This window comes from Chryseobacterium sp. SSA4.19, assembly GCF_022601875.1.
Taxonomy (GTDB): Bacteria; Bacteroidota; Bacteroidia; order Flavobacteriales; family Weeksellaceae; genus Chryseobacterium.
The window spans coordinates 57,672-115,342 of the sequence record NZ_JAKVIP010000009.1; the positions used below are offsets into that span (position 1 = coordinate 57,672).

The 57,671-nt window shown below is 37.3% G+C and carries 48 protein-coding genes and 3 tRNA genes (2 of these 51 cut by a window edge); 33 read left to right on the forward strand and 18 right to left on the reverse strand.

Annotation, left to right across the window (positions count from 1 at the left end; genetic code table 11):
* A protein-coding gene (locus tag MKJ01_RS08095; protein WP_241613267.1) for a glucosidase crosses the window boundary here: on the forward strand, window positions 1–1,250 show its end. Its footprint begins 1,426 nt before the window's first position; 1,250 of the gene's 2,676 nt are visible here — the last part of the coding sequence; the start codon falls outside the window, past its left edge; it ends in the stop codon at window positions 1,248–1,250.
* 50 nt (window positions 1,251–1,300) lie between these two features.
* On the opposite strand, the gene recO is transcribed toward MKJ01_RS08095, so the two are convergent.
* The 4 genes from recO to MKJ01_RS08115 are packed head-to-tail and all read right to left on the reverse strand — an operon-like array spanning window position 1,301 to window position 5,983.
* Window positions 1,301–1,987, reverse strand: a complete 687-nt coding sequence (recO, locus tag MKJ01_RS08100) for a DNA repair protein RecO (RefSeq protein ID WP_241613269.1) — start codon at window positions 1,985–1,987, stop codon at window positions 1,301–1,303.
* Complete coding sequence (locus tag MKJ01_RS08105; protein ID WP_241613271.1) at window positions 1,987–4,272, reverse strand: T9SS type A sorting domain-containing protein; 2,286 nt, start codon at window positions 4,270–4,272, stop codon at window positions 1,987–1,989. Before MKJ01_RS08105 ends, recO begins: the two co-directional genes overlap by 1 nt.
* Window positions 4,273–4,274: 2 nt before the next feature.
* Complete coding sequence (locus tag MKJ01_RS08110) at window positions 4,275–5,225, reverse strand: bifunctional UDP-sugar hydrolase/5'-nucleotidase (RefSeq protein ID WP_241613272.1); 951 nt, start codon at window positions 5,223–5,225, stop codon at window positions 4,275–4,277.
* Window positions 5,225–5,983 (reverse strand): 5'-nucleotidase C-terminal domain-containing protein, encoded by a 759-nt coding sequence (locus tag MKJ01_RS08115; protein WP_241613274.1) that lies wholly within the window; start codon window positions 5,981–5,983, stop codon window positions 5,225–5,227. The genes MKJ01_RS08110 and MKJ01_RS08115 overlap by 1 nt, the downstream gene beginning before the upstream one ends.
* A gap of 181 nt (window positions 5,984–6,164) precedes the next feature.
* Between MKJ01_RS08115 and dapA the strand changes: the two genes are divergently transcribed.
* The 4 genes from dapA to MKJ01_RS08135 all read left to right on the forward strand — a co-directional run bounded on the left by dapA (window position 6,165) and on the right by MKJ01_RS08135 (window position 9,070).
* Window positions 6,165–7,046, forward strand: coding sequence for a 4-hydroxy-tetrahydrodipicolinate synthase (gene dapA, locus MKJ01_RS08120; RefSeq protein ID WP_241613276.1), 882 nt, complete (start codon window positions 6,165–6,167; stop codon window positions 7,044–7,046).
* 219 nt (window positions 7,047–7,265) lie between these two features.
* Window positions 7,266–7,769 carry a GNAT family N-acetyltransferase gene (locus MKJ01_RS08125; protein WP_241613279.1) on the forward strand — a complete coding sequence of 168 codons (504 nt, stop codon included), beginning with the start codon at window positions 7,266–7,268 and terminating at the stop codon, window positions 7,767–7,769.
* 279 nt (window positions 7,770–8,048) lie between these two features.
* On the forward strand, window positions 8,049–8,627 hold the full coding sequence (locus tag MKJ01_RS08130; RefSeq protein WP_241613281.1) for an AraC family transcriptional regulator: 579 nt from the start codon (window positions 8,049–8,051) through the stop codon (window positions 8,625–8,627).
* A 26-nt stretch (window positions 8,628–8,653) separates the two neighbouring features.
* Window positions 8,654–9,070: a response regulator gene (locus tag MKJ01_RS08135; protein WP_241632559.1), complete on the forward strand. Its 417-nt coding sequence runs from the start codon at window positions 8,654–8,656 to the stop codon at window positions 9,068–9,070.
* Window positions 9,071–9,588: 518 nt separating this feature from the next.
* Here MKJ01_RS08135 and recG read toward each other — a convergent pair.
* From recG to MKJ01_RS08170, 7 genes are all read right to left on the reverse strand, one after another.
* Complete coding sequence (gene recG, locus MKJ01_RS08140; protein ID WP_241613285.1) at window positions 9,589–11,673, reverse strand: ATP-dependent DNA helicase RecG; 2,085 nt, start codon at window positions 11,671–11,673, stop codon at window positions 9,589–9,591.
* Window positions 11,674–11,742: 69 nt separating this feature from the next.
* Complete coding sequence (locus tag MKJ01_RS08145) at window positions 11,743–12,276, reverse strand: thioredoxin fold domain-containing protein (RefSeq protein WP_241613286.1); 534 nt, start codon at window positions 12,274–12,276, stop codon at window positions 11,743–11,745.
* A 40-nt stretch (window positions 12,277–12,316) separates the two neighbouring features.
* Window positions 12,317–13,828, reverse strand: a complete 1,512-nt coding sequence (locus MKJ01_RS08150; RefSeq protein ID WP_241613289.1) for a peptide MFS transporter — start codon at window positions 13,826–13,828, stop codon at window positions 12,317–12,319.
* Between the two features lie 17 nt (window positions 13,829–13,845).
* Window positions 13,846–14,844 carry a YhcG family protein gene (locus MKJ01_RS08155; RefSeq protein ID WP_241613290.1) on the reverse strand — a complete coding sequence of 333 codons (999 nt, stop codon included), beginning with the start codon at window positions 14,842–14,844 and terminating at the stop codon, window positions 13,846–13,848.
* Between the two features lie 60 nt (window positions 14,845–14,904).
* On the reverse strand, window positions 14,905–16,659 hold the full coding sequence (locus MKJ01_RS08160) for a peptide MFS transporter (protein WP_241613291.1): 1,755 nt from the start codon (window positions 16,657–16,659) through the stop codon (window positions 14,905–14,907).
* Between the two features lie 130 nt (window positions 16,660–16,789).
* A complete protein-coding gene (locus MKJ01_RS08165; RefSeq protein ID WP_241613292.1) occupies window positions 16,790–18,445 on the reverse strand; it encodes a peptide MFS transporter in 1,656 nt (551 codons plus the stop codon).
* A gap of 155 nt (window positions 18,446–18,600) precedes the next feature.
* Window positions 18,601–20,730 (reverse strand): S9 family peptidase, encoded by a 2,130-nt coding sequence (locus tag MKJ01_RS08170; protein ID WP_241613293.1) that lies wholly within the window; start codon window positions 20,728–20,730, stop codon window positions 18,601–18,603.
* A 116-nt stretch (window positions 20,731–20,846) separates the two neighbouring features.
* On the opposite strand from MKJ01_RS08170, the gene MKJ01_RS08175 reads away from it, so the two are divergent.
* A complete protein-coding gene (locus tag MKJ01_RS08175; RefSeq protein ID WP_241613294.1) occupies window positions 20,847–21,320 on the forward strand; it encodes a hypothetical protein in 474 nt (157 codons plus the stop codon).
* Window positions 21,321–21,332: 12 nt separating this feature from the next.
* The gene (locus MKJ01_RS08180; RefSeq protein WP_241613295.1) at window positions 21,333–21,524 is read left to right on the forward strand and encodes a DUF6496 domain-containing protein; all 192 of its coding nucleotides are present in this window, start codon (window positions 21,333–21,335) and stop codon (window positions 21,522–21,524) included.
* Window positions 21,525–21,593: 69 nt separating this feature from the next.
* On the opposite strand, the gene glgP is transcribed toward MKJ01_RS08180, so the two are convergent.
* Window positions 21,594–23,258, reverse strand: a complete 1,665-nt coding sequence (gene glgP / locus MKJ01_RS08185) for an alpha-glucan family phosphorylase (RefSeq protein WP_241613296.1) — start codon at window positions 23,256–23,258, stop codon at window positions 21,594–21,596.
* Window positions 23,259–23,451: 193 nt separating this feature from the next.
* Here glgP and MKJ01_RS08190 point away from each other — a divergent pair, with 193 nt between their 5' ends.
* Together MKJ01_RS08190 and MKJ01_RS08195 are read left to right on the forward strand one after the other, a co-directional pair.
* The gene (locus MKJ01_RS08190; RefSeq protein WP_241613298.1) at window positions 23,452–24,249 is read left to right on the forward strand and encodes a hypothetical protein; all 798 of its coding nucleotides are present in this window, start codon (window positions 23,452–23,454) and stop codon (window positions 24,247–24,249) included.
* Window positions 24,250–24,381: 132 nt separating this feature from the next.
* On the forward strand, window positions 24,382–26,475 hold the full coding sequence (locus tag MKJ01_RS08195; protein ID WP_241613300.1) for a T9SS type B sorting domain-containing protein: 2,094 nt from the start codon (window positions 24,382–24,384) through the stop codon (window positions 26,473–26,475).
* Between the two features lie 37 nt (window positions 26,476–26,512).
* Here MKJ01_RS08195 and MKJ01_RS08200 read toward each other — a convergent pair whose 3' ends face one another.
* A complete protein-coding gene (locus tag MKJ01_RS08200; protein ID WP_241613301.1) occupies window positions 26,513–26,848 on the reverse strand; it encodes a nuclear transport factor 2 family protein in 336 nt (111 codons plus the stop codon).
* An 80-nt stretch (window positions 26,849–26,928) separates the two neighbouring features.
* Here MKJ01_RS08200 and MKJ01_RS08205 point away from each other — a divergent pair, with 80 nt between their 5' ends.
* The 4 genes from MKJ01_RS08205 (at window position 26,929) to MKJ01_RS08220 (ending at window position 31,041) form a co-directional block, all read left to right on the forward strand.
* The gene (locus MKJ01_RS08205) at window positions 26,929–27,426 is read left to right on the forward strand and encodes a DUF1572 domain-containing protein (protein ID WP_241613302.1); all 498 of its coding nucleotides are present in this window, start codon (window positions 26,929–26,931) and stop codon (window positions 27,424–27,426) included.
* A complete protein-coding gene (locus tag MKJ01_RS08210) occupies window positions 27,423–28,064 on the forward strand; it encodes a hypothetical protein (RefSeq protein WP_241613303.1) in 642 nt (213 codons plus the stop codon). Before MKJ01_RS08205 ends, MKJ01_RS08210 begins: the two co-directional genes overlap by 4 nt.
* Before the next feature lie 65 nt (window positions 28,065–28,129).
* Window positions 28,130–29,476, forward strand: coding sequence for a tRNA (N(6)-L-threonylcarbamoyladenosine(37)-C(2))-methylthiotransferase MtaB (gene mtaB / locus MKJ01_RS08215; protein WP_241613304.1), 1,347 nt, complete (start codon window positions 28,130–28,132; stop codon window positions 29,474–29,476).
* Between the two features lie 47 nt (window positions 29,477–29,523).
* Window positions 29,524–31,041, forward strand: coding sequence for an FMN-binding glutamate synthase family protein (locus MKJ01_RS08220; protein ID WP_241613305.1), 1,518 nt, complete (start codon window positions 29,524–29,526; stop codon window positions 31,039–31,041).
* Between the two features lie 50 nt (window positions 31,042–31,091).
* On the opposite strand, the gene MKJ01_RS08225 is transcribed toward MKJ01_RS08220, so the two are convergent.
* Window positions 31,092–31,844: a hypothetical protein gene (locus tag MKJ01_RS08225; RefSeq protein WP_241613306.1), complete on the reverse strand. Its 753-nt coding sequence runs from the start codon at window positions 31,842–31,844 to the stop codon at window positions 31,092–31,094.
* Between the two features lie 55 nt (window positions 31,845–31,899).
* Between MKJ01_RS08225 and MKJ01_RS08230 the strand changes: the two genes are divergently transcribed.
* Window positions 31,900–32,340 carry an RNA-binding S4 domain-containing protein gene (locus MKJ01_RS08230; protein WP_241613307.1) on the forward strand — a complete coding sequence of 147 codons (441 nt, stop codon included), beginning with the start codon at window positions 31,900–31,902 and terminating at the stop codon, window positions 32,338–32,340.
* Between the two features lie 20 nt (window positions 32,341–32,360).
* On the opposite strand, the gene MKJ01_RS08235 is transcribed toward MKJ01_RS08230, so the two are convergent.
* Window positions 32,361–32,876 carry a shikimate kinase gene (locus MKJ01_RS08235; protein WP_241613308.1) on the reverse strand — a complete coding sequence of 172 codons (516 nt, stop codon included), beginning with the start codon at window positions 32,874–32,876 and terminating at the stop codon, window positions 32,361–32,363.
* A gap of 114 nt (window positions 32,877–32,990) precedes the next feature.
* Between MKJ01_RS08235 and MKJ01_RS08240 the strand changes: the two genes are divergently transcribed.
* The 3 genes from MKJ01_RS08240 (at window position 32,991) to MKJ01_RS08250 (ending at window position 33,299) form a co-directional block, all read left to right on the forward strand.
* A tRNA-Lys gene (locus MKJ01_RS08240) sits at window positions 32,991–33,063 on the forward strand.
* 33 nt (window positions 33,064–33,096) lie between these two features.
* Window positions 33,097–33,179: transfer RNA gene (locus MKJ01_RS08245), tRNA-Leu, on the forward strand.
* Between the two features lie 47 nt (window positions 33,180–33,226).
* Window positions 33,227–33,299 (forward strand) — tRNA-Lys (locus MKJ01_RS08250).
* Window positions 33,300–33,472: 173 nt separating this feature from the next.
* Here MKJ01_RS08250 and panC read toward each other — a convergent pair.
* A complete protein-coding gene (gene panC / locus MKJ01_RS08255) occupies window positions 33,473–34,321 on the reverse strand; it encodes a pantoate--beta-alanine ligase (protein ID WP_241613309.1) in 849 nt (282 codons plus the stop codon).
* Between the two features lie 172 nt (window positions 34,322–34,493).
* Between panC and MKJ01_RS08260 the strand changes: the two genes are divergently transcribed.
* The 9 genes from MKJ01_RS08260 (at window position 34,494) to MKJ01_RS08300 (ending at window position 45,072) form a co-directional block, all read left to right on the forward strand.
* A complete protein-coding gene (locus tag MKJ01_RS08260; protein ID WP_241632561.1) occupies window positions 34,494–35,264 on the forward strand; it encodes a glycogen/starch synthase in 771 nt (256 codons plus the stop codon).
* An 18-nt stretch (window positions 35,265–35,282) separates the two neighbouring features.
* The gene (locus MKJ01_RS08265) at window positions 35,283–36,860 is read left to right on the forward strand and encodes a DUF4270 family protein (RefSeq protein ID WP_241613311.1); all 1,578 of its coding nucleotides are present in this window, start codon (window positions 35,283–35,285) and stop codon (window positions 36,858–36,860) included.
* A 33-nt stretch (window positions 36,861–36,893) separates the two neighbouring features.
* On the forward strand, window positions 36,894–38,747 hold the full coding sequence (gene glmS, locus MKJ01_RS08270) for a glutamine--fructose-6-phosphate transaminase (isomerizing) (RefSeq protein WP_241613312.1): 1,854 nt from the start codon (window positions 36,894–36,896) through the stop codon (window positions 38,745–38,747).
* Between the two features lie 108 nt (window positions 38,748–38,855).
* Complete coding sequence (gldK, locus tag MKJ01_RS08275; RefSeq protein WP_241613314.1) at window positions 38,856–40,274, forward strand: gliding motility lipoprotein GldK; 1,419 nt, start codon at window positions 38,856–38,858, stop codon at window positions 40,272–40,274.
* A 55-nt stretch (window positions 40,275–40,329) separates the two neighbouring features.
* Window positions 40,330–41,019 (forward strand): gliding motility protein GldL, encoded by a 690-nt coding sequence (gene gldL, locus MKJ01_RS08280; RefSeq protein WP_241613316.1) that lies wholly within the window; start codon window positions 40,330–40,332, stop codon window positions 41,017–41,019.
* Window positions 41,020–41,079: 60 nt separating this feature from the next.
* Window positions 41,080–42,669: a GldM family protein gene (locus MKJ01_RS08285; protein ID WP_241613318.1), complete on the forward strand. Its 1,590-nt coding sequence runs from the start codon at window positions 41,080–41,082 to the stop codon at window positions 42,667–42,669.
* A gap of 16 nt (window positions 42,670–42,685) precedes the next feature.
* The gene (gene gldN / locus MKJ01_RS08290; RefSeq protein WP_241613320.1) at window positions 42,686–43,624 is read left to right on the forward strand and encodes a gliding motility protein GldN; all 939 of its coding nucleotides are present in this window, start codon (window positions 42,686–42,688) and stop codon (window positions 43,622–43,624) included.
* Between the two features lie 54 nt (window positions 43,625–43,678).
* Window positions 43,679–44,713, forward strand: a complete 1,035-nt coding sequence (locus MKJ01_RS08295) for an FAD-binding oxidoreductase (protein WP_241613322.1) — start codon at window positions 43,679–43,681, stop codon at window positions 44,711–44,713.
* Window positions 44,714–44,811: 98 nt separating this feature from the next.
* Window positions 44,812–45,072, forward strand: a complete 261-nt coding sequence (locus tag MKJ01_RS08300) for a SemiSWEET transporter (RefSeq protein ID WP_241613324.1) — start codon at window positions 44,812–44,814, stop codon at window positions 45,070–45,072.
* A gap of 72 nt (window positions 45,073–45,144) precedes the next feature.
* Here the strand turns inward: MKJ01_RS08300 and MKJ01_RS08305 are convergent, their stop codons facing one another.
* Both MKJ01_RS08305 and MKJ01_RS08310 read right to left on the reverse strand, forming a co-directional pair.
* Entirely contained in the window at window positions 45,145–45,588 is a 444-nt protein-coding gene (locus MKJ01_RS08305) for an META domain-containing protein (protein ID WP_241613326.1), read from the reverse strand.
* Window positions 45,589–45,611: 23 nt separating this feature from the next.
* A complete protein-coding gene (locus tag MKJ01_RS08310; RefSeq protein WP_241613328.1) occupies window positions 45,612–46,010 on the reverse strand; it encodes a hypothetical protein in 399 nt (132 codons plus the stop codon).
* A gap of 493 nt (window positions 46,011–46,503) precedes the next feature.
* Between MKJ01_RS08310 and MKJ01_RS08315 the strand changes: the two genes are divergently transcribed.
* The 7 genes from MKJ01_RS08315 to MKJ01_RS08345 all read left to right on the forward strand — a co-directional run.
* The gene (locus MKJ01_RS08315; RefSeq protein WP_241613330.1) at window positions 46,504–46,896 is read left to right on the forward strand and encodes a hypothetical protein; all 393 of its coding nucleotides are present in this window, start codon (window positions 46,504–46,506) and stop codon (window positions 46,894–46,896) included.
* 143 nt (window positions 46,897–47,039) lie between these two features.
* Window positions 47,040–48,119, forward strand: coding sequence for an efflux RND transporter periplasmic adaptor subunit (locus MKJ01_RS08320; protein WP_241632566.1), 1,080 nt, complete (start codon window positions 47,040–47,042; stop codon window positions 48,117–48,119).
* Between the two features lie 23 nt (window positions 48,120–48,142).
* Window positions 48,143–51,337, forward strand: a complete 3,195-nt coding sequence (locus MKJ01_RS08325; RefSeq protein WP_241613334.1) for an efflux RND transporter permease subunit — start codon at window positions 48,143–48,145, stop codon at window positions 51,335–51,337.
* Complete coding sequence (locus MKJ01_RS08330) at window positions 51,324–52,766, forward strand: TolC family protein (protein WP_241613336.1); 1,443 nt, start codon at window positions 51,324–51,326, stop codon at window positions 52,764–52,766. The genes MKJ01_RS08325 and MKJ01_RS08330 overlap by 14 nt, the downstream gene beginning before the upstream one ends.
* A 656-nt stretch (window positions 52,767–53,422) precedes the next feature.
* Window positions 53,423–55,078 (forward strand): helix-turn-helix domain-containing protein, encoded by a 1,656-nt coding sequence (locus MKJ01_RS08335; protein ID WP_241613338.1) that lies wholly within the window; start codon window positions 53,423–53,425, stop codon window positions 55,076–55,078.
* A 793-nt stretch (window positions 55,079–55,871) separates the two neighbouring features.
* The gene (locus MKJ01_RS08340; RefSeq protein WP_241613340.1) at window positions 55,872–57,407 is read left to right on the forward strand and encodes a M20/M25/M40 family metallo-hydrolase; all 1,536 of its coding nucleotides are present in this window, start codon (window positions 55,872–55,874) and stop codon (window positions 57,405–57,407) included.
* 158 nt (window positions 57,408–57,565) lie between these two features.
* Window positions 57,566–57,671 carry the 5' portion of a hypothetical protein gene (locus MKJ01_RS08345; RefSeq protein WP_241613342.1) on the forward strand. The gene runs 590 nt beyond the window's last position, so the window shows 106 of its 696 coding nt (coding positions 1–106); the start codon lies at window positions 57,566–57,568; its stop codon lies off the right edge, out of view.

Genomic DNA, 57,671 nt, shown 5'->3' on the forward strand with positions numbered 1-57,671 from the left:
TTAAGATAGATGAATATTTAAAAGATAAACCGGACCTCGAATTTCTGGAAAGTGCTTTCCAAAAATTGCTGATGAATTTTACATGGTGGGTGAATAAAAAGGATAACAACGGAAATAATATTTTTGAAGGCGGATTTTTAGGTCTCGATAATATCGGAGCTTTTGACCGCAATGCCGAACTGCCGAACGGTGAGCATTTGGAACAGTCCGATGGCACGAGCTGGATGGCCATGTTTGCTCTGAACATGATGAGAATTGCTCTGGAGCTGGCCTTGTATAACAGGATTTATGAAGAGATGGCCATGAAGTTTTTTGAACATTTTCTTGCTATCGCCAATTCCCTGGACAAAATGGGTGACGAATGCTTCAGTCTCTGGGATGACCAGGATGAGTTTTTCTACGATGCCATTTCATCAAGGGACGGAAGCCACATGTATTTGAAATTGAGAACCATTGTCGGCCTGATCCCGATGTTTGCTGTTGAGGTAATTGATGATGAAATGATAGAAAAGCTGCCTAATTTTAAAAAAAGAATGAAATGGGTGCTTGAAAATAAGCCTGAGCTGGCCTCTTTGGTTTCGCATTGGGAAGTAAAAGGGAAGGATTCTAAACATCTGCTGTCTCTGTTAAGAGGGCATCGGCTGAAAAGGCTGCTGCACAGAATGCTGAACCCGGAGGAATTTCTGAGCGAATTCGGGGTCCGTGCTTTATCGAAAGAATATGAAAAAAATCCCTATACTTTACAGTTGAATGGTACGGATTATACCGTTAAATATACGCCTGCTGAAAGTGACAGTGCTCTTTTCGGAGGAAACAGCAACTGGCGTGGCCCGGTCTGGTTCCCGATTAATTTTTTAATTATCGAAAGCCTGCAGCGGTTCTTCTTTTATTACAGTCCGGACTTTTTAGTGGAATATCCTACAGGAAGCGGCAGTTACTCAAACCTTGATGAGATTGCTGATGCATTAAGTAAAAGGCTTTCAAAGCTGTTTCTAAAAGATGAAAACGGAAAACGCCCTTTCAACGGTCAGTATCCGAGATTTCAGGACGACCCGGATTTTAAAGATTATATTCTGTTTTATGAATATTTTCACGGGGACAATGGCCGTGGAGTAGGCGCATCCCACCAGACAGGATGGACAGGTCTGATTACTAAAATCCTGATGCCCAGGTTTTCAAAAAAGAAAATTGCAGCCTCTGAAACGGAATTGCCGGAAGGTAAAAAGGGTTATAAAGATCAAATATTCTAAAATGCTACCGAAACCAGCAGCCTGAATAAATTGAAGAACTTTGTGTTTTTCTAATCAAATATCTGGTGGATGACTTCAAGAGAGGGCGGTGTCTGAAAGTCTGTAATATGATAATGATAATAGACCAGAAGACTGTCTAGAAGATCTTTTCTGTATGCTGACGGAATCTTTATACGATAAGGGTCTGCAGTAGAAAGAATCATTTTCCAAATCGCAGAAATATCTTCACCGAACAGCTGGTGTACCGGTTCAGTAGAAAATGTACCGGTTTCCGGATCAAGGAATTTTCCGGCATTAAGCAGGGGCGCCACTCCCTGAATCTTTAAAATTTTAATCAAAAAAATGAAATGTGACTGGTAATTCCGGTGTTGCAGCTCATCAATAAACTCATTCAGGCAAAAGAAAATATTATGGTTTTTATTTTCATGCCTTAGATTCTGATTTAAAAAATCTGATATGAAGAATACAACGGTACTGGATTTTATATCCGTATAGATATCATTACTTTTTATGAGCTCGAATCTTGAGATGGTCTGTATGCCGTTGCCTCTTATCGGAAGCAGCGAAAAGCTTAGCTGGCTTAACGGCATAAGAAGGGCCTTTTTCTTATTTTTTTTGGTGTAAATTCTCTTTAAAAAATAAGACTGAAAGCCGTCTTCTTCTGTAAAACAATGCAAGACCGCATCATTTTCACCATATTTTATATAGGATAATAAAAAGCCGTTTTGTGAATTCATTAATTGACTACCGCAATCTTTGCAGTTGCTTTATCGGATCCGTCTTCATTGGTCATCAATACAAAGTAAACACCCGAAGCAACCCTGGAACCTCTCTGATTGTTAAGATCCCATTCATAATAGCCTCCTCTTGCCACTGCAGAATGCACAACATTCCCGGCGGCATCGGCAATCCGGATATTGGTCACTTCAGCTAATCCTTTAATAGTTACTTTTCCTTTGAAATTGGTATACACTACAGGATTAGGGTAAACCAGAACATTTCCGAAGCCCGAGGTAACGTCAGCAACATCTCCCTGGTAGGTTACAATTCCGTCATACGAAACAAAGTATACCTTCCCGGTTTTCTTGTCAATTTTGATATCCGTAATGGAATTGGTAGGGAGCGGGGAGTTTTCTTTCGTAAAATGCTTGATGGTTTGCTGTCCGTTGGCAGATACATAGTACACACCGCCTCCGTCTATGGAAACCCATTTATGGTCTCCGGCATCTACTTCAATCTGCAAAATCTGGGAATCTCTGAAAAGTTCTTCGCCAAGACCGTTCTGCTCGATAATGATGGGCTCAACGGTTGCAGTAGCCGGGCTTTTTACGGCTGAAACAGCATTTTGCAAAACCCTTAAGCCAACATCTCCTCCTATCCATGCATCCCCTGACTTATCAATAGCTACCGAAATGGTTCCTCCTGAGTTGGAAGCAAAGCCATTGGCCTGGGTCAGAATATATTCTTTATCATCAGAGGTATTGACTGTCTTGTTTGCGTCATAGGCTATAAAGTTATTTACTCTGGGAGTAGGTATCCAAAGTAAGCCATCTTGGTATAGTGCTTTCTGGGCCGCCCCATAGTTCTGGTTAGTATTTCTTATCAGGAAATCATCGGTAGCCCTGTCATATGCACCAATAGCTGTAAACGGGCCAAATGCAGTATTGTCATTGGAAAAAGCAATGGTTACAAATAAATTATTTGAATCGTCAAAAGTAAGACCTACGGCACGTCTTGCGGAGAATTCGTTGGTACCGAGATTATAATTTTTGGTAAATGTAAAATCTTTGCTTCCTGAATTATACTTCATTTTATAAACACCGCGACCACTTTCGGTAGTATAATTTGTGAAAAATATATCATCACCATTCACAGGATCGGAGACTGCATCCAATACATTAAACCGGGTGGTATTTCCAATAAAATAGGAAGGATAGATCCATTCCATTCCGTTAAAATAATAGAATCCCGGATTCTTTGGATTATTGGATGGTGTATTGAATCTCGCTTCTCTTGCACCGGTTGAGACCAGGATCTGGTTTTCTCCGGACAGGCTTATTTTATAAGCATAATTAAAGTAAGGGCCATCCGGTTTAAAGGAATTACTGCTTTCATTTTTTATCCCTGACAAAACGGTTCCTCCATACACACTGCTTCCGACAGTCGTTGCAGTATTACAGTCTTCACCGAAGCTGACTGTATTATTAAAGTTTCCGTTCGTATTGAAGGTATATACTCTGTTCAGGTCGGTTACAATGATATTATTCGTATTCACCACCACATCGCGGATGTTGCTGAAGTTTTGGGAAAGAGCCACCGCGGTTCCGCCATTATAAACATATCCTATTGTACCGGATGAAAAGCTTAACACGCCTTCCGAATCAATATGTTTGAAAGAACCTGCCATTTCTGTCGTCCAAGTTCCAAAAACAGGAAATGTAGTGTTCATTTCATGGCTTTTCAAACCGGTATTGGTGACAGCGTATACTTTATTCCCGAAAATGGTAGCCTCATTGCTGGCTTCATAAACACCGCCGGATAAAAAGAATGCTGAATCTTTAAACTCTTTTTTCTTCAGATCAAAAATAGAAACCCCATAACCTACTGAAATTACAGCCAGATCTCCTGTAATGGAAATGTGATTGATCTTTTTGCTTCCGTTATACCCTGTTGCAATCGGAATATCTACCACATATTTTACGCCATCAGGAGACACCACATCCATTGATCCGTTTTGGTACCCTATTAAGGCCGTTTTATTTTGCGGATTGTAATCAAAAGCTGAAATTTTCACCTCATGTAATCCGTTGGCTTTGGAGAGCTTGGTAATTTCACCGGTAGAAATGGTGTAATAAAAGATCCCGTTTTCCGCTGCTGCAACAAGTTTTCCATTATCTTCCTTCATCGCCATAACGTTATTGTAGGAAAATAGGTCAGCCCATTTTTTTGAAGAAATAGTCTGTGCATTTGCCAGCGGCAGAGATGCCAGAATACCAAGGGAAATTAAAGAGAGTTTTTTCATGCTTATGCTATTATGCTGCTGTCAATAACCTGGTTATTCCAGGAAATATGTTTTACGTTTTTATGATTATCAAAGAAGAAATCTATTCTGCCTAAAAGAAGACCAGCCCATCCCACCTGGTTTACCAAAACGTTTTTACCGGCTCTGTTGGTAAAAGCCTGTGGTTCCGGCAAGAAAGTATGGGTGTGACCTCCCAGAATCAGATCGATATACTCCGTTTTTGAAGCTAAAATTTTATCATTTATCTTATCAGGATCTTCTTTATAATCATAGCCGATGTGTGAAAGGCAGATCACAAGATCACATTTTTGTTCGTTTTTAAGGAAGTTGGAATAATGCTGAGCAACATCAATCGGATCTGAATATACCGTTTCTCCGTATTGCTTTTTACCAACCAGTCCGTCTAACTGAATTCCTACTCCGAAAATCCCTACTTTGATTCCGTTTTTATTAAAGATCTTATAAGGAGATGTTTTTCCGTCAAGAACCGTGTTTTTAAAATCGTAATTGGAACAGATAAAAGGAAATTTTGCATTCGGCAGCACTTTTAAAAATCCGTCCAGTCCATTATCAAAATCATGATTTCCCATCGTAGAGGCATCATATTTCATCATGGACATCAATTTAAATTCAAGTTCACCTCCGAAAAAATTGAAATAGGGTGTTCCCTGGAAAATATCTCCTGAATCAAGAAGCAGGACATTGTTTTCCTGATTTCTGATTTGCTGGATTAAGCTTGCTCTTCTCGCAAAGCCTCCCTGACCGGGATTTTTGGTATAGCTGGCATCAAAAGGTTCTATCCTGCTGTGCTGATCGTTGGTATGAAGAATGGTTAGCTTTTTCGCTGGATTTATCCCAGTGATTTTTAATTCTTCTGCCATCATCATCTTCGGAGCCAAAGCCATGGCTAAAGTTCCGCCGCCTATTGCTTTTAAAAAACTTTTTCTATCCATTACTTCTTGCCGATAAAATTTAAACGAATATCTGATTTCGCCGTTACTTCGGGATTGTTTTTAAAATATTCAATGAAAAGATCTCTTAATCTTATTCCTGTAGGAATTGATTCTCCTTTAGCAAAAAACTTCATATTGTCACCGCCTAATGCCAGATAATCAGAAGTGGCAATATAATAATCCTGATCAGGGTTTACTGCATTGCCGTTAATTAAAGCTTTGCTTAACTGTCCGTTAGTGGTTTCAATATATAAATGGGACACCGGATTATTCACCTGTGTTTTTGCATAGTAATCAAAAAGACCCTGCAGATCGGAACCTTTCATTTTTACGATAATCACTTCATTTTCAAAAGGCATCACTTCAAAGACACTTTTTAATAAAATATCCCCTTTTCCTATGGTTGTCCGGATTCCTCCGATGTTGATCAGGGCGGCATCTACATTTTTTTGAAGATGGGTTTTAGCCCATTGATCAGCACCGTCAAATGTATAATCTGCCAAAAGATTACCGAGGTTGCTGTTGTCTCCCTGCTTGGTCAGATCAATATCCGTATGGGAAATCTTCTGGTTCATCTCTTGATCCAGCTTTTGTTTATAAGGTTCAATAACTTTTATAAACGCCTCATCATTCTTCAGTTCATTATTAATAGAAATGTTTTTCCGGGTCTGCACATCTGCTACCTGAAGCGGGGAGACCGTCTTACAGGCAGAAAGTATAGCCAGAGTACTTCCTAGTAACAAGAATTTATTTTTCATATGCCACAATTATTTAAGACTATATGCAGTCGCCTGTTCTTTTCTCTGTAAGGAATTTAGACAGTGACGATTTCATAAGATCTTTAGTATATGCAAATATAATTATATGTATAATAAAACATTATTATTTGTGATAAATTCTTAGCGTAAATTATTAAATTTGAAAAAATAATTCTAGCAGATGAGCATTTTAAAAGGAGTAGGTGTTGCTTTGGTTACACCCTTTAATGAAGATTTATCCGTAGACTTCAACAGTTTAACAAAACTTGTGGAATATAATATAGAAAACGGAACCAATTATTTAGTTGTTTTAGGAACTACAGCCGAGGCTGCAACGCTTTCTGCTGAAGAGAAGAAGCAGGTGGTAGATCATATCATTAAGGTGAATAATAAACGCCTGCCTTTGGTTTTGGGAATTGGCGGCAACAATACGCTTGAAGTCAAGAAGCAGATTGAAGAAACAGGTCTTACTGATTTTGAAGCAGTGCTTTCGGTATCTCCGTATTACAATAAACCTAATCAGGAAGGGCTTTATCAGCATTATAAAGCATTAGCTTCAACGGGAAAAAATATTATTATCTATAATGTTCCTTCAAGAACAGGACAGAATGTTGAAGCGGAAACTACGTTGCGTTTAGCCAGAGAGTTCTCGAATTTATTTTTAATTAAAGAGGCTTCCCCAAATATTCTTCAGTATTTTGATATTTTAAGAAAGAAGCCTGAAGGTTTCTCATTGGTTTCAGGCGATGACGAATTTACGCTTCCCGTGACTTTAGCCGGTGGAGACGGAGTTATTTCGGTGATCGGACAAGGATATCCGAAAGAATTCTCTACCATGGTTCAGCTGGCCTTTGACGGCAAAGTAAAAGAGGCTTATGAAATCCATAATAAGCTGGTTGAAATTACAAGATTAATTTTTGCAGAAGGAAACCCTTGTGGAATTAAAGTGGTTCTGACAGAAAAAGGAATTATTAAAAACTACTTAAGGTTGCCTTTGGTTCCGTCTTCAGACGGATTGTATTCTAAAATTAAAGCTGAAATGGCAAATATTGAAAATAATTAAAGTAGAATAAGTAATACAATTGCTTGCGTGGATCTGATAACTAATTTTAATATTGATTCACCTCAAAATTAATTTCAATTAATAAAGATAGCAAGGTAAAAGATCGTGCAAAGATCTTTTACCTTTTTTATTTGGTAATAATATTCTGTACGCGTAATTATTTTAGAATATGAAATTCTTAGCGACCTTTGTATTCAAAATCATAACAGTTAAAAAATAATGAAACTAGTAATAGCAACCCCAGACGATATTTCTTTAATTCAGGATATGGCGAGAAGATCGTGGGAAAATGCATACGCAGAGATTCTTTCTTCAGAGCAGATGGAATTTATGCTGGGCACCATGTACTCCAAAGAAGAGATACTCTCCCAGATGCAACATCCCAATTACCATTATTATCTGATGAAAGATGAGAATAGCAACTCTTTTGAAGGTTTTATAGGATATGAATATCATTATGAGGAAAAGACGACAAAACTCCATAAAATCTATCTGGTTCCTGAAAGCAAAGGCAAAGGCTTTGGAAAAGATGCCTTACAGTTTTTGATTCAGCAGGCATCGGACAAAGGAGATACGCGTATTATTTTGAATGTCAATAAATATAATTCTTCAAAGCAATTTTACGAATCTCAAGGATATCGGGTTTATGATGAAGGCGTTTTCGATATCGGAAGGGGATTCTTTATGGATGATTATTTAATGGAATATATAATTCACAAGTAGTAGACTTAAAATTCTGTAACGTTTAACGGTAATTGTATAAAATATGATGAATGGTTTTTATGCATCTTTGCAATAGAACCGGATCAAATAATATTAAAACATACATATGCTTGATGAAAAGCATTCGCTTTTAATCAGTATATTTTTTTCATCCTTAGTGTTAAATTCCTGTATTTATAATACAGGAATTTTTTTGTGATTACAGGCCATATTTTTCTATATCACATTATTTTGAATAAAATGGTTATATTTACGTAAATTATTTAATACGCTACCAGGATGAAAATGTATGTGAAATTTGATTTCAATAGTCTTTGCAAAAAAGTATTGGATGAAAAACTTAAAGAGCAGGGATTTAAATACCGCCTGCTGAATTTTGGAGAAGTTGAATTTTATGAATCTATTACCAGTGATCAGCATCAGGCTATCAAAAATAGCCTGGAGGAATACGGAATGGAAATTATAGAAAGCCAGAAAATTGCCTTGGCGCAGAAAATAAAAGATACAATTGTAGAACTTGTTTTTTCTGATGAGATACTTTCTGTGAAAGCTTCAGTCTACATTGCTGAAAAATTGAATCATAGTTATGGTTACCTTTCTAATCTGTTTTCAGAAATAGTACATACCTCAATAGAGAATTTCATCATACTTCAAAAAATTGAATATGCAAAAGAGTTGATGATCAATAAACAGTATAGCCTTACCGAAATTGCCCATAAGCTGAAATACTCCAGTGTAGCCCATTTAAGTACCCAGTTTAAAAATACTACAGGAATTACACCTACTTATTTTCAGAAAGTTATCGCAGGAAAAAGAAAAACAAATCGCTTTAAACAGCAATATGCTAAACTCGTATGACAAGGGAATGTCTTAATGTGCTCTTAATGGATCATGATGAAAGAAACCATATTCTGTTTAAAAATATCTTTAGCGAACATAAGATCAGCATAAAGCTCAGGATATTTTTCACCACCGAAGAAATGATGAACTACCTGAACCATAAAAACGCTATTATTCCGGAAATTCTGTTTATGAATTATGAGTGTTCTGAAAAATCTGCTTTACACTGCATAGATGTATTCAGATCATGCAATCGTTTTAGTCATATGACAACTGCGGTATATTCAGATGAGTTGTCGCCTGCTCAGGAAGAAGAGTTTTTTATAAAAGGAACAAATGTGATGATGAAAATGCCTGATAATTATATAGATTTGAAGAACTCGCTTACGGAAATCATCACCATCAATTGGCAGTATCATACATCCGGACTCAATAAAGATAATTTTATCATGAAAGTGTGAAAAATTAATACAGAATTATTTTTGTATTAAAATTAATTGTATATATTTGCTATACAAGATTCACATCGTTGTGATAAGAGTATAAAAGCTATAAAAAGTTTTATTATTTTATTTGAGATGAGTGAATTTTATATCCGATAATATGAATCACTATGTTAGTTTACAAAATGAATTATATTATTTCCAACAACAAGCGAAGAAGATCTTTAAACAAACGGTACAATCATGAAAAACTCGTAAGGGCTAAAGGAAATTATATTCGTTTCATTCATTTTCATTTGTAAACCTTTAGAACAACAAGTTAGTTTTTATAAATAAGCAGGTTGGAAATAATATAGTTCATTTTGTTTTTACTTTATTTTAGGCTTAACATCAAATAATAACACCATATTTTATCACACACCACATCACAAAATATTAAGCTGGAAAATAATAGTACAATTAATGAAGTAAATAATTTCTTCAAATAACAGTTTTATAAGGGGAATCGCAGGAAGATTATTTTTTCTGCGGTTTTTTTATGAAATTTTACTCCATTTATTTTTTCCTTTGTAATATCTCAGGTAATAATTTTTAATAATCTGATGATCCGGCAGGGATAATAAGGAATCTTTTTTAAGAATCTTTTCTACGGTACTTTTTGTTGTTTTAATAATCGCTGAATCATTGATAAGGTCAAGTCTTTTGAAATCGACCACTCCGCTTTGCTGTGTTCCCAAAATATCTCCCGGCCCACGCAGCTGCATATCAACCTCTGAAATTTTAAATCCGTCATTGGTTTCCACCATGGTTTTGATTCGGGTTCTGCTGTCAGATGAAAGCTTATCCGAGGTCATGAGGATGCAATAGCTTTGTTCCGCTCCACGGCCCACGCGTCCGCGAAGCTGGTGAAGCTGTGACAAGCCGAATCTCTCTGAACTTTCAATAACCATAACCGAAGCATTCGGAACATTCACCCCAACTTCAATAACGGTTGTGGCCACCATGATTTCCGCTTTTCCAGAAGCAAAATAATTCATGGCGGCATCTTTTTCATCAGGCCGCATTTTTCCATGAAGCATCGTGACATTATGATGTGAAAAATTATCCATCACATTTTCCAGTCCCGTCATCAGATTCTTATAATCCAAAGTTTCAGATTCCTCAATTAAAGGATAAACAAAATATACCTGCCGGCCTTTCTGAATCTCTTCACGGCAGAAGCTGTAAACATAAGCCCGGTCTTTTTCCCGTCGGTGAGCGGTAATGATTGGTTTTCTTCCTACCGGCATTTCATCAATTACAGAAACATCAAGGTCTGAATAAAAGCTCATGGCCAGCGTTCTTGGAATAGGTGTAGCTGTCATAACCAGGATATGGGGCGGAATTCTGTTTTTTGCCCAGAGTTTGGCCCTCTGCGCAACGCCAAACCTATGCTGTTCGTCGATGATCGCCAGTCCGAGATTCTTAAACTTCACTTTATCTTCCAGCACAGCATGGGTCCCGACTAAAATAGAAAGTTCCCCATTTTCTAATTCTGCGTGAATAATTTTCCTTTGAGATGCTTTTACAGAGCCTGTAAGAAGCCTTACATTTACCTGGGTATCTTTCAGCAGGTCTTTAATGCCATTATAATGCTGCTGTGCAAGAATCTCTGTCGGAGCCATGATGCAGCTTTGAAAACCGTTATCTTTCGCGATAAGCATCGTCAGTAAAGCCACCATTGTTTTTCCCGAACCTACATCACCCTGAAGAAGCCTGTTCATCTGGATCGGACGCTTCATATCAAGCCGGATTTCTTTAAGCACTCTTTTCTGGGCACCGGTAAGATCAAACGGAAGATGATTGTTATAGAAATCATTAAAATAGTCACCCACTACCGGAAAAGGATTTCCTATGGTATGGCTTTTATGGTGGAGCTTTTTTAATGCATAGCCCAACTGGAAGAAAAATGATTCTTCAAACTTCATCCGGTAATCTGCCTTTTCAAAATGATCCATATCTTTTGGAAAATGCATATTCAGGTAGGTGTGCTGCCTGGACAGGAATGAAAAAGCTTTCATCAGGTAATCCGGGAAATTCTCATGAATCAGGTTGGGGATTTCTTTGCAGATGTTTCTTAAGACCATCTGAAAGAATTTTTGGTTTAGTCCTCTTTTGGTTAATTTTTCCGAGCTTGGATATATAGGTTTCAGCCGCATATCCGTATCTTTCTTTTCTTCAATTTCAATTTCCGGATGAGGCATGGAAAACTGGTTATTGAAGACATTGATTTTCCCGTAAATGTAAACTTCCTTGTTAACCGGGAGTTGTTCCTTAAGCCATTTTGAATATTGAAACCACACCAGATCCATCGTCCCTGTATCATCATTGAATTTTGCAGACAGTCTTTTTATTTTTCCGGTCTGTATTTCCTGAATATTGGTGATTTTCCCTTTCAGCTGAACATCTGTACTCACGTCATTCAATTGTGATACTTTATGCACTTTGCTTTTATCAAGATATCGGATAGGAAAGAAGTTAAGAAGATCTTCTACGGTAGAAATTCCCAGCACATTTTTAATGAGCTTTGCTTTTTCAGGACCGATTCCTTTAACGTATTCTATGGAAGTTTCTAAATTCATTTAAAAGGTCCACGAATTTCGGGAAAAATTAGACATTAAAAAAGGCCCTCATGAATGAAAGCCTGTATTTTAATCTTTTATATTAGATTTAAATTTTTTCTGATAATCTTCCCACTGTTCTCTGGAACGGATTTTTTTAAAGAAATCCTTTGAGATAAAATCCAGATAAGGTTCCAGCTCTTTTGCAGACAGTTCTCCCTGAAGGATGGTAATCGGACCTCCTTTTTCATCCAGAAAAACCGTGCTCGGGACTGCTCCTACATTCATATACTGGGTGAATTCATGTAAAGAATTACGGCCTTTTTTATGTTCTGTATTGTGATTTGAAAATTTTCTTCCAAAAATTTCAACAGTATTTTTTTCTTCTGCATTAAATTTTACGGGATAATAATTCTGATTTAGAATTTCAGCGATCACCGGATGCCCATATGTTTTCTTATCCATTATTTTGCACGGGCCGCACCAGTCTGCATAAAAATCGATCAGTATTTTTTTAGGGTTTTGCTTTTGGGCTTTTAAAGCTTCTTCAATGGTCATCCATTTTACCTGGGCAAAACTTAATGTGAACAGAAAAAGAAAAAGTATGCTTATAATTTTTTTCATGATTTGATATTTAAGTAAAAATAAGCATAATTACTCATGCCTATTTTACATCCTGCATTAATTTTTTCACAAACGGAGAGATTAAAATTAATACAACTCCGGCAATTACAGCATATAATCCCAATTGCTTATATCCATCGGTATAAGTGATAAAAGCATCATAATTAGTAGATCCTTTTTCAGCAGTTGCAAGCCCTGCTCCGATGATCCCTGCGACATATTGCCCGTAAGCTGAGGCTAAAAACCACATTCCCATCATCATTCCTTGTAGATTTTTGGTTGAAAGCTTTGTCATGATCGATAAGCCTATGGGTGACAGGCATAATTCTCCTAAGGTGATGATCAGCAAAGCAATTGTAAAGAAGTTGAGTGAGGTAATTCCGGCTGCATTAACAAACAGCCTTGTGGCGAATAAAACATAATATCCCAGTCCTAAAAAAATGAATCCGAGGCCAAACTTAATAATAGTATTGGGTTCTATCTTTCTTTTATTCAGCCAGATCCAGAGCAGCCCGATTAACGGGGCCAGAAAAATGATAAAAAAGGCACCTCCTGAGTTATTGACCCCATTCGGATCCAGGCCAAGAAGGTCTTTATTTAAATTTTTAGCAGCAAAAATACTTAATGAACCTCCGCTTTGTTCATAAATTCCCCAGAACAGAATGGAGAAAAGGATAAAAACCAGTGCAGCCCAAAGCTTTTTGCGTTCCGCAGGTGTTACTTTGGTCATTTCGTAAAATAAATAGATCAGTGTCAAGGGCCCGATGGTCCACATGAAATAATCGGTGTATTCCGTTTTTGCAACCATAACCATAATAACCGGCACAAAAATCAATGATAATACATATACACCGTATTCTATCCATTTCGGAATAGGTGAGGATTTTACCTCATGGTCCGGGTGTCCCGGCTGAAGTCCGATGGTGCCTAAACTTCGTTGGGTAAAAACAAAATTGACCAGACTGATGACCATGACAATGGCTGCCAGTCCAAACGCTACATTCCACCTCATATTCTCAGAAATGATTTTGCTGAAAATTTCCCCTTTTCCAATGGCAATACATAGGTATCCGCCAAGCAGCGCTCCCAGGTTGATTCCTGCATAGAACAATGAAAAACCCGCATCAGCTCTTGAATCATTAGGTTTGTAAAGCTGCCCGACCATTGATGAAATATTAGGCTTAAAGAAACCCGTTCCTACAACAGTAAATGCAATTCCCAGAAAAAAGAATTTGTGCGGATCTGCTGCCAGAATCAGACTTCCGACAATCATTAAAAGTCCGCCCCAGAAAAGAGACTTTCTGAATCCCAGAATTTTATCGGCAAAAAGACCGCCAATAAAAGTAAAAGCATACACGAAGGCCTGTGTCGCTCCGTATTGTAGATTGGCTTCTTTCTCATGGAAATTAAGTTGAGAAATCATAAAGAAAACCAACATTCCTCTCATTCCGTAGAAACAGAAGCGTTCCCACATTTCAGAGAAGAAAAGGCTCCAGATCTGTTTAGGATATTTCCCTTTGAAATTTTGTATTTCGTCCAGCGTTAAGCTCATAATTGCGTTATAATTATTTAGTTTGAATTGTTAGTATTTTCCTGATTGAGCTCGAAACGTATTTTGTCCTGATCAATAATATGTTTTAATTCTTCTTCTTTCGGAAGGTACAATAGATACTTGCTTGCAAAAAGATTGTTTTTATCGTTTAAAACAGAATATTTTACAATGGTTTCGTCTTTCTCCGAACAAAGTAAAATCCCTATGGTCGGATTATCTCCTTCGCCCCGTTTCAGATCATGGTACATTCTTACATACATATCGATCTGTCCGATATCCTGATGGGATAGTTCGCCTGTTTTTAAATCAATAATAACGAAACACTTTAAAATATAATTGTAAAAGACCAGGTCAATGTAGAAATCCGAAGTGTCTGTAGAGATATGTTGCTGCCTGGCCACAAAAGCGAACCCTTTGCCGGATTCCAATAAAATTTTTTGAATATGATCTATGATTGCAGTTTCAATGTCTTTCTCCGAAATTTTTTCATCAGGCTTCAAGCCCAGAAATTCAAAAATATAAGGATTTTTTAAAATGCTGTGAATACTTTCAGCGGGAGATTTTTTATGCTCTAAAACCCTTTCGTAGGCAAGGGAATTGATCTGTCTTTTGAGATCTGTGTAGTTCCAGTTGTTTTGCACAGATTCGTTGAGATAATAATTCATTTTATCTGAATTATTTAACCTTATCAGCAATCTGTAGTGCGTCCAGCTTAATTCGTGACGCAATGCGTCACATATCGGAGATGAATGATAGAAAGTCCTCATATTTCTAAGGTTACTTTCATCAAATCCTTTTCCGAACTCAAGAGTCAGCTTTTTAGAAAGGTTTTTTAAAGTATATTTTCCGTATTCTGCGCGTTCTTTTCCTTTCTGTTTGTCTTCCACAATAAGTTTCCCGATCTGCCAGTACGTAAGCAGCAGGGTAGAGTTTGCAATCCGGAATACCTTTTCGCGCGATTGGGTAATAATCTCTTTTACCGACTGAAATAAAGAATCTTCGGAAACTTCCATCATACGAAAATAAAAAAAACCTCTGACTTGGCAGAGGTTTTCAGTATATTTTATTGATATCAGTTAGTTGACACCATGCATCATTTTCTTTAAGAATGGTGAAATTAAAGCCAGAATAACTGCTGCAATACCACAAAGCACTACGAATACCATAAAGAACTCGAAAAGATTGTGAATTTCAAATCCTGCAAAAGTCGGGTTCTGTAAAGGTAACTGAGCCTTTTCAAAAGCAGCCACCTGAGCTGCATTTAAGGTTACTTTTTTATCTAACACATCCTGAAGATTTACTCCGATCTCCTGTGCCTTAGAAAACTTGTCACCGGTAGCCGGAATCAATGCTCCCAATGAACCTGCCAGCGCATATCCTGCTGCATTGGAAATAAAGAACACTCCGTATAGCAATGAAGCAAATCTCTTAGGAGCCAATTTTCCTACTAATGACAAACCGATTGGAGACAAACATAGCTCACCACAAGTCTGGATGAAATATAGTAACATCAGCCATTTGATTGCCAATAATCCTGAGTTTCCAAGATCTTTTACATTGTGAGCAATGATAAAGTAGCTTAAAGCGATCAGCGCAAGACCCATAGCCTGCTTCATCGGGGAAACCGGTTCTTTGCCTTTTGCTCTTAATTTATCCCAGCATAAACTGAAAGGTACTGCTAACAATACAACAAAAATTCCGTTGAAGATTTGTACCATTGAAGGCGGCATGTTCCATCCGAAAATATTTCTGTCTGTCTGGTTGTCCGCAATAAATGTCAATGAAGATCCCGCCTGCTCAAAAGCAGCCCAGAAAAAGATAATAAAGAATGATACGATATAAATTACCCAGATTCTGTGTCTTTCTATTTTATTTTCTGCAGAACTCATGATGAGGAAAGCCAAAGAAATACCCGCTGCGTAAATGAAAGGATAAATGATTCCTTTGATCAACTGTCCCATTTCCACGGCTTTGAAACCGAATTCTCCTACCAGTAAATATCTGAAAACGAAAAATAGAACAACAAATATAAACCCTGTAATTCCTAAAGACTGTCCTGAGAATTTTGCGGTTTGGGTTTCTCCTTCTTCAAAATCTGCACTTGTATTGTTTTTCGGCAACCCTCCGATAGGTCTGCCTTCTGGAGTGACTACATATTTATTTTTAAGAATAAAGAACGTAACGGTTCCGATCACCATAGCAATGGATGCTGCAAGGAATCCCCACTTGAAAGCGAAAATATCTCTTACGCCTGTAGCTGCGTCCTTCACGTCTCCAACATATGGGCAAATGAACTGGCCCAGGAAAGCTCCGATGTTAATCCCCATATAGAAAATGGTGAATGCAGAGTCTAATTTTGATTTTTCCTGTTTAGGATAAAGACTTCCTACCATGGAAGAAATATTCGGTTTGAAGAATCCGTTACCAAAGATAATAACGAACAGGGCAAGCCACATAATCATTTTGGCACTGTCTAAACTCCCTGAAAAAGTTGAAGCACTGATGAAAAGCAGAAACTGGCCGATGGCCATTAAAGACCCACCGATCAGAATGGCATTTCTGTTACCGATATATTTATCAGCAATGAATCCTCCCAAAAGAGGAGTAAGATAACATAAAGCTAAAAATCCGCCATAGATAATTGCTGCATCAGCCTCCTTTATCAATAAAGAATTTACCATAAAGAGCGTTAAAAGTGCTCTCATCCCATAAAAGTTGAAACGCTCCCACATTTCTGTTCCGAAAAGAACCCATAATCCTTTCGGATGTCTGGAACCCTTATTCTCTACAAATTCATCCTGCTTCGGACTTAATGCTTCAGTATTATCCATTTTTATTGTTAATTTTTGTTAAGACTGACAAATATAGTTTTTTTTGTGTTTTCGGCAAGGTTTAATTTTATATTTAAATAAAAAAGCTGCAGAACGTTGCTGCAGCCTGATATTCTCTATTTATGATAATTTAATGTCCTTTTTCTTTCATTATTTTATTCAGCCTTTTTAACATGGATAAACCTAACAATGTAGCAAATATCAACAGCGCAAAATTCACCAGGAAATAATTCATCTTGTTGTCATAGCTGTACCACGTACTGGCCAGGATTCCTGAAAGTTTGTTTCCTACAGAATTGGCAAGGAAGAAACCTCCCATCATTAAAGCGGTAATCCTTGCAGGAGAAAGCTTTGAAACGAATGAAAGCCCCATTGGCGAAAGGCAGAGTTCACCGACTGTGATAACTCCGTAACTTGCAATCAGCCACCATGGTGACACTTTTACCGAACCATTGTCTCCTGCCCAAACGGCTAATACCATAACCAGGCACGAGAGTGCTGAAATAAACAATCCCAATACGATCTTTGTAGGCGTTAGAGGTTCTTTTCCCTTTCTTCGCAATAAAGCCCAGAACCCTACAACGACAGGTGTAAGGACAATCACCCAAAACGGATTGATCGACTGAAACAGTTCTGTATTATAGAGATATAACCTGCTTTCAGGGTCCGCTTCCAATTTAGCTTTTTGTTCTGCAGAAATGTTTTTGAAATAAATATCTTTTCCGGTCGTTTTTATGGCTTTTCCATCCTTGTCTTTCTGAGACTGATACTGATCGTCATACACAGGGACTTCCTTATCTGCATAGCTTTTCCCATCCACCATATAAATCTTCTCCAAAGGTTTTTCCATGGCAGCAGGAACACTTCTGTCGGTGTAATAATTGGCCCAGCGCGTCAGTGCCGTTCCGTTTTGTTTGAAAACTGCCCAGAAGAACATGCTGATCAGAAATACCGATAGCAATGCTCCGATGGATGCTTTTTCAGCAGGCTTGGCTTTGAAATATAACGAAGCATAGAAATAAATAACAGGCACACAGGCGAAAATAAAAGCATCCGTACTGTCACTCCCGAAAATGTTTCCCGGAACCATCCAACCGATTACTCCCGCAATAATTGCAGGGACAAAAACTTTAAGCATGATTTCAGAAAGCTTGGTATCTCCTTCCTGTACAGGCTTCATTTGTGCGGCGTGGATATAATACTTCCGGCCGATCGTAAAAATGACCAAGCCTATCAGCATCCCGACTCCTGCTGTGATAAAGGCTTCGCCCCAGCCGAATTTATTCCGCATAAAAGCAGCAATAATATTGCAGATGAAAGCTCCGATATTAATTCCCATGTAAAAAATATTATACCCGGAATCTTTATTGGCTTTGTAAGGTTCTTCTGAATATAAGTTTCCTAAAAGGGTAGAAATCGTAGGTTTAAAGAAACCGTTTCCAATAATAATTAAAGCCAACGAAGAATAAAATAGGGGAAGGTCTTTAAAAACGCCCATCCCGATATATCCCGCCGCCATTAAAATGCCGCCTAAATAAATTGATTTGATGTAGCCCAGCACCCTGTCAGCCAAAAAACCACCGATAAATGGAGTAAGATAAGTCAGGGCAATATAAGTCCCGAAAATATCATCTGCCGTTTTATCGGGAAGCCCGAGACCGCCTTTCATACCGGTAGGCTCAATAACGTACAAAACGAAAATTCCGAGAATTAAATAGTATCCGAAACGTTCCCACATTTCAGTAAAGAAGAGAAAAGGCAACCCTTTAGGATGTTTGGTCTTCATAGTTTCAAATTTCAAATTTCACAAATATAAAATTTTAAAAGTAATAATTGAATTTTATTATTGTGAACACAATGAAGACTCTCTCTGTCCATTAAATAATCAAAATCCGGAACTTACCTGTAAGATCCGGATTTTTGATTATTCAGATTTGTGTACTATAAATTCTCCAAAATAAAATCGGTCATTTTCTGATACAGCTGCGGTCTTGTCTGCCCGCCGTAAATTCCGTGGTTTTTATCAGGATAGGCCATGAATTCAAACTGCTTCTTGTTCTGAATCAAAGCTTCTGAAAATTCCATGGAATTCTGAAAGTGTACGTTGTCATCGGCCGTTCCGTGAATCAATAAGAACTTTCCTTTCAGTAGATTCGCATATTCCGTTGGTGAGTTCTTATCATATCCGTCAGGATTTTCCTGTGGAGTTCTTAAAAATCTTTCAGTGTATACTGAATCATAATATCTCCAGTTGGTTACCGGCGCTACAGCGATTCCTGCCTTGAAAACATCAGCACCTTTGGTCATGGCCAGACTTGTCATGTATCCGCCAAAGCTCCATCCGAACATTCCGATTCTTGATTTATCGATGTATGACTGATTTCCAAGCCATTTGGCTGCGGCAATCTGATCTTCAATTTCATATTTTCCTAAATTCATGTAGGTCACTTTCTTGAATTTACTGCCCTTATAACCTGTTCCTCTTCCATCCACACAAGCGACAATATATCCTTTCTGTACCAAATGGTTGAACCATAGCGCATTTCCGGTGTCCCATGAATTTGAGACCTGCTGGGATCCCGGTCCTGAATACTGGTACATAAACAACGGGTATTTTTTGCTCTTGTCAAAGTTTTTAGGCTTCATAATCCAGGCATTCATCTGATCGCCGGCTTCATTGGGAATGGTTATGAATTCTTTCTCAATAAAATTGTCTGCCTTTAATTTCTGAAGCTGATCATTGTTATTCTGAAGCTCTTTTACCACTTTACCGTTTCCATCTTTTAAAACGAAAGTGTAAGGCTTGGAGGCGGTAGAAGATGTCTCAATAAAATAATTGTAATTTTTGCTGAAGTTTGCAGAATTATTTCCGTCAGCATTTGAAATCAGCTGTGCTTTTCCATTCTCGATATTGATTTTGGAAATCACTTTATTAATGCTTCCTTTTTCTGTAGTCTGCACATAAATTTCCCTGGACTTCGGATTGAATCCATAATAATCGGTTACTTCCCAGTTGCCTTTCGTTACCTGTTTCTTTAGCTTTCCATCCTGGTTATACCAGTATAAATGACGGTTTCCGTCTCTTTCGGATCCCCAAAGGAAACTGTTGTCCTCAAGAAATTCTAGAGTAACATTATCCGTGTCTACCCATTTTTCGTCCGTTTCTGTAAATAATTTTTTTATTTCTCCGGTTTTTGTATTGACTTTTAATACATCTGACGCATTTTGAATCCTTTGAGAAGTGATAAGAACCATCTCATCCGGTTTTGCAGTTTGCATCACGTTAGGAATATAATAATTTTTGAAACTGTCAAGATTTACTCTGGTCTTTTTATCACCATCCAAAAGATAGATGTGCGCAGAAACTACAGAGTTTTTTTCTCCTGCTTTCGGATATTTATAACGCATTTCACTTGGGTAAAGCGTTTTTCCGTAGATGGGAATATAGATTTCAGGAACTTCACTTTCATCGGATCTTACAAAAACAATGGCATTGGAATTTTTCGTCCAGTCGTACAGTCTTGCATGCCCGAATTCTTCTTCATATACCCAATCGGCCAAACCGTTAATAACTGAATTTTTTTTACCGTCATTTGTGATTTGGGTAATTTTCCCGGAGTCAAGGTTCTGATAAAATAAATTATTGTCGGCAATAAAAGCCACTTTGGTTCCGTCAGGCGAAAATCTCGGTTCCTGTATAAATTTGCCATCATTTAAAGCAATGGTTTTGCCTGATTTTAAATCTTTAACTTCAAATTTTCCTAAAAATGAATGCCTGTAAATCGGCTGACTTTCTTTCAACAGAAGAATTTTAGACTCATCATCAGAAAATTCATAGCTCTCAAATTGTCCGTCAATAATATTTCCTTCCTTCTGGGAGTTTTTATAAGCATATTTTGCAATACCGCTCTGTTCAATGACAAGATAATTTTCACCGTTTTTCATGGATGTAATTCCGGCAATACCTTTACCACGGTAATAGCCTGAATATATTTTATCTAAAGTAATTTCCTGGGCAGATAATCCCTGAAATATAACAGCTGCAGTAAGTGTTAGTAAGAATTTTTTCATTTCTAATTTTAAAGATCTCAAATATACCAATTTTATTATATGCATAAAAAAGTATCTGAATGAGATATTGGCAGAAAAATTGAATAGTTAAAACATAATCAAATTCAATAATAATTATGGAAATGAATGCATTTGACCAAAAACTGAACCGGTATGAATTAGAAGACCAAATCTTATATACCGGATTTTCCAGCTATGAAGATGCTCAGAAAAATGCTGAAGAAAAAGGCGGAAAACTGGTGGAAGCAGCTTTCAGGGACGGTAACGACAATCCTGCCATTACAAACGAAGCAGGCCTTTTGGATAAAAAACTGCATTATTTTGTAGATGCCGGAGAAGAATACAAATTTATACACTCTTCAGATCCTGCTTTCAAAGATTATGCAGACGAACTTCAGAAGATAAAAGCCAAGCTTCGTGAAGATGCGCCGGATGAGCGCTATATTACCAATTTTGAAATCGAGAATTCAGAAGATCCGATTGTGGTGATTAAAAACGGACATTTTGAATCCGTTACTTCGAGGGAGCGTTCAAAGTATCTGAAAAATGCTAAAGTATACGAAATAGCTGTATCTGTACCAAAATCTTAAAATATATTGATCATGAGCAAGACAAAATATTCAAAAAAGGCTCAGGAAAAAGTAGAAAAGGTCATGGAGGAATTCAAAGAAGGAAAGCTGAAGTCTTCCTCCGGAGATAAAGTGACCAACAGAAAACAGGCAGTAGCCATCGGTATTTCTGAAGCACGCGAAGAAGGGTTAAAAGTCCCTAAGCAGAAAAAGAAAAAAGAGTAGTCATAAAACAGTCCTGAACTAAGTTCAGTACTGTTTTATTTTATAAAGATCACCAGGTTTTTAATCTGATTATCCTTTATGATTGTACAGTGATTCATAATATTCATCCGCCATCCGGTCGCTGTTGAAATGGTCTTTTACATCATTCATAGAATTGTACTGGATTTTTCTCCATCGATCGGGCTGATCATAATAGGTCGGCAGGATTTCATTTTCGAGGAGCTCGTATAACTTATTCAGGTCGTAATTATCCTGTTCGTAAACACTCATGTTTTCGTAATCGCATTTGGGAACCACAAAGGAATTCTCTCCATGCCTGGCAAATTCAGGGATCCATCCGTCATCCGTAGAAAGATTTACCGAACCGTTCATGGCAGCCGTCATTCCTGAAGTCCCTGAGGCTTCTCTCGGTACTCTCGGATTATTAAGCCACAGGTCGGAACCCCGTTTCAGGGATTTGCTCAGAGAAAGCTCATATCCTGTAAGTACCGCCAGGTGCTTATTGTTTTTGCTTTCTTCTACCAGGGAATTGAAAGTGGAAATTGCCGAATAGTCCATCGGATAGGGTTTTCCCGCCCAGATCATCTGTATAGGATATTTTGGATGATTCAGTAATTTATAAAACCGGTTCTTATCATGCAGAAGCAGATCGGCGCGTTTATATCCGGCAAACCTTCTGGCCCAGACGATGGTGAAAATATTCGGATCGAATAAATTTCCGGTCTGGTCTGCTACAATCTTAAAAAGTTTCTTCTTCAAATGCTTTTTACGGACGTCGAAAGCCGTTTGATCGTTTTCATCTTTCGCATTATACAAAGGACCATCTGCCCAGTACTTAAATTCCTGAGCATTGGTGATAGAGGTAATTTTACAGATCCCATCATATTTGCTCCACATTGATCTTGAAACATCCCCGTGAAGCTGTGAAACTCCGTTTGCGATTTTGGCCATCTTCAAAGCACAGAGTGAGTGGTTAAAACGGTCATCGTCCGAACCTTCAATACGTTTTACTTCCTCCATGCTCAATCCTGAAAAATAAGACATATCATAGCAGAGTTTCAGGTTATGTTTCTCATTACCTGCTTCTTCCGGAGTGTGGGTAGTGAAAACAAGTTTTTCTTTAACCCGGTTCAGGTCTCCATTATATTTTTTCAGCAAATGAAAAGCCGCTGGAAGTCCATGGGCCTCGTTTAAATGATAAATATCCCTTTCCATATTCATTTCATCGAGCAGCTGGGCTCCTCCTTTTCCAAGAAGGATATACTGTGCCAGCTTGGTAGCTTCATTGGCATCATAGAGACGATGACAAATAGTCTTTGATACATGATCATTTTCAGGCACATCTGTTGACAGAAAAAACATGGGAGCTGTATTAAAGATTTCCGGATCAAGATACCAGACTTTGACCCAAACCAGAGCGCTGTGGATTTCGATCTGAAACTTAATGCCTGTATCCTCAAGAAAGCTGTACATTTTCTTCGTCCAGACAGGTTGCAGGGTCTGATCATGGTTCCTGGCCTGATCATAGTATCCGAACTTCCAGAGAATCCCTATTCCGACAAGATCCTGTTTAAGATTGTATGCACTTCTCATATGAGATCCTGCTAAAAATCCAAGACCTCCCGAATATATTTTCAGAACCTGTTCAATCGCAAATTCCATTGAGAAATAGGCTGCTTTTTTAGAATATTTAGGATTAATGGTAAAAGGCATTTTAAAGTTCTTAAAATCCATAAAGACATTTTTATATTTATTATAAAGATATTAAATATGGAATCAAACTCTATGTTAATTATTCAATAAATTATTCGTAAAGGCCGTTATGTGGTATTTTTTTGATTACCTTTAAATGTAAATTTTTAATAATCAAAACTTCATGACGTGAAACTTGGAGTTATATGTATTCTGTAATCATTAAAGGAAGCATATGAAAAAAGCATTTTCTGATGAGGATTTAATTAAAAATCTAAGTTTATATTATCTGAACCGGTATCTTAAAAAGAAACCGATTGAAAAATATCACCGTACCATAGATGAATCCAGGCTTCACGACCGTGAAAAATACAGAAAAAAAGCGGAAATTCTTCTTCTCAATTCCTTCATGCATCATTTTCCTGAAGTTAAGTTTGAAAATTTAACCTGTGAAAGCCCGGACTTCATTGCTCAATTTGACAATAAAAAGATTGGGATTGAATTAACGGAAGTTATCAATCATATGGAAATGAAAAAGGTGGAAAGCAGCCTGAACAAAATATTTCGTCAGGCTGAAATCATATTGGAACAGGAAGACACTACGAAATATCGTGGTGTTTATTTTTTAGAATTCCATCCGGATATACAATGGGCCAGTTTAGAAAATCAAAATGAGATCATCTTAAATATTTGTAAAAGCATCAAAAAAGGAAAACCTGTCGGTGGTGTAAAGAACATCAGGAAATCAGGCCACCGCAGAAATGTTTTCATAACCCATGAATATAATATGAATCTGTTTGACGGGCTTTGCTCTGAAAAAATCGTACAGCTGATTAATAAAAAAAATGAGAAATTTCCCTATTACGATACCACGGTTGACGAATGCTGGCTGGTCATTGTTTCCGATATGAATTCCATTGCTTCACGGTATACTTTTATTCAGAATAAGGAGCATTTGCAACAGGTGAAAAGTCCTTTTCATAAAATTTTACACCTTGAGAATCTTTGCGGAAATATAACAAGTATAAAGTGATTTATTGTATAAATCTCATTGATTTGTATTTTTTAATAAATTAATATTATTAAAAATGTGATTATTGATGTGGAATGTTTATATTTGATAAACACAAAGTTACCTCGACTAATCACCATCAAATTGCAAAATATGAAGAAATATCTATTCTTTTTTTTTCTGCTCATATCACGAATCCTTTTTTCTCAGGCAGATTGTTCGACGGCCCTTGCCGTATGTGGAAACTCTAACATTACTTATTCGCCGTCGGGAATTGGTGCGGTGAATGAGAGCTTAGGAGGCTGTTTAATAACAGGTGAGCATAATTCGATCTGGTATAAAATCACGATTGCTACAGGCGGAACACTTACTTTCGATTTGGTTCCAGGAGATCCGGATGCCGATTATGACTGGGCAGTTTACGGGCCTAATGTTTCTTGCGGAAGTCTTGGAGCGGCTATACGCTGCAATGCGGCTACCGTGATCGGAGTAGGCGCTTCTACCGGGCTGAATATGACGAGCACCATTACCAGTGCGGCTGGAGGATCGCTTACTCCATACTGTAAATATCTGGATGTTTTACCAGGGCAGACCTACTATCTGTATATTGATAACTGGGTCGATGTATTTAATCCGACGCTGGCTCCTTTTTCTTTAACCTGGGGCGGTACCGCTACTTTGGCATCTCCATTTACCAATCCTGCTATTCAGACGCAGCCGTTCAGCCCGCCGGGCATCCCTGCTGTCAACCCTGCAGACCCGAGGGAAATCGTTATATGTCAGAATCCTGCTATTTTTGATTTCAATACATTATCGTCAGGAATTCTGAACGGAAATATCAATTTCACCATCAGCTATCACACTTCTCAAAATGATGCCCTTTCAGGAGCAAATCCTATATTTACACCACAAACAGTGAATATGACATCTGTTTATTATTACAGCATCCATTATGAGGATCCTGTCAACCCGAATAATCCGCTTAATTCCTGCAGGCAGGTTGGAGCATTCAAATTTAAACAGGGAAATATTACGGGGAATAATGTAAATCTGTTCAGCTGTAATAATAACAATTCGGGCTTAGGAACATTTGATCTTACTTCCGCAGCTGTATTCGGAGATCCGACAGCCATCAAAAAATATTATCATACTGTGACTGATCTCAATGCAGGAATTAATGAAATTACCAATACTACAAATTTTACGTCTGCAGAAGGTACTATTTATGTAAAAATTATTTCACAGTACGGATGTACGGCAACAGCAGTCATTTCTCTGAAATTTTATCCGGTAGTAGTAGTGACTGAAGCCAGTTTAAGAGCCTGCTTTATAGAATCAAATCCTTCAACGGGATTATTTAATTTAACCACTTCTGCAGTAACTACACAGACAAGCACTAAAAAGTATTATCCTTCTTTAACGGATGCTCAAAACGGGACCAACGAAATCCTCAACCCGACCGCTTATATATCGCCAAGCGGAGTGATTTTTATAAAAGTCATTGGCGGAAACAGCTGTTTTTCCATAGCAAAAGTTAATCTATTGGTGTTGCCACCGGTGTATTCAAATATTCTGCAGGATAAAATTATCTGTATAGAAGATCAGACGACACTCGATGCAGGTCCGGGCTTTACCGCGTATGAATGGAGTACCGGTGCCACTACTCAAGCCATCAGTAATGTTGGAGTCGGAACCTATTGGGTAAAATTGAAGACAGGTGAATGCATTAGCCGGCAGGCAGTGAAGGTATATGCTTCTGAGCAGCCTGTAATTTCAGAGGTTGATATTGCCAATAGTACAGTTACAGTACATGTTACAGGCGGAAGTCCTACATATCAATATTCGATGGATGGCATTAACTGGCAGGATTCTAATATATTTACCAATGTTACCAGAGGAGATCATCATATTATGATAAAAGACTCTTACAACTGTGCACCTATCGATATTACCATTGTAGTTCCGAATCTGGTTAATGTGATTACGCCAAACGGAGATGGGATAAATGATGTTATTGACTATTCTGCATTAGGAAACAAACAGAATCTGGTATTCAATATTTTTGACAGATACGGAGATAAGATATTCGAGGCCAATAAATCTAATGCCTACAAATGGGATGGAACAGTTGCTGGTAAAAAAGTTCCTACAGGTACATATTGGTATTCCGTAACATGGAATGAAAACGATAAAAAGAACACACTGTTTAAATACTCCGGATGGGTAATGGTAAAAAACAGAGATTAAAATTTATAATGAAAGCCATCTTGAAAGAGATGGCTTTTTAGTTGAATATCTTTGTGTCCTTAAAATAATCGGAAAGATAAATAATCTGTCCGCTTTTTGAAAATTCAATGATTGTACAGATTTCGTTTTCATATCTTTCATTTCCAGGCAGGTTTCCATAAGAATTGGTCTGATAAAAATACTTATCGTTTCCTAAAGAAAAAATTTCGGAAACACGCCATTCAATCTTTTCATAACGTCTGAAAATCGCCCTGAATAAAGCCAGAATTCTATTTTTACCCGAGATTTCTCTGGAAGGTGGAATCCATATGACACTTTCATCAGTAAACCATTTTTCAAGATGTTCCGTACTTAAAGAATTTAGATCTTTCATAAAATGGGTGATTTTACAATTCATATCTTCCGTTTATGATATATACGTGAAAAATCTTAACTTGGTTTTATATTTATTCTATGAAAGATTTATTTATCAAACGTTTTGAATATTATAAAACTTTAGGTGATCGCACATTTAAACAGCTTTCTGGTGAGCAGATATTCTGGGCATTTAACGAAGAAAGCAATTCAATAGCTGTTATTGTTAAACACATAACAGGAAATATGCTGTCCCGATGGACAAATTTTCTTACGGAAGACGGGGAAAAGCCATGGCGGGGCCGTGACGGAGAATTTATCAATACTTTTACAACAAAGCAAGATATGCTGGAGTACTGGGAGAAAGGCTGGGAATGTCTTTTCAGTGCTTTGGACCAGATTAATGATCAAAACCTGTATTCAACGATTTATATAAGGGGTGAGGCACATTCCGTAATCGATGCGGTTTTCCGCCAATTGGCACATTATCCTTATCATATCGGACAGATCGTTTACATTGCAAAAATGATAAAAAATCATGACTGGAAAACACTATCCATTGCAAAAAACAAGTCAGAGCAATTTAATCCAAAATGAAAAATTTTATTATAAACAAACAAAACGGAGCTGTTTCTGAGGAGTTTATAACAAGAAATATAAAAGACTTTCACTCTGCCACTACATATATTGCTGCATTACCGTACAAAAGAAACCCTGATAAAAGTAATGTAAAATGTATTTTTGAAGATTTTGGAGGAACATGCAGTACTAAACATGCAGTCTTACGTAAGCTGGCCATTGAAAGCAAGAAGTACGATGTCAAATTAATTCTCGGCATTTTTAAAATGGATGCTGAATATACCGACAAAATCAGACATACATTGGAAAAGTTTCATTTGAAATATATTCCGGAAGCGCATAATTATCTCAAAATCGGCAGTCAATATTTTGATTTTACCAAAACCAATTCCAGCTACATTCAATTCAAAAATAAGTTATTGATTGAAGTTGAAATTGAATATGATGAAATTGATAGTGAAAAAATTATACTTCATAAAAATTTTCTTAAAGAATGGATTGCCGAAACACATATTCCTTATGATTTAAATGAAATTTGGGATATAAGAGAACAATGCATAAAAGATTTGCAACAAAATGAAGAAATACCGGTTCAGTATTCTTCTCCAATTTGTTTCCTGAACAGCCCAGAGGTAAGAGACGAATTTAAGCCATAGACTGAATCAATTCAGATTTCATATTAAATTATTATCTTTGCACTTACAAAATTCAGAAACAATAAATGTCTCACTTTCATAGAACTGCCGCATTTCATACCCTTGGCTGCAAATTAAATTTTGCGGAAACATCCACTATTGCCCGTCAATTAACAGATGCAGGATATGATAAGGTAAGTTTTGATGAGAAAGCAGATATTTATGTTATCAATACCTGTTCGGTAACGGAAAATGCAGACCGCGAGTGTAAGCTTCACGTGAAAAGAGCCATGAAAGCCAATCCCGAAGGATTGGTAGTCATTGTGGGATGTTATGCCCAACTGAAGCCTGAAGAAATTTCACAGATCGAAGGAGTGGATCTCGTATTAGGGGCCAAAGAAAAATTTAATATTTTAAGTTACCTGGATGATCTGGAAAAATCTGAAAGTGAGGGTGTTGTTCATTCCTGTGAAATTGAAGAAACCGACTTCTTCATCGGAAGTTATTCCATTGGCGACCGTACCAGGGCTTTCCTGAAAGTTCAGGATGGCTGTGACTACAAATGTACGTACTGTACAATTCCTTTGGCAAGAGGGATTTCCCGTTCCGATACCATTCAGAATGTTCTTACCAATGCTAAGGAAATTGCAGGAAAGGATATTAAAGAAATTGTTTTAACAGGCGTGAACATCGGCGATTACGGAAAAGGAGAGTTTGGTAATAAGAGACATGAACATACTTTTCTGGATCTCATTTCAGAGCTTGATAAGGTAGACGGGATCGAAAGAATCCGTGTTTCTTCTATTGAGCCGAATCTTTTAAAAGATGAAAGTATCGAACTGGTTTCCAGAAGCAAAAGCTTTGTTCCTCATTTTCACATTCCGCTGCAATCGGGAAGCGATGAATTGCTTAAAAAAATGAAGCGCCGTTATCTGACACAGCTTTACAAAGACAGGGTAGCTAAAATTCGTGAAGTGATGCCTGATGCAGCAATTGGTGTTGATGTAATCGTAGGATTTCCTGGAGAGACGGAAGAATTGTTTATGGAAACGTATAACTTCCTGAATGAACTTCCGATTACCTATCTTCATGTTTTTACGTATTCCGAAAGAGAAAATACGGAAGCTGCTGAAATGGTTGGCGCAGTACCTGTCCCTGAACGAAAAAGACGCAATAAAATGCTGAGGATTCTTTCTGAAAAAAAGAAAATGGCGTTTTATCAGACTCAAGTTGGTAAAATACTTCCTGTTCTTTGGGAGCATGAAAATAAAGATGGTAAAATGTTTGGTTTTACAGAAAACTATGTAAGAGTTCAGAAAGACTTTGATACCACATGCGTTAACCAGATTGAACTATTAAAATTAGAAAAAATCCTGTCAGATGGCACGGTTTCTGTGCACTCATCCTACGAAAGCTTTTTAGCAAAGGCATAAGCTCTTTGCAAAATTTCTATTACATTTAATTTTAAATCATATTTCTTATGAGAGATAAGTTTTTATCTTGGGGAGCTGTAATTGTTATTATAGCCTGGGCCGTGGCTTTTCTTATAAAAGCCGACTGGTGGATTCCTTTTTTACTGACCATACTATATGCAATCGGAATTTATAATATTACCCAGTCCAAGCATGCTATTTTAAGGAACTTCCCGGTAATCGGATACTTCAGATATTTCTTTGAAAGTATTTCACCTGAGATGCAGCAATATTTTATTGAAAGAGAAACAGACGGAAAGCCGTTTCCAAGAAATCAGCGTTCTGCCGTTTACAGACGTTCAAAAAATTTGAATGATACGGTACCTTTCGGGACGCAGCTGGAAGTTAACCACAGAAAGTACGAAGGAATCAAGCATTCTATTTATGCTAAATCTCCTGTAGAGGAGCTGCCCCGCGTTTGGGTAGGGAATGAACAGTGTACGCAGCCTTATCATGCTTCTTTATTTAATATTTCAGCGATGAGTTTCGGGGCATTGAGTGACAGAGCTCAGATTTCGTTAAACAGAGGGGCGAAAAAAGGAAATTTTTATCACAACACAGGAGAAGGAGGAATTTCACCCCATCACCTGGAAGGTGGTGACCTATGCTGGCAGATTGGAACCGGATATTTTGGCTGCAGGGACGAGGAAGGAAAATTTAACCCTGAATTATTCACGAAATATTCTACAATGTCAAATGTGAAGATGATTGAAATCAAATTATCACAAGGTGCAAAACCTGGTCATGGCGGTGTTTTACCCGGAGTAAAGAATACCCCTGAAATTGCAAAAATCCGTCACGTCACACCGGGAATGACCATTATCTCTCCACCATCACATTCTGCCTTTTCTGATGCTGCGGGATTATTGAGATTTGTACAGCAGCTGAGGGAGCTTTCAGGCGGAAAACCTGTCGGATTTAAGCTTTGTGTTGGGGATACAAAAGAATTTGAAGATATTTGTGTTCAGATGAATGTGCTGAAAATTTATCCGGATTTTATTACGGTTGACGGGGCAGAAGGAGGAACAGGTGCTGCACCGCCTGAATTTTCAGACGGCGTAGGAATGCCTTTGGAACCGGCTCTTATTTTTGTAAACAGAACGCTTACCAATTACACTGTAAGAAATAAGCTGAAGATTATTGCCAGCGGAAAAGTTTTAACAAGCCTTGATATTTTGCGGGCTATTGCTATGGGAGCAGATATGTGTAACAATGCAAGAGGATTTATGTTTTCTTTAGGTTGTATCCAGGCTTTGAGATGTAATAATAACAAATGTCCTACAGGAGTAGCCACACAGGATAAAATGCTGGTCAAAGGGCTTGATGTAACAGATAAGGCGGAAAGAGTATATCATTTTCATAAAAATACACTACACACCTGTAATGAGCTGATCGCTGCAGCGGGAAGAAGTTCTTATGAGGAAGTGGATGCCAGTATGTTTATGAGAGGTGATGAATTTGATCATCTGTCAGATCATTATTTCCCGGATATTTTAGGAAATATAAAACAGAACGCTAAATATTAGTACATAAGAGTCAAAAAAAACCGCTTCAGATTTGAAGCGGTTTGATTTTTTTATTGATCATCACTATGCCGTGGATTGGCTTTATATATTTGAAAGTTAAATACAAAAGAGGTATTTTTTAAAGAATACGTTGAAGAATAAGGGAAATGTGCATCCCTTGCAAAAGCAGCTCTGGATGGTACTATAATTACTCCTTGTAAATTATAAGCATCTCCGTCGTTCATATTTTCAAACCCTTTAAAATATTTTAATCCCTCCTGAAGACCTTCAATTTCATAATAATTTCTTTCTTTACCTGCATCCTTCATTGTTTTATTTTTTACATAGTAAAACATAGGATCTGTAACAGGAGACCCATCACCATTGATTGTATTTATTAAACTTCCCATTGAGGAAAAAGTAACATTTCCATCTGTACTGGTTGCCATATAAGCATTAGCTCTCATCATTGTTCTGATTTGCGTAGCATTATTTCCAGCAGATGAATTAGTCTCTAAAGTTACCCCTGTTGCAGGCTGTGCACCATTTCTTACGATATAGATTACACCTGAAGGAAGTTTTACCGGACTAAGTTCGGAAAGTTTTTTTTCATTATCATCCGCAGCATCCGTAGAGCTGAAGGCTTTTATATTTCCCTGGGCATCCAGATAGTTTTCATCCATATACTTCTGAATGGCCTGGTCATCATATGAATTTCTTACGGCGATATCATCAGGCTCCACAAAAGTTTCAACTTCATCATCCTTTTTACAAGCCGCGAAACATAGAGATCCTGCAAGGATATATAAAAATATTTTTTTCATTTCAAAAAACTTTAATTACTTTACAAATAATATAACGGCAAAAGTATAAAAAAATATGAGAATAGATAAATTTTTATGGAGTATTCGTTTTTATAAGACAAGAACCATTGCTACAGAAGAAATTAAAAAGAACAGAGTGGCTATCGGCGACTCTGTAGTAAAGTCTTCCAAAGAAGTAAAAGAAGGAGATGTCATAAAAATCCGAAAAAATCAGATTGATTACAAAATTAAAGTAATCCAGATCCCAAAAAGCAGGATGGGAGCTAAGCTTGTTCCGCTTCACATTAAAGATGTTACTGATAAAGAGCAATATGAACTACTTAAAATGCGAAAGATGTCTCAGGATTATTACCGAAACCGGGGAGAAGGAAGGCCTACGAAAAAAGACAGAAGGGAAATGGATGATTATGTGGAGAATGATGTAGCATCAGACTTTACGGATTGGGATGACTTTTTCGGGGAAACTGCTGATGATTCTGATAAAAAAGAAGACTAAATTAAATACAATGAAAAGCTCTAAAGATAGAGCTTTTCTACAATTTCATCTACTATATTTTCAGGCTTTCTGTTGTCTGTATTGATGCTAAATTGCGCTTTACCATAAAACGCATTTCTTTCAAAGAGGTGCTTCGCAATGAACTCAGGAAGATCTTCATCTGAAATACGTGCAATCAGTGGCCGTTTTTCCTTTTGTTTGGAAAGTCTTTCCGACAGAGTGCCCACAGAAGCTTTTAGGAAGATACTTTTTGAATTATTATTGATAATTTCCATATTGTTATAATACACAGGTGTTCCGCCTCCCAGGCTTAAAACGATATCTTTTTCCGTGGCCAGGATTTCTTCCAGAGTTTCCCGTTCCAGCTTCCTGAAGTAGAGTTCTCCCTTTTTTTCAAATATTTCAGGAAGGGTTAATTTGTTTCTCTGAAATATCTCTTTATCGAGGTCAATAAATTTAAAATTGAGTTTTTCGCTTAATATTTTGGAAATGTGAGTTTTGCCACTTCCCATGTATCCGACCAGTGAAATTATCATGAATTTTTTTTAAACAAATTTGCAAAAAAGTTTTGAGAAATAAAAAAAAGCTATATCTTTGCACCACTTAAAACAAGGGACATTACTTAATGAAAACTTGATGATAAAGTGACCGACTCGGTAGCTCAGCTGGTAGAGCAATACACTTTTAATGTATGGGTCCTGGGTTCGAATCCCAGCCGGGTCACTAGCAAAAAATTACTGAATTTTGTAATTTATTGCCTGCGTGGTGAAATTGGTAGACACGCCATCTTGAGGGGGTGGTTTCCTAAGGATGTGCTGGTTCGAGTCCAGTCGCAGGCACTGCAAAAAAAAATGATTAAAATGAATTTTCATTTTTAATTGTGGCCGACTCGGTAGCTCAGCTGGTAGAGCAATACACTTTTAATGTATGGGTCCTGGGTTCGAATCCCAGCCGGGTCACAAGTTTACTGAAAAGTAAATTTTTTTCATATTAATATTTTGTGATTTGGTGTTTCAAAGGCTTCCTACAGGAGGCCTTTGATTTTTTAATATATATATATCATTTAAATCAACAAGCGTTACTTAAAAAAGTAACGCCCATGATGTTTAAAATTTTCTTAGAAGATGTATGTTTAATCCAAATGCATATTGTCAATCAACCTTACTCCATCTACAACTACCACAATAAATGCTCTGAAGTTCCTGTCTTTGTAAAAAAAGTCCGTTTCTTTTAAAGTTTTTTCGTCCGCAATTAAAAAATATTCAAGCTGCATCCCTCTTTGATGATCAAAAATATCCTGAACTCTTTCTTTGATTTCAGAGATGGTTATGATTCGGAACCAGTCATTTACCTTGTTTAATGTTTCGTAAATTATTTTAGAGGCTTCTCTTCTGTCCTCATGGAGCCTTTGGTTTCTTGAACTTAGTGCCAGGCCGTTTTCTGCTCTAAAAATAGAAACACCTTTAATTTTAACCGGGATCTTCTTTTTTTCAACCATTTTCTTAATGATGGCTAATTGTTGAAAGTCTTTCTCACCGAAATATGCATTGTCGGGCTTTACCTGTTTGAAAAGCTCCTCCACTACTGTTCCTACGCCATCAAAATGGCCCGGTCTTGATTTTCCTTCCATTTCATTCTCCAGCCCGCCAAAATCATAATGCAGACTCTCTGTTTTTTCAGGATAAATGTCAGTAATTTCCGGTATGTATACTGCGTCCACAAGACCTGATTTTTCAAGAATCAAAATGTCCCTGTTGATGTCTCTTGGGTATTTTTCAAGGTCTTCGGGATTGTTGAACTGTGTCGGATTAACAAAAATTGATGAAACTACAAGATCGTTCTCTTTTCTGGCCTCTTCATATAGGGATAAATGTCCCTGATGAAGCGCACCCATCGTAGGAGCAAAGCCTATCCTTTTGCCCATTTCTTTCTGTCTCTCAATGAAATCCTGAAGAACCTTCTTATTTTTTAGAACTTCCATAGTTTATTTTAATATTAATTCAAAAATAACTAAAAATATCATATAATATCGAGTTGTTTTAATAATTGTAACACGCGAATTATCGTAAAAAAATGTTAATTAAAATAATGTTGAATGTTTTTTCGTAATTTTGCACATTAAAGCATTTTTACAAAAAATTAGATAGAAGTTTATGCCGAATCAAAAAATACTGTACATTACTACAGAGATGTATCCATATCAAGAAGATACCAATATGGCTGCAGTGGTAAACAAAATGGCACTTAAGATGCACAACGAAGGCAATGATGTAAGAGTTTTTATGCCAAGATTTGGACAGATAAGTGAAAGGAAATTCCAGCTGCATGAGGTGATCCGCCTTTCAGGAATGAATATTATTATTAATGATCTGGATCAGCCTCTTATTATTAAAGTAGCCTCTCTTCCAGGAGAAAGGCTTCAGGTATACTTTATAGACAATGAAGAGTACTTCAAAAGAAAGCAGTATTATTTTGACGATGAAGGCAGACCTTTTGATGATAATGATGAAAGGGCCATTTTCTTTGCAAGAGGCGTTATAGAGACTATTAAGAAACTGAACTGGGTTCCTGATGTTATCCACTTAAACGGTTGGATGGCCTCTTTTGTGCCAATTTATCTAAAGACCTATTACGAATCCGACACTTATTTCAAGGATGCTAAAATTGTACTTTCATTATATAATGAGAAAGATGCAGCTTTAGATCAGAATATTGCCGCAAAACTTAAGTTTGATAATATTTCAGATTTAAAGGCATTGGATAATCCGAGTGTGAAAACTTTTGTGGCAGACAGCATGAATTATGTGGATGTTGTGGTAAAGGGTGATGAGTTTCTGGATGAAGATTTAGATAAGGCCTTTAATGAAACCGCTACTGTAAAGTCGGAATATCTTGATATCAATTCAATCAATCAACTTTATTAAAAAACACCTATATTTTTAATGATTCATACTATTAAGAAGGCAGTCACCATATTTTCTCTGGTGATTTTTGGAAGTGCATTGCTTCATAATTGCGAGCCGGATGCCGATACGCTTGGAGAACAGCTGTTTTTAGACGGAGCAGCGCAGGGTAAGGAAATGCCTTTCGATCTCATTGCTTTTAATATCAATAATAATGACAGTATCAGGAGTGATGCTGCTAAATTGGGGTTAGCTTCCTTAGGAGCTTTTGATGAAGCACAGTTCGGAATGCAGAAAGCATCATATCTGACACAGTTAAGATTATCTACTTATAATCCTGACTTCGGAGAAAATGCCGTTGTGGATTCTGTAGTTTTGGTAATGAAGCCGACATATGCTTCTGATTCGGTTAAAACCACTACGGTAGATGATAATTATACCTATAAAACCACTGCTGATGAAACAGTAAATGCTAAAAAGGTAGTTAATACTTATCCTGTGTTAAAATTCGGTAAAGCTAAAAGAACATTTAATATCCAGATAAACGAAGTTACTGAGTTTTTAAAGTCACCTTCAGATACCGTAAAATCTAACCAGACTTTTGCTTTTGATAATTCAAAGGTTTTGGGTTCAAAAGAGTTTAAAGGTGATATTAGCTCAGTAGCGATTACAAAAGATAGTGACGGGAGCGCTTTATTTACTGCTTCTACACCGGGAATCAGAATTCAGTTAGACAAAACATTTTTTCAAAATAAGATTATCGCTAAGAAAGGACAGCCTGAACTTCAGGATGCTTCCAATTTCATCAGGCATATTAAAGGAATTAGAATTTCTGTAGTAGAAGATGATGGATACCTGTTTCAATTTTCACCAAATGATCTGGAGCTGATTATGTATTATAAAAACGGAACAGGAACCACAAAAACTCCTGCAACCTATTCTTTTGCCTTAGGTTCTGCCAATACACACATTGGTCAGTACCAATATAACAGAGGAGAGGCACCTGTAAAGAATGCTGGCTACAACAGTACTACAGGTGATGCAAAGCTCTATGCTCAGGGTATGGGTGGCCCTTCTATTGGAATTAAACTTAGACAGCAGACTATTGATTCACTGAAGCAGATGTATGCAAATGATAAAGCAGCGATCATCAGTGCCAAAATAAGAATTTATACGGATGCTTCATGGAATAACAGCAATTATGCGAAACCAACAGCATTTACTTTGCTACGCAAATATGTAGATACTAATACTCCTCCTACTCCCATCAAGATAAAAACTAATTTTACCAATGACTTATTAAAGCTGGCAGGAGTTACAGGGTATACTCTCTTTAAGGCGTACGATCTGGATAAGAATCCTGCATATTACGAGTTTTCTGTAACACAGTCCATTAAAGAGCTTGTTGAGCCAGGAAGTAAAGCGACAGATGATAAGACTGAAACAAAATACTTTAAAATAGACCTAGGTTCTTTTCAAAGCAATACTGCAGGGACAGGTTTAGCAGGATATAAATTTACCACTACTCCTTATAATACGAGCAGAGCGGTATTTGTAGGAACAAATGCCAGTAATGCAAACAGAGTAAAATTAAGAGTTACTTACGGGACAAAATAATATTTAAAACACACTTAAACACTTGATATAATTATGTGCGGAATCGTTGGATATACAGGTTTTCAGGATGCCTATGATATAGTAATTAACGGTCTTAGAAGGCTGGAATACAGAGGATACGACAGTGCCGGAATCGTTCTGGAAGATGGTGAAAACAATTTAAAAGTTGAAAAAACTAAAGGAAAGGTAGATGACCTGGTAGGTATTTCCGAAAACTTAAAAGGTACTGCCCATATTGGAATGGGGCATACCCGTTGGGCTACTCACGGAGTACCGAGTGACAGGAATTCTCATCCGCATTTATCTAACAATGATAAGATAGCACTTGTTCATAACGGGATCATTGAAAATTATGATACGATTAAAACAATGCTTACTGAAAAAGGATTTACCTTCAAATCTGAAACTGATACTGAGGTTCTGGTTAATCTTATCCAGTATTTTATGGATTTGAATATTGAAATGGACTTTCCTACAGCGGTAAGATATGCGCTTAACGAGGTGTATGGTGCTTATGCGATTACTGTAATGCACAAGGACCATCCGGGAATATTAGTCGTTGCAAGATTAGGTTCTCCTCTAGCGATCGGAATAGGTGAAAAAGAATATTTTATTGCGTCTGATGCTTCACCTTTTGTAGAATTTACCAAAGAAGCTATTTATCTGGAAGAAGGCCATATGGCTACCATTTCATTGGAGAATGGAGTGGATATCAGAACAATCAGCGAAAATTCAAAAATAGTTCCTGAAATACAAAAACTTAAGTTGAGTCTTGAGCAAATTGAAAAAGGAGGATACGAACATTTTATGTTGAAAGAAGTTTTTGAACAGCCAAAATCTATCCATGATACGATGAGAGGAAGGCTGCTTGTGGATGAAGGTGTGATTAAAATGGCAGGAATCTGGGATTATATTGAAAAGTTCAAGAATGCGAACAGGATTATTATCATTGCCTGCGGTACGTCATGGCATGCCGGTCTGATAGGAGAATATCTGATTGAGGAATATGCAAGAATTCCGGTTGAAGTGGAATATGCTTCAGAATTCAGATATAGAAACCCGATTATTACAGACAAAGATGTTGTTATTGCTATTTCTCAATCCGGGGAAACTGCAGATACCATGGCCGCATTAAAACTGGCTAAAGAAAAAGGAGCGTTTATCTATGGAATTTGTAACGTAGTGGATTCTTCTATTGCAAGAATTACAGATGCCGGTTCATATACACATGCCGGTCCTGAAATTGGGGTGGCTTCTACAAAAGCCTTTACTGCACAGCTTACTATTCTTACTTTAATTGCATTTAAATTAGGGAAGCATAACGGAAATCTCGGAAATGCTGATTTTATGAGCTTAATTGCCGAGCTTGACGCTATTCCTAAAAAAATTGAAGAGGTTTTAAGCTCTACTCATGATTTAGTTAAAGAGATAGCTAAAGACTTTATCCATACTACCAATTTCCTTTATTTGGGGAGAGGATATAACTATCCGGCCGCTCTTGAAGGTGCCTTGAAACTAAAAGAAATCTCCTATATTCATGCTGAAGGATATCCTGCTGCAGAAATGAAGCATGGGCCTATTGCTTTAATTGACGAAAATATGCCGATTGTTATCATCGCTCCAAAGAAAGGACATTATGATAAGATTGTAAGCAATGTCCAAGAAATTAAAGCCAGAAAGGGGAAAGTTATTGCTGTTGTTAACAAAGGGGATACCCAGGTTAGCGATATGGCCGATTATATTATTGAGATTCCGGAAACGTCAGAATGTTTTTCACCGATTGTAGCATCAGTACCTTTACAGCTCCTGGCTTACTATATTGCTGTATACAGAGGAGCCAACGTAGATCAGCCGAGAAACCTTGCAAAATCTGTAACGGTAGAATAAAAATTATCTGCAAATAAAATAAATTTAGATTTCTTCCGTTATTTCAAAAAAAATCTTAAAAGTTTCTTAAAAAAATTATATATTTACGGCTTAATTATAAAAATTAACATGAAAAGGATATTTCTTTTATTATTGTCTGCGTCGGTAGCATCGGTATCTTGTTCAGGTGGGGGAGCCTCTTCGGTAGGTAAACCGGGAACAAAAGGAGAATTGATACCTAGAGAAAAAACAAAATCATTTGTTGCAGAAAGACCATATGGAATGGTAGCCATTCCTGCCGGATCATTTGTAGCGGGATTAACTGATCAGGATTTTACCAACAGTCCTGAGAAAGCTCAAGCAAAAACAGTTACTGTTTCCTCTTTCTTCATGGATGAAGCAGAAACTACGAATGCAGAATACAGGGTATTTATCAATTATGTAAGAGATTCTATTGCCAGAACTTTACTTGCTGAAGCTGCCGGAGAAGGTGGAGAAGGTAAAGGAAGAGGGACAAGCATCGGAGATTACGCATACCTTGCCCAAAAAGAAGAAAACTTAACACCTTATCAGGAATATCTTGAAGCACAGGGCGGCGGAGATGAAACAACCTTCGATCCTACAAAGAAAATTGACTGGAAAGTTCCATTGCATTGGAATACCTCTAAATATCCGGATGTAGAATATGCAGAAGTTTTAGAATCAATGTATTTACCGGCTTCTTCAAGAGTAAGTAATGAAAGAATCCTTGATGTTAGCAAGCTTAAATATACATACCGTTGGGGGGATATGGATGTGGCTCTTGCTGAAAATGAAAGAGGCGTAAACTATCTTAGAAGCGAAAGTATCGCCATCTATCCGGATACTACGGTTTGGGTTAAAGATTTCCACTTTGCATACAACGAGCCATTATTTGAACAGTATTTCTGGCATAAAGCATACAAAGACTATCCTGTAGTGGGAGTAACCTGGGATCAGGCGAGGGCGTACTGTAACTTCAGATCTAAATTAAAATCTGATTATAACGAAAGCTTAAAAAGAAGAAAACAAAGACCATTGCAATTCAGACTTCCTACAGAAATCGAATGGGAATATGCTGCAAGAGGAGGAATGGAAAATGCTACGTATCCTTGGGGAGGACCTTATTTAATGGATGACAGAGGTTGTTATCTTGCAAACTTCAAGCCGAAAAGAGGGAACTATATGGAAGATGACAAAAAAGGGACTTATACATATACGGCTCCGGTAAAGAAATTTAAGAAAAACGGATTTGGATTATTTGATATGGCCGGTAATGTTTCTGAGTGGACAGAATCTGCATACAACAATTCTTCATATGGTTTTTCATCTACTCTGAACCCTTCTACCAAAGACAAAGCTGACGACAAAAGATCTGTAAGAGGAGGATCTTGGAAAGATGTGGGCTATATGTTAATGACCGGTGCTAGAGATTGGGAAAGAAAAGATTCAGCGAGAAGTTATATCGGATTCAGAACCGTACAAGACATTCCTGAAGCAGCTGTTAAACCAAGAAGAGTTAACAGATAATTCAATCGTACACTTTCAATACAATTTAATTTAACACTAAAAAAAACTAACTTATATGTTTAAGACAAAAGATGCATGGATGAACTTCTTTTATTCATTCGGTGCTGCCATTGTAATTCTTGGAGCTTGGCTAAAAATTACTCACATTACTTTAGGGCCAATCAACGGTAATATCGCACTTACGGTAGGGCTTATTACAGAAGCAATCATCTTCATCATTTTCGCTTTCGACCCGCCAAAATCAGAAGAGTCTTATGCTTGGGAAAACGTATATCCTGAATTATTGGATAAACACGCCAATCCAAATCCACTACATTCAAATACATCTAAAAATGTTTCGGCTCAGTTTGCTGAATTGGAAAATTCACTTTCATCCAAATTAGACAAAATGCTTGCGGATGCTAAACTTGATGTTCAGTTATTTGACAGATTAAGAACCGGAATCGATAAATTCTCAAACTCAGTAGATCAGATTAATCAGACCGTTGATGTGTCAGCTTCTACTCATAAATATAACGAACAATTAAATAAAGCTGCCCAGCATATGGAAAGCATGAATGCCTTATATGCAATGCAGTTGGAAAACGGACAAAGACAGTCTGAATTTGCTAAGAAGTATGTACAGGATATGCAGAAATCTGCTGAACATTCAGAAAAGTTCAACCAAGAATTACAAGGATTAACATCAAACTTAAATAATTTAAACAGAGTTTATGGCGGTATGTTAACTGCTATGAAGTCTTAATTCCTAACCATTTCTATATTTAACAACTTAATTAAAAATTAAACAAACAAAGAAAAGAGAATGGCACAAGGAAAACAGACCCCTCGTCAGAAGATGATCAACCTGATGTATTTGGTGTTCATCGCGATGATGGCCCTAAATATTGATGCAGAAATCATCAGATCATATTATGATTCTACTAAAGCTCTTAATGAGACAAGAAGGTTAACGGAGAGAAAGAATGAAAGGATTTTTGAAAAAACCCTTGAAGCAAAAGCTCAGCAGGTACCTGACACATATGCTCAGCCTTGGGCACAATATCAGGTTTTAAGAGACAAGATTAACGTATTGGTTGGATCTGCTCAGACCATTAAAGACCAGCTAAAAAAGAAATCAGAATTTCACGAGAAAGATGCAGCAGGAAAGGATATTGATGTAAGCGAGAACTTTGCTGCATTAAATAACAATGAAGCAACCACGGAATATTTCTTCAAAGAAGGCGATGAAAATACCCCTTCAAAAGGAGCTTTGGATTTAAAAGCTAAAATTGATGATGTAAGAAATTATATTAATACAACTTTTGGGAACAATCCTCAGTTAAAAGATTTAGTGGAAAGAGCCAACAAGTCTTTAATTGCGGAATATCCTAAAGGAAAATCTCCTAACGAGAAAACATGGTTCCAGAATAAATTCTATCACCAGCCACTCATTGCTGCGATTTCTAACCTAGAGATCATTCAGAATGATGCGAGAAATGTGCAGTCTGATGCATTGGCATTAATGTTACAGGAAAAAGTGGATGCCAGCATTAAATTTACAAGCTATGAAGCTATTGTTTCTGCGCCTGTAGATGTAGTTTCCGGTAAGCCTGCAGAAGCTGTGATTATGTTAGGGAATTATTCTAACAGCAACAAGATTTCAATGTCCGGCGTAAGCAGACAGGAAAATGGAAAAGGATATGCTTCATTGAATACAAATGGAATTGGAGAGCGTACTTTAAGCGGAAATATTACTTTAACAGATGCTACAGGTAAGGCTCAAAACTTCCCTTTCACGCATACCTATAATGTAATTGCGGGTCCTCAGGAAGTGAAGCTTCAGAAAGGATTATTGCTTTCTGCTGATAAAATGAATGTAATGTATAGAGGACTTAATAACCCTGTTTCAGGTTCTATCTTAGGTGCTGATAATGCTAAACTTTCATTATCTGCTCCGGGAGCGACTGTGAAGAGTACAGGTCCTGGTAAGTGGGATGTTAAACCGGGTGCAGGAAATGTTCTTAAAATTACATTATCAGGAACAGATCCTTATGGAAAGTCTATTTCTCAGGTATTTGAATACAGGATTAAAAATGTACCTCCACCACAAGGTCAGATCAGAGGTAAAAATATTTTACCGATGCCTGCAACTTCTGTAGAGAATCAATCACTTTCTGCGGTAATTCCTGACTTCGACTTCCCGGTATCTTTCAATGTCACTTCATTCATGGTGAGAGTACCTGGTAGAGCAGCATTACAGATTCAGGGTAATTCCTTGCAAGGTGCAGCTGGAATGTTGAGAAACTTAAGACCTGGAGACGGAGTATATATCTTTGATATCAAAGCAACCGCTACTGGTTTAGGAGATCAGAAAATTGGAAATATCTCACCTGTATTAATTAATATCCAATAAAACTAATTAGAGCATTATGAAAAAATATATTAGCAGTTTTTTAGTATTGGTTTCGGGGTTTGCATTTTCCCAGACTATACTGAATGCTTCTTCTCCGGAAGAGTTCAGAAAAATGAGAGCTGAGAACAAAATGAAAGTAGGAGATACGATTATTGACAAAAAAGTAAAGCCTTTGGAATACGGATTTGTTGATGAGAAAGATATCCTTAAAAGTATGTTTGTCTGGGAAGTGATTGATATGAATGACAAAATCAATCAGCCTTTCTATTATAACAATCCTGACGGATTATTAGCTACAGAAACAAAATCTTTATACAAGCTTTTACTTGACGGAGCAATGAACGGTGACATCAAGGAAGTTTACGATGATGAAAACTTTGTTACAAAACTTACGCCTCAGCAGATCAAAGACAGATTAGTAAGTGTGCGTGTTGATGATGAAGCTGTAAATATCTTGAACAGTGGACGTCAGTTGACTGAGCAGGAGAAAAAAGAACTTACTGACATTTATGAAACAACTACGGATAAGGTAAGAGTTTTGAAAGTTTTCGGTATGTGGTTCATTGATAAAAGAGATGGGCAATTAAAATACAGACCATTAGGTATTGCAGCAATGGGGCCGGATCCGCAAATGATCGGTAGAGTAGGTCCTGATGGACAGCCGATTGAAGGAGCCAATGATTTAATTGACCTTTTCTGGGTATATTATCCTAATGCGAGAGATATTTTGGCAAACAATTATGTTTATAACAGAAAAAATACCTCAGCAGATTTATCTTTTGATGATTTAATCAATGCAAGAAGATTTTCTTCTGTAATCTTTAAATCTTCTACAGGAATGGGTGATGGTGTAATTAAAGACTATATCCCGAGAGACTCTGAAGAACAGATGGAAGAAAGCGACAGAATCAAGGCGCAGATCCTTCAAATGGAAAACGATATGTGGAATTACTAAATTTCACTTGATAATTATAGAAAACCTGAGTACTTTTACTCAGGTTTTTTTATTATGGAATATGTAGATTATATTATCGTAGGAGACGGATATGCATCGCTTTTTTTTGCACATCAGCTGATCATGAATAACAAATCATTTGTTGTTTTTTCAGAAAAGAAGAAAAGTGCATCCCAGGTTTCGGCAGGAATTATCAATCCTGTCGTGCTTAAAAAATTCACGACCTTCTGGAAAGCTCAGGAACAGATTGATTTTTTAAAAAAGTCACTGAAAGAAATTGAAGGGTATACAGGTGAAAATTATCTCATTGATGCTCCGGTACACAGGATTTTTCATGATGAAAATGAACAAAGGCTTTGGCTTAAAAAATCAGAGAATGAAGAACTCGGTCATTTTTTAGATAAAAATTTCAGTTCATTAAATGTTGTGAAAAACGAGTTTCATTCAGGAAAGGTAAATCAATCAGCGAGACTCGATGTTAGTGGATTTTTCAGGGGTTTATTTGATTTTTTAGAGATCAGACAGCATATCGTTAAAGAAAAGTTTGATTTTTATGAAATCAACACGGAAAATTCTGTTTATAAAAAATTTAAATTTAAAAATATCGTATTTTGCGAGGGTATCGGGGTAAAAGAAAATCCCTTCTTTTCAGATATTCCACTACAGCCTAATAAAGGACATCATATAAAAGTCTCTCTTTCCAAAATACTTTCTGAAGATATTACTATTAAGAAAAAACATTTTTTATTTCCTGTATCAAATGGATTATATTTTTATGGCGGAACATATGACCGGGAACAGCTTCATCATCAGATTGATGATTCGGCGGTAGAACAGCTTACAAAAGGCTTATCCGAGTTCTATCCGTATGACTTTGACATTGCTGAAGTGAATTTCGGATTCAGGCCAACCGTAAAAGACAGGAGGCCTATTATCGGAAGACACGCTGTACATAAGAATTTTTATGTCTTCAATGGTCTGGGAGCAAGAGGAATTCTGAACGGATGCTATTTTTCCAAAAGCCTGTATGATTGTATCGAAGAAAATATCCCGTTGCATAAAGAAGTCTCCATTGAAAGATTTTCGTGAAATTTTATTTTCTGAAAGTTTAAAAAGGCAAATAGGATTACGATCATATTGAAGGTTATGAAAATTTCTTATATTGAAAGGTATAGAATAATAAACTCATGAACGAAAATGTACTGGGCATTATAGCAGGAGTTCTTACTTCGGTTTCAATGATCCCGCAGCTTGTAAAGGTGATTAAAAATAAAAATGCAGAGGATCTTTCATGGATGATGATTATGGTCCTTATTTCGGGGCTTTCTCTGTGGGTATGGTACGGATTTATAAAAGAAGAGCTTCCGATTATCCTTTCAAATGCTTTTGCTGTTATGGTTAATATTACCTTGTTGACGTGCTGTATAATTTTTAGAAAGAAATCATAACATAAAAACGAACACTTCTGTAAGTTACAGAAGTGCTCTCATTTATAGTGATGTGTTTATTAAATGAACCGGTTATCTTAAAACAAATTTTGCCAGAGGTGCCATTTTTGCTTTGTTAAGAGTCAGTATATTTCCGTTTACAGAATAATTATCTGCAGCAAGGAGAGCCTGAACAAAAGAGCGTTCGGTTTCAAGATCATCACAGGCAATCATGGTAGACATTCCCTGATTAAATTTAATGCGCATGACATTTGATTTAAGTTCATAGGTTCCGCCTACACCATTGAAGCCTCCATGTCCTTCGTATCTCATATCCGAAGTGTTGAGTTTGAAATACGGATTGGCTTCAGGATTTTTAAGAGTAATAGGCTGCCCGTTGAGTTCGGTTAGCTTCCATGTTTTTCCAGTAATATCAACAACATTCTGCGTTGAATCAGAAACAGCCGGTTTACTGATGCATGAAATAATAAATGCCATAGTGACAATTGAATAGCAGAAGATGATAGTTTTTTTCATAAAGTATCAGATATATTATGAGATTAATAAGAAGCCATTTTCGTGCCTACAGACGATTTATTCTTTTTATGATGGAACAGAACCATATTATAACCTTTTCTTAGGAATGTAATATCCCCATTGATATCAGAATATTGATAGTCTGCATCTCCGGCAGTATATTCGGGAAGTTCATCATTCTTTTTAAGAGCATAAGACTTACCGTTCAGATGAATGGTTATCGTATTTTGAGTTTCATTGACCGCTACTTCCAGTTGATCTCCGAATTCATCGGTGTAGATGTCTTTTACAATCTTATCAGGATCAGTATCTTCAACTGCTGTTACATTTTGTAAATCGATTTCTTCTTCCTTTACCGGATGTTTACATGAGTTTGCCATTAAAAGGATAAGAGTAATGAAAATAGGGAATAACTTTTTCATAGCATAATTTGGAATTGCATTTAATATTAGGTGATATGGTTGTATAAATTTACATTTATTATTTGAATAATATGTTAATTTTACATAAATTAATTAAAAATTATTAATCATAATCGGAAAATTAAAATACATATTAGATATATGCTCGAAAAATATGTCACTAAGTGATAAACTCATAAAATTTATATTCATTAATCAGGTTATAGAGATTGAAATGCAAAAGAAATTAATATTATGAATACTTAACACTTTTATATTCGATTCCAATGTTTCCTGTGGTATCAAATTTAATACCAAACTTTAAAATAAATGAATTTTTACTTTGTAAATTATTGGTTTTTATAAATTTAGACATTTTTTGATACGGATGTTATCCTGTTATTATACAATCTTCAGTTTATTTAAATAAATGTTAAATATTGTTAATGTCTTATACAAAATTTGTTATGAAGTTGAAACGTAATCCAACTTAGAACTACATTTGCCATGATAAATGAGAAACTATATAACATATTTTTTGACGGGCCTTTTTCTGCTGTTTGTAGTAGAAAGCAGAATCGATGTCAGAACATTGAAAAATGATTATCTAAACCATACTTCTCAGAACCTTCCTAAAAAAGCAAACCGTTTAAACCAGACGAGCGAAAAAGTTTCAATCCGCCAGCCTATTGATGATGCGGGAAATACAAGTTCATTGGAACTTATGGAAGATGATTTCCATTTATCTGATACCGCGCAAAATATACTTCTTTTTGCCAGTGTCTTTACCCTTATCTATATTTTCGGGTTAAAAAGCTTTAAAAAATCCAGATCGGCCATAGATGGCTTGTTATTACATTTTTCTACTGTAAAGAAATTCATTCTGATCCGCTCTATCAGAATATAAATTCAATCTTTCCGATATGTTTCTACCGATTCGTTTGGTAGAAATAATCCTGTGCTGTATGCCCGGTAATCATCATCACAGTCATCCCTATTTTACCACTTCCTACTAAAACATTAACGATTTATATAAACTCTGTAATTATGATGAAAAGAGTTGTCGCAGGCATTGCCTTAAGCAGTCTTTTATTGTTCAGCTGTAACAAGAAAAAAGAAGAAAAAGAAGAAGCTTCAGTTTATCCCGTAACTTCACCGCTGGTGATGGATACGGTGATTGACAAAGAGTATGTTGCCCAGATTCAATCTGTAAAAAACATTGAAGTCAGGGCGCAGGAAAAAGGTTTTCTTGAGAAAATCTTTGTAGACGAAGGCCAGTTCGTGCATCAGGGACAAACCCTGTTTAGGATTATGCCCAAGCTGTACCAGGCAGAATTGTTAAAGGCACAGGCCGAGGTAGCGCAGGCTACGATTGAGCTTAAAAATGCAAGCACATTGGCCAATAACAATATTGTTTCTAAAAACGAAAGGTCTATGGCAAAGGCTAAACTTGACGCAGCCAGCGCAGAAGCCAAACTTGCGCAGATCCATTTGTCTTTTACAGACATTAAGGCTCCGTTTTCGGGAATTATCAACAGAATCCCATTGAAGCTGGGAAGTTTAATTGATGAAGGTGATTTACTCACATCACTTTCAGACAATACCAACATGTACAGCTATTTCAATGTTTCAGAGCCGGAATACCTGAGCTATCAGATGCATGCAGCAGATCGCGGAAGCAATGAGGTAAGCCTGGTGATGGCAAATGGGGAAATGCTTCCGGAAAAAGGCCAGATTCAGACTATTGAAGGAGAATTTGACAATGAGACCGGGAATATTGCCTTCAGGGCGAAATTTCCCAATCCCAATAAACTGTTAAGAAACGGGGAAACAGGAAAAGTAAGAATGACATTGCCGATTAAAAATGCATTAATTATTCCTCAGAAGGCAACTTATGAAATTCAGGATCAGAAATATGTTTTCGTAGTAGGTAAAGACGGGATAGCAAGATCTAAAAACATTAAAGTATCATATGAACTTCCGGATGTGTATGTCGTAAGTTCCGGACTGGCAACAGGAGATAAAATCTTACTGGAAGGTGTTCAGAAAGTAAAAGACGATCAAAAAGTCCAGACAAAGTTCCAGGATCCGAAAAAAGTAATCCAGTCATTGAAATTAAAAGCAGAGTAGGACTCTATAAATGAATCAGAAGTATGTTTAAGAAATTCATTCGCAGACCTGTTCTGTCAATTGTAATCTCATTGATTATTGTATTTATGGGAGTGTTGTCACTGGTAAAACTGCCGGTTACCCAATTCCCTTCCATTTCGCCGCCGAAAGTAAACATCACCGCAGAATATCCGGGTGCCAACAATGAATTGCTGATCAAATCCGTGGTTATTCCATTGGAAAGAGGTTTAAATGGTGTTCCCGGCATGAAGTATATGACTTCCGATGCCGGAAATGACGGGGAAGCATCTATCCAGGTAGTTTTTGATCTGGGAACTGACCCTAACGTGGCTGCCGTAAACGTCCAGAACCGTGTATCTTCCGTTGTTAATAAACTTCCGCCGCTGGTGGTTCGTGAAGGGGTGAAAATCACCCGTGAAGAACCTAATATGCTGATGTATATTAATTTATACAGTGATGATCCGAAAGCGGATCAGAAATTCCTTTTCAATTATGCCGATATCAATGTAATGTCTGAGCTGAAAAGGGTAAGCGGAGTAGGTTTTGCCGATATCCTGGGAACCAGGGAATATGCAATGCGCGTGTGGTTGAAGCCCGACAGGATGACGGCATACAGCATTTCAGCAGATGAAGTGATGGAAGCTCTAAATGCTCAGAGTCTGGAAGCTTCTCCGGGAAAAACAGGGGAAAGTTCAGGGAAACGTTCGCAGTCATTTGAATATATTTTAAAATATCCTGGACGTTTCAATAATGAAAAAGATTACGGGAATATTATCCTTAAAGCGAAAGCTGACGGAGAATTTGTACGGTTAAAAGATGTGGCGGATATTGAATTTGGTTCCTCGATGTATGATATCTATTCAACACTGAACGGGAAGCCTTCTGCCGCAATTACAGTAAAGCAATCTTACGGATCTAATGCAAGCGATGTTATCAAAAACGTAAAATCGTTGATGGCGGAACTGCAGAAAACAACCTTCCCGAAAGGTATGCACTACGACATCAGCTATGACGTATCAAAATTCCTGGATGCATCGATTGAAAAGGTAGTTCATACTTTATTTGAAGCCTTTATCCTGGTAGCCATTGTGGTATTTCTTTTCCTTGGAGACTGGCGTTCAACACTGATTCCGGCGATTGCGGTTCCCGTTTCACTGATCGGTACCTTTGCCATAATGTCGGCATTCGGAATCACACTGAATATGATCTCACTCTTTGCCTTGGTAATGGCAATTGGGGTGGTGGTTGATGATGCGATCGTGGTCATTGAAGCCGTCCATGCCAAGATGGAAGAGAAGCATTTGTCTCCGTTAAAAGCTACGGAAGAGGCTATGCATGAGATCAGCGGAGCTATTATTGCGATTACCCTGGTGATGGCATCCGTATTTATTCCGATTGCATTTATGTCAGGTCCGGTTGGGGTATTTTATCGTCAGTTCTCCATTACTATGGCTTCTGCCATTATCCTTTCAGGAGTAGTGGCCTTGACACTTACTCCGGCTTTATGTGCTTTAATCTTAAAGAACAATCACGGAAAAGCAAAAAGAAGAACACCGATTACTGTTTTCCTGGATAAATTCAATAATTTATTTACAAAAGGAGCCAGTAAATATGAGAAAGTACTGAATAGAACAGTCAAGAAGAAAACATTTACCCTTCCGTTGTTATTAGCATTCTGTGCATGTACCTTTTTCCTGAGTAATTCGCTTCCTTCAGGGTTTATTCCTGCGGAAGACCAGGGGATGATCTATGCCATTATCCAGACTCCTCCGGGTTCAACACTGGAAAGGACTAATCAGATCGCGAAAGAATTATTGAGAGAATCCGAAGGCATTGACGGAGTGCAGTCTGTGTCTTCATTAGCAGGATATGAGATTTTAACGGAAGGTACCGGTTCCAACTCGGGAACTTGTCTGATCAACCTTAAAAGCTGGGAAGACCGTTCGGAGTCTGCCGCGGAAATTATAGAAAAACTGGAAGAAAAAGCTAAAAATATTCCGGGTGCCAATATAGAATTCTTCCAGCCGCCGTCTATCCCGGGTTATGGTGCTGCCGGCGGTTTTGAGCTTCGTTTACTCGATAAAGCCGGAAGCGGTGATTACCAGAAAATGGAGAAAGTAAGCAATGATTTTGTGAATGAACTTAAGAAGCGCCCGGAGTTGGGTTCTGCCTTTACCTTCTATTCTGCGAGTTTCCCGCAATACATGCTGAAGATTGATAATGATTTAGCTGAACAAAAGGGTGTAACCATAGAAAAAGCAATGGATAATCTGTCGACGCTGATCGGTTCGAATTATGAGACCAGCTTCATCCGTTTCGACAGGCCGTATAAAGTAATTGTACAGGCGGGTCCGCAATATAGGGCACTACCTACAGATTTGTTGAAATTATATGTGAAAAACGACAAAGACCAGATGGTTCCATATTCCGATTTTATGCATCTGGAAAAAGTATATGGTCTCTCCGAAATTACGAGACATAATATGTACAATTCTGCCGAAGTGAGCGGTACTCCTGCACCGGGCTACAGTTCCGGTCAGGCCATTGCAGCCATTAAAAAAGTAGCCGATAAAACACTTCCGAGAGGTTTCGGAATTGACTGGGCAGGGATTTCCAAAGATGAAGTAAGCCGGGGAAATGAAGCCATATTTATTTTCCTGGTGTGTCTTGGGTTTGTATACCTGATCCTTGCAGCACAGTATGAAAGTTTCATTCTTCCGCTGCCGGTCATTTTATCATTACCGACAGGTATTTTCGGAGCATTCTTATGTCTGAAACTGCTTGGACTTGAGAATAATATTTATGCTCAGGTGGCAATGGTCATGTTAATAGGTTTATTGGGTAAAAATGCCGTATTGATCGTAGAATTTGCTGTACAGAAGAAAGCAGAAGAAGGAATTCCGGTAGCACAGGCTGCGATTGAAGGTGCTGCGATTCGTTTCCGTCCGATTCTGATGACGTCATTTGCCTTTATTGCAGGTTTGATTCCATTGGTAATGGCCACCGGACCGGGGGCGATCGGTAACCGTACGATCGGTACTGCTGCGGCAGGCGGGATGCTGATTGGAACTATTTTCGGATTAATGATCATTCCGGGATTGTATTACATCTTCGGAACCATTGCAGAAAAGTCGAAGCTCGCAAGATATGAAGAAGAAAATCCTTTGACAGAACAAACAGAACCTTATCAACACGATAATAAACATGAAGATTTATAATAAATATATAGCAGCCATTGCCTTATCGCTTGTTTTAGCAGGCTGTAAGGCACCAATGGCAACCGTTGTAAAAGATGAGATAAAAGAAAATGTGCCTCAGAACTTTAATCAGGAAGAACATGCGGATGCCAATACCAATAGTGGAACCACACCCTGGAGGCAATTTTTCACTGATCCGAATCTTGTCGCTTTAATAGAAGCCTCCTTGAAAAATAATCAGGAGCTTATGATTACGCTTCAGGATATTGAAATTGCAAGAAGCGGTGTTTTGGCAAAAAAAGGAAGGTTGACTCCTACCGTTTCTGCAGGTATAGGGGCGGGTGTAAAAAAAGCGGGCCGCTACACCAGCGAAGGAGCCGGTGATGCTACGACCGAAATTGAACCCGGAAAAGAAATGCCCGATCCGCTGGGAAATTTTGAGGGCGGTTTAATGGCGAACTGGGAAATTGATATCTGGAAAAAATTAAGAACCGAAAAAGAATCAGCCGTTGCCCATTATCTTTCAACGGTTGAGGGGAAAAACTTTGTTCTTTCCAACTTAATTGAAGAAGTAGCGGATAACTATTATGAACTTTTGGCTCTGGACAATCAGCTGGATATTATCCAGCAGTATATCAAGCTGCAGCAAAAAGCATTGGAAATCTCAAAAATTCAGAAAGAAGCGGCGGCAACTACTGAACTGGCTGTAAAGAAGTTTGAAGCGGAATTAGCGAAGTCTAAAGCAACGGAATATACTATCCGTCAGGAAATCACGGAAAAAGAAAATGAGATCAATGCGCTTTGCGGCCGTTATCCTCAACCGATTGTAAGATCAAAAGACAGTTTTATGACTACCATTCCGCAAACGGTTTATACTGGAATTCCTTCACAGTTGCTGGCGAATCGTCCGGACATCAAACAAGCAGAGCTGGAGCTGAAAGCATCAAAGCTTGACGTGGAAGCTGCAAGAAAAGAGTTTTATCCTTCCCTGGAAATTTCTGCAACGTTAGGATTGGAGGCTTTTAAACCTTCTTACCTGGTGAAACTGCCGGAATCCATGGCAGCGAGCTTAGCTGGCGAACTTGCCGGACCGCTGATTAATAAAAGTGCGATCAAAGCAAACTTCCAGACGGCAGATGCGAGGCAGATCCAGGCCTTGTATGAATATGACAAAACCATTCTGAATGCCTATCTGGATGTGGCCAATCTGATGTCAAAAATTAAAAATATTGACCAGTACTATCAACTGAAATCACAGGAAACGAAGTCACTGGAACAATCGATCGATATTGCCAATCAACTTTTCCGGAACTCAAGAGCGGACTATCTGGAGGTTCTACTGAATCAAAGGGATGCCTTGGATGCCAAAATGGAACTTGTTGAAGCAAAACAAAAACAGCTGAGTACAGTTGTTGATATTTATAAGAGCTTAGGCGGAGGCTGGAAGTGATTATAAATCCTTAATGTTTTAAAAGAAAAGAGGCTTTCCGTAAGGATAGTCTCTTTTCGATTAAACTGAAAACTTTAATAAAAACAGATCCATGAAGAACCTCTTCTCAATTACCTGTTTTGATACAGATAAGTCATTTAATTTCTGATGGTTATTAGTTTATAATACCGTTGATTTTAAAAAGCCAGCCTTCCCTAAGATAATTGCTGTTTTAAAGAAGGCGGCAGGATATGATCGAATCATCATGTTTTTAGCAGTTATTAGTTTTTACCCTTAGTCTGAACCGTATTTTCGGGGGTGAAATTTTTATTATTGTTTTCTTTTTAATATTTCGTTTACAAGGATATTCGTTATTGCAAATTATATTGCTGAACTCTGATTCCAAAATTATGACCTAAGATCGGAATATAAAAATGGTTGTTGTCTTGATTTATAAATTACGACATCCTAATCAGAGAATTAATTAAGCTTAGTATACTGATAATCATATAGGATTTTTTGTAAAATAGAAATAATTCTATTTCCCTTATTAATTCATTATTCTTTGACAAAACCATGTTGATTTTGCGTAATTTTGCCCTTTATTATTTACGGAATAACTCATTAAGGTGATTAAAAAAATATTTTTTATATTTTTTACGGGATGTTTTAAAATTTTGCTTGCTCAGCAATCCTATGATGAATATGATCAGCTCAGGTCAAGATATGAACATTTTGAAGAAAATAATGACCAGGCATCCCCATTTATTCAGCAGTATATTAACAAGGCGAAGAAGGAAAAGAACTATGAAAAGCTGGTTCAGGGATATAAGGACAGGGTGTTTTTTTCTTCCGACAATGAAGATAAACTGAAATATGCAGACAGTATGATTTGGGCAGCCAACCTGTCGGATATTGAGGATCTTAAAATTGTTGCGCATATCGACAAAGGAGTTGTTTATTATTATCACTACAAAAAATTCCAGCTTGCCCTTAATGAATACCTTGAAGCATATAAGTATTCCAAAAATACGAAAAACGATTACATAAAATTTCAGAATCTCTATCATATCGGGGTCGTAAAAAGTTATCTTGGATATTATGAAGAAGCGTCTGAAATATTTACAAAATGTATCATTCACTACAGGGGAAAAGTAAAGGCTATTATCAAATCCCATCCCAACGAAATTTACAATAACAATAAAGGGTATCTGAACAGTCTTCATCAACTGATCATCTGCTACCGACATCTTGGAAAATACAAAGAGGTCGATTCAGCCATACAGAGAGGCCTTTCTGAAACAGCGGCTAATCCTGAATATGCTCAGGAAAGGGGATATTTTCTTTTGTCGAAAGGAATTTCAGAATATAGGAATAACCGGTATCAACATGCTTTGACATATCTTAATGAATCTTTAGCTTCCATGAAGAACAACAGGGATTTTGCGAGGCTTTCCGTTAATTATTTTTATATCGGGAAAAGTTACGGTGGACTGAAAAATACTCACGAGTCGGTTGTTTATTATAAAAAAATTGATTCTATTTTCAACCGGCATCAATTTATTCTTCCTGAATTAAGGGAAAATTATGAACTCCTGATCGATTACAGCAAAAAGCATAACGATCAGGCAAATCAGCTGTACTATACCAGCCAGCTTTTGAAAGCGGACAGTATTATGTCAAAGGATTTTAGTTACCTTTCACCGAAAATACACAAAGACTATGATACCAGTACGTTGCTGGATGAAAAAAATAAACTGCAGAATATTAATTATCTGATAACAGTAATTATTATTGTCCTGATTACCTGGGCCGTCGGGCTGATTATATTATTTGCCAAAAGGCATAAGAAAGCAAAAGAAATTAAGCAGAAATATATTTTCCTGGAAGAAAAGTTCATGAATGAACAGGGCATTATGGAGAAAGAGGACATTCCTGTTGAAGAAAAGAAACACTTATTACATGAAAGTAAAGTAGAGGAACTTCTCCGTAAGCTGCAATCCTTCGAAGACAGAAAAGACTTTACTCAAAAAGGGCTTACGATCAGTAAGCTGGCAACCCGCTTAGGAACCAATTCCAACTATCTTTCCCAGGTTATTAATGAATATAAAGGAGTGAACTTTAATAAATACCTGAGCCAGCTGAGAATTCAATATATTACCGCTTTACTCTTCGAAGACAAAAGATACCTCAAATACAGTATCGAAACTTTAGCTGGTGAATGCGGTATTGCTTCCAGGCAAAACTTTTCCGATCTTTTCTATGAAATCAACGGAATCCGCCCTACAGATTTTATTAAAAGCAGGATACAGGAACTGGAGGAAGAAGAATAATCTTATGTTACAATGGTAATATAAATCTGTGATGTTGAATTTCATTTTTTAGAGATGATTATTACATTTGTAGCGAGATACAAATAGCCTAATCGCAAGTCTTTTTGATCTAGATCTATAATTCTTGAATATTTATGAATTCAAAAAGAATCAAATATGATATTTACGTTATTAAAAACCCTTACTTATTTATTCTGGAGCTTGAAAAAATATTATGAAAAAGTTTGGTTAACAAAGGGGCAGTATAATAAGACGATATTAGCTTTTAGTTTCCCCTATAATATTCCTATAATGCTTTTTTCGGGAGCCTTTGTTCAGGTATTTATTAACCCCTATTTAGAAATGGAGATATTGCGAATAATAATATTTTTATTATTTACTTTATTAATCTTCTTTTTATTAGCGCAGCCTTTAAAGTTAATTTTCCCTAAGAAAAAGATTGAAAGCTTATCTTATACAAAAGATGAGGTAAAAAAATATCGATTAAATATTTTATACTTTTTCCTGGGTCTCATACTCTTAATTGCATTATTAATGATATATAAAAAGTATGTTAGCTAATCGAGAAAAAGGTAGTGTGAACTATTGTATTCGGAGCTATTTACGGAAGTATACCTTGAGCTTTTGCGAGCGTCTCTCTCGCTCATAACTTCAGTATAAAATCAAACCACTGCAAAAAAATGCAGTGGTTTTTCATTTCCACTAAACAAGATATCGCAAACCAGAACAATCCAAAAATGATCTATATTTGTAATTCCCGTAAGTCCTCACGAAAATAAAACCAACCAAATCCATGAAAAAGCTCATCTTCATTCTCATAAGCCTTCTTATTCTCCTGATCATTATTGTTTTGATTAAAACATTTACTTATCCGTTTAAAAAAGTAAATACCAATACTTCAATTGGCTGGAAAATGATAAAAGACGATTCTGCCATTCAAAGGCTGTCGGGAGGGCTGAAGATTCCGTCTGTCTCTTCTGGCGAAATGGGAGAATTTAATTATTCAACATTTGATACCATTAACGAATATCTTAAAACTTCTTACCCGCTCGTGTATGAGAATACAGAATTTGTCGAAGTGAATACCTACGGGTTGGTGTTCAGGCTGAAAGGCAGCAACCCTTCGCTTGACCCTATTTTATTTCTTTCCCATACCGACGTGGTGCCTCCCGGAGATGCAGAAGTGAAAGATAAAAGCGAAAATGTTTTCAGGCCGAATGATCAAGCGTTGCCTCCGGTTTCAAAAGTTACCGAAGACTGGGACTTCGGTCCGTTTTCCGGAGCAGTGGCCAATGGAAGGATTTATGGCAGAGGAGCAATTGATGTGAAAGGAATGCTGTTTTCCTTGATGGAATCCCTGAATAGTTTAATTAAAAATAAAAATGTTCCCCAACGGGATATTTATCTGGCGTTTGGATTTGATGAAGAAGTCGGCGGACAGCAGGGTGCAGCGAAAATTGCAGCGTATTTTAAAAGTAAAAAAATTAAGTTTGATGCTGTGTATGACGAAGGAGGATTGATTCTGGAAAAAGGCAGTGTAGCAGGAATTAATTCTGATATAGCGGTGATCGGTTGTGCAGAAAAAGGCTTTCTCTCCGTAAAAATCAAAGTAAAAGGTTTAGGTGGACATGCTTCGATGCCCCCAATGGAAAGCGCAATCGGAAAAGCGGCTGTCATTATGCAGAGGCTGGAGCGCGACCAGATGAAACCGATCATCACGCCATTAATCAATGAATTCTTTACCAATATCGGCGGTTCCATGTCATTTATTAACCGGATAGCCATTTCAAACCAATGGTTATTAAGGCCTGTGCTGTTGTCTCAACTGACAAAAAATAATTCCACCAATGCATTGGTCCGCACCACTACAGCGTTAACCATGATGAAGGGCAGTGATGCGCCGAACGTCCTTTCTCCTGAAGTTGAATTTGTCGCTAATTTCAGGCTTTTGCCAGGCAATACAGTTAACGATGTTAAGACACATATTGCCGAAGCTACCAAAGGATTTGATGTGGAAATTGAAGAAATTGACAGTGTAAAAGAAGCGTCTGCTGTTTCCCCGACCCATACTAAAGCTTTTAAATTGATGGAGTCGGCCATTAAAGAAATCCATCCTACCGCAGTGGTGACACCTTACCTGACTGTTGGGGCTACTGATGCCTATAAATATCAGATCGTAAGCAAAAATATTTACCGGTTTATGCCGATCAAGATCAATGATGCCGAAAAGCAGTCTATTCACAGCACCAATGAATACCTGAGCATTGAAAATTACATGAAGATGATTCATTATTTTGAATTGATCATGAAGAATTATGATAAGCAATAATTAAAAACAAACACTTAGAAATGATAATTTAAGTAATTGATTATTAGTGTTTTGTAATCTATTCTAATTTTTTATTTTAAAAAAATATAATTTAAAAATAACACGACAAGTTTTGTCGCATTACTGCAATAGCTTTGTTTCATTAAAAATACAGAGCTATGGAATTGCCATTATATTTAACATACCGAGAATTTGAAAGCCACTATTACGATAATCTTGAACAATGGTTTGAACAAAATTATAATGCTTCTGAAACCGATTATC

Bases quoted from the DNA above. Each gene is read 5' to 3' on its own strand.
- MKJ01_RS08105 (WP_241613271.1), bottom strand. From the start codon at position 4,272: ATGAAAAAACTCTCTTTAATTTCCCTTGGTATTCTGGCATCTCTGCCG.
- mtaB (WP_241613304.1), top strand. From the start codon at position 28,130: ATGTCTCACTTTCATAGAACTGCCGCATTTCATACCCTTGGCTGCAAA.
- glmS (WP_241613312.1), top strand. From the start codon at position 36,894: ATGTGCGGAATCGTTGGATATACAGGTTTTCAGGATGCCTATGATATA.
- MKJ01_RS08130 (WP_241613281.1), top strand. From the start codon at position 8,049: ATGAAAATGTATGTGAAATTTGATTTCAATAGTCTTTGCAAAAAAGTA.
- MKJ01_RS08265 (WP_241613311.1), top strand. From the start codon at position 35,283: ATGATTCATACTATTAAGAAGGCAGTCACCATATTTTCTCTGGTGATT.
- MKJ01_RS08175 (WP_241613294.1), top strand. From the start codon at position 20,847: ATGGAAATGAATGCATTTGACCAAAAACTGAACCGGTATGAATTAGAA.
- gldN (WP_241613320.1), top strand. From the start codon at position 42,686: ATGAAAAAATATATTAGCAGTTTTTTAGTATTGGTTTCGGGGTTTGCA.
- MKJ01_RS08320 (WP_241632566.1), top strand. From the start codon at position 47,040: ATGAAAAGAGTTGTCGCAGGCATTGCCTTAAGCAGTCTTTTATTGTTC.
- MKJ01_RS08330 (WP_241613336.1), top strand. From the start codon at position 51,324: ATGAAGATTTATAATAAATATATAGCAGCCATTGCCTTATCGCTTGTT.
- MKJ01_RS08235 (WP_241613308.1), bottom strand. From the start codon at position 32,876: ATGATAATTTCACTGGTCGGATACATGGGAAGTGGCAAAACTCACATT.
- MKJ01_RS08155 (WP_241613290.1), bottom strand. From the start codon at position 14,844: ATGATGGAAGTTTCCGAAGATTCTTTATTTCAGTCGGTAAAAGAGATT.
- MKJ01_RS08310 (WP_241613328.1), bottom strand. From the start codon at position 46,010: ATGAAAAAGTTATTCCCTATTTTCATTACTCTTATCCTTTTAATGGCA.
- MKJ01_RS08180 (WP_241613295.1), top strand. From the start codon at position 21,333: ATGAGCAAGACAAAATATTCAAAAAAGGCTCAGGAAAAAGTAGAAAAG.
- MKJ01_RS08150 (WP_241613289.1), bottom strand. From the start codon at position 13,828: ATGAGCTTAACGCTGGACGAAATACAAAATTTCAAAGGGAAATATCCT.
- glgP (WP_241613296.1), bottom strand. From the start codon at position 23,258: ATGGATTTTAAGAACTTTAAAATGCCTTTTACCATTAATCCTAAATAT.
- MKJ01_RS08165 (WP_241613292.1), bottom strand. From the start codon at position 18,445: ATGAAGACCAAACATCCTAAAGGGTTGCCTTTTCTCTTCTTTACTGAA.
- recO (WP_241613269.1), bottom strand. From the start codon at position 1,987: ATGAATTCACAAAACGGCTTTTTATTATCCTATATAAAATATGGTGAA.
- MKJ01_RS08145 (WP_241613286.1), bottom strand. From the start codon at position 12,276: ATGAAAAAAATTATAAGCATACTTTTTCTTTTTCTGTTCACATTAAGT.
- MKJ01_RS08295 (WP_241613322.1), top strand. From the start codon at position 43,679: ATGGAATATGTAGATTATATTATCGTAGGAGACGGATATGCATCGCTT.
- MKJ01_RS08285 (WP_241613318.1), top strand. From the start codon at position 41,080: ATGGCACAAGGAAAACAGACCCCTCGTCAGAAGATGATCAACCTGATG.
- MKJ01_RS08110 (WP_241613272.1), bottom strand. From the start codon at position 5,225: ATGGATAGAAAAAGTTTTTTAAAAGCAATAGGCGGCGGAACTTTAGCC.
- MKJ01_RS08300 (WP_241613324.1), top strand. From the start codon at position 44,812: ATGAACGAAAATGTACTGGGCATTATAGCAGGAGTTCTTACTTCGGTT.
- MKJ01_RS08340 (WP_241613340.1), top strand. From the start codon at position 55,872: ATGAAAAAGCTCATCTTCATTCTCATAAGCCTTCTTATTCTCCTGATC.
- MKJ01_RS08125 (WP_241613279.1), top strand. From the start codon at position 7,266: ATGAAACTAGTAATAGCAACCCCAGACGATATTTCTTTAATTCAGGAT.
- MKJ01_RS08160 (WP_241613291.1), bottom strand. From the start codon at position 16,659: ATGGATAATACTGAAGCATTAAGTCCGAAGCAGGATGAATTTGTAGAG.
- MKJ01_RS08315 (WP_241613330.1), top strand. From the start codon at position 46,504: ATGAGAAACTATATAACATATTTTTTGACGGGCCTTTTTCTGCTGTTT.
- MKJ01_RS08195 (WP_241613300.1), top strand. From the start codon at position 24,382: ATGAAGAAATATCTATTCTTTTTTTTTCTGCTCATATCACGAATCCTT.
- gldK (WP_241613314.1), top strand. From the start codon at position 38,856: ATGAAAAGGATATTTCTTTTATTATTGTCTGCGTCGGTAGCATCGGTA.
- MKJ01_RS08305 (WP_241613326.1), bottom strand. From the start codon at position 45,588: ATGAAAAAAACTATCATCTTCTGCTATTCAATTGTCACTATGGCATTT.
- MKJ01_RS08210 (WP_241613303.1), top strand. From the start codon at position 27,423: ATGAAAAATTTTATTATAAACAAACAAAACGGAGCTGTTTCTGAGGAG.
- MKJ01_RS08325 (WP_241613334.1), top strand. From the start codon at position 48,143: ATGTTTAAGAAATTCATTCGCAGACCTGTTCTGTCAATTGTAATCTCA.
- MKJ01_RS08115 (WP_241613274.1), bottom strand. From the start codon at position 5,983: ATGAAAAATAAATTCTTGTTACTAGGAAGTACTCTGGCTATACTTTCT.
- MKJ01_RS08170 (WP_241613293.1), bottom strand. From the start codon at position 20,730: ATGAAAAAATTCTTACTAACACTTACTGCAGCTGTTATATTTCAGGGA.
- MKJ01_RS08200 (WP_241613301.1), bottom strand. From the start codon at position 26,848: ATGAAAGATCTAAATTCTTTAAGTACGGAACATCTTGAAAAATGGTTT.
- dapA (WP_241613276.1), top strand. From the start codon at position 6,165: ATGAGCATTTTAAAAGGAGTAGGTGTTGCTTTGGTTACACCCTTTAAT.
- panC (WP_241613309.1), bottom strand. From the start codon at position 34,321: ATGGAAGTTCTAAAAAATAAGAAGGTTCTTCAGGATTTCATTGAGAGA.
- MKJ01_RS08260 (WP_241632561.1), top strand. From the start codon at position 34,494: ATGCCGAATCAAAAAATACTGTACATTACTACAGAGATGTATCCATAT.
- MKJ01_RS08220 (WP_241613305.1), top strand. From the start codon at position 29,524: ATGAGAGATAAGTTTTTATCTTGGGGAGCTGTAATTGTTATTATAGCC.
- MKJ01_RS08225 (WP_241613306.1), bottom strand. From the start codon at position 31,844: ATGAAAAAAATATTTTTATATATCCTTGCAGGATCTCTATGTTTCGCG.
- MKJ01_RS08135 (WP_241632559.1), top strand. From the start codon at position 8,654: ATGGATCATGATGAAAGAAACCATATTCTGTTTAAAAATATCTTTAGC.
- recG (WP_241613285.1), bottom strand. From the start codon at position 11,673: ATGAATTTAGAAACTTCCATAGAATACGTTAAAGGAATCGGTCCTGAA.
- MKJ01_RS08205 (WP_241613302.1), top strand. From the start codon at position 26,929: ATGAAAGATTTATTTATCAAACGTTTTGAATATTATAAAACTTTAGGT.
- gldL (WP_241613316.1), top strand. From the start codon at position 40,330: ATGTTTAAGACAAAAGATGCATGGATGAACTTCTTTTATTCATTCGGT.
- MKJ01_RS08190 (WP_241613298.1), top strand. From the start codon at position 23,452: ATGAAAAAAGCATTTTCTGATGAGGATTTAATTAAAAATCTAAGTTTA.
- MKJ01_RS08230 (WP_241613307.1), top strand. From the start codon at position 31,900: ATGAGAATAGATAAATTTTTATGGAGTATTCGTTTTTATAAGACAAGA.